At 60.0% G+C, this 55,128-nt stretch carries 55 protein-coding genes, 2 tRNA genes, 1 rRNA gene and 1 other RNA gene (1 of these 59 only partly in view); 30 read left to right on the top strand and 29 right to left on the bottom strand.

Annotated elements, in window-relative coordinates; all coding sequences use genetic code 11:
* A 5S ribosomal RNA gene (gene rrf / locus ACR0MO_RS15500) occupies positions 1-82 on the top strand; the annotation flags it as partial.
* A 48-nt stretch (positions 83-130) separates the two neighbouring features.
* Positions 131-207, top strand: a tRNA-Met gene (locus ACR0MO_RS15505).
* A 395-nt stretch (positions 208-602) separates the two neighbouring features.
* Here ACR0MO_RS15505 and ACR0MO_RS15510 read toward each other — a convergent pair.
* Complete coding sequence (locus ACR0MO_RS15510) at positions 603-1,316, bottom strand: response regulator (protein WP_480892160.1); 714 nt, start codon at positions 1,314-1,316, stop codon at positions 603-605.
* On the bottom strand, positions 1,309-3,540 hold the full coding sequence (locus ACR0MO_RS15515) for an ATP-binding protein (protein ID WP_480892163.1): 2,232 nt from the start codon (positions 3,538-3,540) through the stop codon (positions 1,309-1,311). Before ACR0MO_RS15515 ends, ACR0MO_RS15510 begins: the two co-directional genes overlap by 8 nt.
* A 259-nt stretch (positions 3,541-3,799) precedes the next feature.
* Here ACR0MO_RS15515 and ACR0MO_RS15520 point away from each other — a divergent pair, with 259 nt between their 5' ends.
* From ACR0MO_RS15520 to ACR0MO_RS15555, 8 genes are all read left to right on the top strand, one after another.
* Positions 3,800-4,639: an alpha/beta fold hydrolase gene (locus ACR0MO_RS15520; RefSeq protein WP_480892166.1), complete on the top strand. Its 840-nt coding sequence runs from the start codon at positions 3,800-3,802 to the stop codon at positions 4,637-4,639.
* Between the two features lie 73 nt (positions 4,640-4,712).
* Positions 4,713-5,543, top strand: a complete 831-nt coding sequence (locus ACR0MO_RS15525; RefSeq protein WP_480892168.1) for a class I SAM-dependent methyltransferase — start codon at positions 4,713-4,715, stop codon at positions 5,541-5,543.
* Between the two features lie 115 nt (positions 5,544-5,658).
* A complete protein-coding gene (locus tag ACR0MO_RS15530; RefSeq protein ID WP_480892170.1) occupies positions 5,659-6,024 on the top strand; it encodes a group I truncated hemoglobin in 366 nt (121 codons plus the stop codon).
* On the top strand, positions 6,021-7,043 hold the full coding sequence (locus ACR0MO_RS15535) for an adenylate/guanylate cyclase domain-containing protein (protein WP_170455018.1): 1,023 nt from the start codon (positions 6,021-6,023) through the stop codon (positions 7,041-7,043). Before ACR0MO_RS15530 ends, ACR0MO_RS15535 begins: the two co-directional genes overlap by 4 nt.
* Before the next feature lie 103 nt (positions 7,044-7,146).
* Positions 7,147-7,220: transfer RNA gene (locus ACR0MO_RS15540), tRNA-Gly, on the top strand.
* 131 nt (positions 7,221-7,351) lie between these two features.
* Positions 7,352-9,172, top strand: coding sequence for an ABC transporter transmembrane domain-containing protein (locus ACR0MO_RS15545; protein WP_480875105.1), 1,821 nt, complete (start codon positions 7,352-7,354; stop codon positions 9,170-9,172).
* A 160-nt stretch (positions 9,173-9,332) separates the two neighbouring features.
* Complete coding sequence (locus tag ACR0MO_RS15550; RefSeq protein ID WP_480892173.1) at positions 9,333-11,222, top strand: acyl-CoA synthetase; 1,890 nt, start codon at positions 9,333-9,335, stop codon at positions 11,220-11,222.
* A gap of 12 nt (positions 11,223-11,234) precedes the next feature.
* Complete coding sequence (locus ACR0MO_RS15555; protein ID WP_480892175.1) at positions 11,235-12,158, top strand: alpha/beta hydrolase; 924 nt, start codon at positions 11,235-11,237, stop codon at positions 12,156-12,158.
* 9 nt (positions 12,159-12,167) lie between these two features.
* Here ACR0MO_RS15555 and ACR0MO_RS15560 read toward each other — a convergent pair whose 3' ends face one another.
* Positions 12,168-13,004, bottom strand: a complete 837-nt coding sequence (locus ACR0MO_RS15560) for an alkaline phosphatase family protein (RefSeq protein ID WP_480892178.1) — start codon at positions 13,002-13,004, stop codon at positions 12,168-12,170.
* Positions 13,005-13,180: 176 nt separating this feature from the next.
* On the opposite strand from ACR0MO_RS15560, the gene ACR0MO_RS15565 reads away from it, so the two are divergent.
* Positions 13,181-13,678 carry a thioredoxin domain-containing protein gene (locus tag ACR0MO_RS15565; protein WP_170455007.1) on the top strand — a complete coding sequence of 166 codons (498 nt, stop codon included), beginning with the start codon at positions 13,181-13,183 and terminating at the stop codon, positions 13,676-13,678.
* A 55-nt stretch (positions 13,679-13,733) separates the two neighbouring features.
* Here ACR0MO_RS15565 and ACR0MO_RS15570 read toward each other — a convergent pair whose 3' ends face one another.
* From ACR0MO_RS15570 to ACR0MO_RS15630, 13 genes are all read right to left on the bottom strand, one after another.
* Complete coding sequence (locus tag ACR0MO_RS15570; RefSeq protein WP_170519880.1) at positions 13,734-15,371, bottom strand: ABC transporter ATP-binding protein; 1,638 nt, start codon at positions 15,369-15,371, stop codon at positions 13,734-13,736.
* Entirely contained in the window at positions 15,368-16,183 is an 816-nt protein-coding gene (locus ACR0MO_RS15575) for an ABC transporter permease (protein WP_170455004.1), read from the bottom strand. The genes ACR0MO_RS15570 and ACR0MO_RS15575 overlap by 4 nt, the downstream gene beginning before the upstream one ends.
* Positions 16,180-17,136: an ABC transporter permease gene (locus ACR0MO_RS15580; protein WP_170519884.1), complete on the bottom strand. Its 957-nt coding sequence runs from the start codon at positions 17,134-17,136 to the stop codon at positions 16,180-16,182. The genes ACR0MO_RS15575 and ACR0MO_RS15580 overlap by 4 nt, the downstream gene beginning before the upstream one ends.
* Before the next feature lie 15 nt (positions 17,137-17,151).
* Positions 17,152-18,735, bottom strand: coding sequence for an ABC transporter substrate-binding protein (locus ACR0MO_RS15585; protein ID WP_480892182.1), 1,584 nt, complete (start codon positions 18,733-18,735; stop codon positions 17,152-17,154).
* A 238-nt stretch (positions 18,736-18,973) separates the two neighbouring features.
* Entirely contained in the window at positions 18,974-20,077 is a 1,104-nt protein-coding gene (locus tag ACR0MO_RS15590) for a DUF4147 domain-containing protein (RefSeq protein WP_170454998.1), read from the bottom strand.
* Entirely contained in the window at positions 20,077-20,514 is a 438-nt protein-coding gene (dtd, locus tag ACR0MO_RS15595; protein ID WP_170454996.1) for a D-aminoacyl-tRNA deacylase, read from the bottom strand. Before dtd ends, ACR0MO_RS15590 begins: the two co-directional genes overlap by 1 nt.
* A gap of 32 nt (positions 20,515-20,546) precedes the next feature.
* Positions 20,547-21,263 carry a nitroreductase gene (locus ACR0MO_RS15600; RefSeq protein WP_170454994.1) on the bottom strand — a complete coding sequence of 239 codons (717 nt, stop codon included), beginning with the start codon at positions 21,261-21,263 and terminating at the stop codon, positions 20,547-20,549.
* A gap of 30 nt (positions 21,264-21,293) precedes the next feature.
* Positions 21,294-22,382, bottom strand: a complete 1,089-nt coding sequence (locus tag ACR0MO_RS15605) for a TFIIB-type zinc finger domain-containing protein (protein WP_170454991.1) — start codon at positions 22,380-22,382, stop codon at positions 21,294-21,296.
* A 39-nt stretch (positions 22,383-22,421) separates the two neighbouring features.
* Positions 22,422-23,570, bottom strand: coding sequence for an SPFH domain-containing protein (locus tag ACR0MO_RS15610; protein ID WP_170454990.1), 1,149 nt, complete (start codon positions 23,568-23,570; stop codon positions 22,422-22,424).
* Between the two features lie 22 nt (positions 23,571-23,592).
* A complete protein-coding gene (locus ACR0MO_RS15615; RefSeq protein WP_170454988.1) occupies positions 23,593-24,549 on the bottom strand; it encodes a DUF2927 domain-containing protein in 957 nt (318 codons plus the stop codon).
* A 12-nt stretch (positions 24,550-24,561) separates the two neighbouring features.
* Positions 24,562-25,752, bottom strand: coding sequence for a toxic anion resistance protein (locus ACR0MO_RS15620; RefSeq protein WP_170454986.1), 1,191 nt, complete (start codon positions 25,750-25,752; stop codon positions 24,562-24,564).
* 30 nt (positions 25,753-25,782) lie between these two features.
* Positions 25,783-26,697 carry a 5-bromo-4-chloroindolyl phosphate hydrolysis family protein gene (locus ACR0MO_RS15625; protein WP_480892185.1) on the bottom strand — a complete coding sequence of 305 codons (915 nt, stop codon included), beginning with the start codon at positions 26,695-26,697 and terminating at the stop codon, positions 25,783-25,785.
* A 174-nt stretch (positions 26,698-26,871) separates the two neighbouring features.
* Positions 26,872-27,687: a pseudouridine synthase gene (locus tag ACR0MO_RS15630; protein ID WP_480892187.1), complete on the bottom strand. Its 816-nt coding sequence runs from the start codon at positions 27,685-27,687 to the stop codon at positions 26,872-26,874.
* A gap of 62 nt (positions 27,688-27,749) precedes the next feature.
* Between ACR0MO_RS15630 and ACR0MO_RS15635 the strand changes: the two genes are divergently transcribed.
* Entirely contained in the window at positions 27,750-28,214 is a 465-nt protein-coding gene (locus tag ACR0MO_RS15635) for a nucleoside deaminase (protein ID WP_480892190.1), read from the top strand.
* Between the two features lie 8 nt (positions 28,215-28,222).
* On the opposite strand, the gene ACR0MO_RS15640 is transcribed toward ACR0MO_RS15635, so the two are convergent.
* On the bottom strand, positions 28,223-28,915 hold the full coding sequence (locus tag ACR0MO_RS15640) for a metal-dependent hydrolase (protein ID WP_480892192.1): 693 nt from the start codon (positions 28,913-28,915) through the stop codon (positions 28,223-28,225).
* 60 nt (positions 28,916-28,975) lie between these two features.
* Here ACR0MO_RS15640 and ACR0MO_RS15645 point away from each other — a divergent pair, with 60 nt between their 5' ends.
* Positions 28,976-29,647 (top strand): ceramidase domain-containing protein, encoded by a 672-nt coding sequence (locus ACR0MO_RS15645; RefSeq protein ID WP_480892194.1) that lies wholly within the window; start codon positions 28,976-28,978, stop codon positions 29,645-29,647.
* On the opposite strand, the gene ACR0MO_RS15650 is transcribed toward ACR0MO_RS15645, so the two are convergent.
* From ACR0MO_RS15650 to ACR0MO_RS15660, 3 genes are all read right to left on the bottom strand, one after another.
* The gene (locus tag ACR0MO_RS15650) at positions 29,628-30,317 is read right to left on the bottom strand and encodes an SGNH/GDSL hydrolase family protein (RefSeq protein WP_170454973.1); all 690 of its coding nucleotides are present in this window, start codon (positions 30,315-30,317) and stop codon (positions 29,628-29,630) included. The two genes, ACR0MO_RS15645 and ACR0MO_RS15650, sit on opposite strands and share 20 nt — an antisense overlap.
* A 91-nt stretch (positions 30,318-30,408) precedes the next feature.
* A complete protein-coding gene (locus ACR0MO_RS15655) occupies positions 30,409-30,972 on the bottom strand; it encodes a DUF4202 domain-containing protein (RefSeq protein ID WP_170454971.1) in 564 nt (187 codons plus the stop codon).
* 153 nt (positions 30,973-31,125) lie between these two features.
* On the bottom strand, positions 31,126-31,284 hold the full coding sequence (locus tag ACR0MO_RS15660; RefSeq protein WP_170454969.1) for a hypothetical protein: 159 nt from the start codon (positions 31,282-31,284) through the stop codon (positions 31,126-31,128).
* A 231-nt stretch (positions 31,285-31,515) separates the two neighbouring features.
* On the opposite strand from ACR0MO_RS15660, the gene gatC reads away from it, so the two are divergent.
* The 8 genes from gatC (at position 31,516) to ACR0MO_RS15700 (ending at position 37,049) form a co-directional block, all read left to right on the top strand.
* Entirely contained in the window at positions 31,516-31,803 is a 288-nt protein-coding gene (gene gatC / locus ACR0MO_RS15665) for an Asp-tRNA(Asn)/Glu-tRNA(Gln) amidotransferase subunit GatC (RefSeq protein WP_170454967.1), read from the top strand.
* 3 nt (positions 31,804-31,806) lie between these two features.
* Positions 31,807-33,294, top strand: coding sequence for an Asp-tRNA(Asn)/Glu-tRNA(Gln) amidotransferase subunit GatA (gene gatA, locus ACR0MO_RS15670; protein ID WP_170454965.1), 1,488 nt, complete (start codon positions 31,807-31,809; stop codon positions 33,292-33,294).
* 38 nt (positions 33,295-33,332) lie between these two features.
* Positions 33,333-34,019: a hypothetical protein gene (locus ACR0MO_RS15675; protein WP_170454963.1), complete on the top strand. Its 687-nt coding sequence runs from the start codon at positions 33,333-33,335 to the stop codon at positions 34,017-34,019.
* Complete coding sequence (locus ACR0MO_RS15680; RefSeq protein ID WP_480892198.1) at positions 33,970-34,689, top strand: N-acetylmuramoyl-L-alanine amidase; 720 nt, start codon at positions 33,970-33,972, stop codon at positions 34,687-34,689. The genes ACR0MO_RS15675 and ACR0MO_RS15680 overlap by 50 nt, the downstream gene beginning before the upstream one ends.
* 124 nt (positions 34,690-34,813) lie before the next feature.
* Positions 34,814-35,213: RNase P RNA component class A (gene rnpB, locus ACR0MO_RS15685), an RNA gene on the top strand.
* A 118-nt stretch (positions 35,214-35,331) separates the two neighbouring features.
* Positions 35,332-36,039, top strand: a complete 708-nt coding sequence (locus ACR0MO_RS15690) for a DUF533 domain-containing protein (protein WP_170519915.1) — start codon at positions 35,332-35,334, stop codon at positions 36,037-36,039.
* A gap of 128 nt (positions 36,040-36,167) precedes the next feature.
* Positions 36,168-36,335: a 50S ribosomal protein L33 gene (gene rpmG / locus ACR0MO_RS15695; RefSeq protein WP_037309480.1), complete on the top strand. Its 168-nt coding sequence runs from the start codon at positions 36,168-36,170 to the stop codon at positions 36,333-36,335.
* A 207-nt stretch (positions 36,336-36,542) separates the two neighbouring features.
* On the top strand, positions 36,543-37,049 hold the full coding sequence (locus tag ACR0MO_RS15700) for a hypothetical protein (RefSeq protein ID WP_170454957.1): 507 nt from the start codon (positions 36,543-36,545) through the stop codon (positions 37,047-37,049).
* 125 nt (positions 37,050-37,174) lie between these two features.
* Here the strand turns inward: ACR0MO_RS15700 and ACR0MO_RS15705 are convergent, their stop codons facing one another.
* Entirely contained in the window at positions 37,175-37,954 is a 780-nt protein-coding gene (locus ACR0MO_RS15705; protein ID WP_170454955.1) for a Bax inhibitor-1/YccA family protein, read from the bottom strand.
* A gap of 185 nt (positions 37,955-38,139) precedes the next feature.
* Entirely contained in the window at positions 38,140-38,349 is a 210-nt protein-coding gene (locus tag ACR0MO_RS15710; RefSeq protein WP_170454952.1) for a YjiS-like domain-containing protein, read from the bottom strand.
* A 127-nt stretch (positions 38,350-38,476) separates the two neighbouring features.
* Between ACR0MO_RS15710 and ACR0MO_RS15715 the strand changes: the two genes are divergently transcribed.
* Positions 38,477-39,358: a LysR family transcriptional regulator gene (locus ACR0MO_RS15715; protein ID WP_170454950.1), complete on the top strand. Its 882-nt coding sequence runs from the start codon at positions 38,477-38,479 to the stop codon at positions 39,356-39,358.
* A 6-nt stretch (positions 39,359-39,364) separates the two neighbouring features.
* Here ACR0MO_RS15715 and ACR0MO_RS15720 read toward each other — a convergent pair whose 3' ends face one another.
* Positions 39,365-40,321, bottom strand: coding sequence for an NADPH:quinone oxidoreductase family protein (locus ACR0MO_RS15720; RefSeq protein WP_170454948.1), 957 nt, complete (start codon positions 40,319-40,321; stop codon positions 39,365-39,367).
* A 322-nt stretch (positions 40,322-40,643) separates the two neighbouring features.
* On the opposite strand from ACR0MO_RS15720, the gene ACR0MO_RS15725 reads away from it, so the two are divergent.
* The 3 genes from ACR0MO_RS15725 (at position 40,644) to ACR0MO_RS15735 (ending at position 43,296) form a co-directional block, all read left to right on the top strand.
* Positions 40,644-41,015, top strand: coding sequence for a helix-turn-helix domain-containing protein (locus ACR0MO_RS15725; RefSeq protein ID WP_480892201.1), 372 nt, complete (start codon positions 40,644-40,646; stop codon positions 41,013-41,015).
* A 39-nt stretch (positions 41,016-41,054) separates the two neighbouring features.
* Complete coding sequence (gene hisN, locus ACR0MO_RS15730) at positions 41,055-41,846, top strand: histidinol-phosphatase (protein ID WP_170624392.1); 792 nt, start codon at positions 41,055-41,057, stop codon at positions 41,844-41,846.
* 115 nt (positions 41,847-41,961) lie between these two features.
* Entirely contained in the window at positions 41,962-43,296 is a 1,335-nt protein-coding gene (locus ACR0MO_RS15735; RefSeq protein ID WP_170624390.1) for an 8-oxoguanine deaminase, read from the top strand.
* 61 nt (positions 43,297-43,357) lie between these two features.
* Here the strand turns inward: ACR0MO_RS15735 and guaD are convergent, their stop codons facing one another.
* Positions 43,358-44,647, bottom strand: a complete 1,290-nt coding sequence (gene guaD / locus ACR0MO_RS15740; RefSeq protein ID WP_170624388.1) for a guanine deaminase — start codon at positions 44,645-44,647, stop codon at positions 43,358-43,360.
* A gap of 140 nt (positions 44,648-44,787) precedes the next feature.
* Between guaD and mgtE the strand changes: the two genes are divergently transcribed.
* Complete coding sequence (gene mgtE / locus ACR0MO_RS15745; RefSeq protein ID WP_480882878.1) at positions 44,788-46,182, top strand: magnesium transporter; 1,395 nt, start codon at positions 44,788-44,790, stop codon at positions 46,180-46,182.
* Positions 46,179-46,742: a 5-formyltetrahydrofolate cyclo-ligase gene (locus ACR0MO_RS15750; protein WP_170519931.1), complete on the top strand. Its 564-nt coding sequence runs from the start codon at positions 46,179-46,181 to the stop codon at positions 46,740-46,742. Before mgtE ends, ACR0MO_RS15750 begins: the two co-directional genes overlap by 4 nt.
* Here ACR0MO_RS15750 and ACR0MO_RS15755 read toward each other — a convergent pair.
* The gene (locus ACR0MO_RS15755) at positions 46,739-46,966 is read right to left on the bottom strand and encodes a DUF333 domain-containing protein (protein WP_170519934.1); all 228 of its coding nucleotides are present in this window, start codon (positions 46,964-46,966) and stop codon (positions 46,739-46,741) included. The genes ACR0MO_RS15750 and ACR0MO_RS15755 overlap by 4 nt on opposite strands.
* Positions 46,967-47,054: 88 nt before the next feature.
* On the opposite strand from ACR0MO_RS15755, the gene ACR0MO_RS15760 reads away from it, so the two are divergent.
* The 3 genes from ACR0MO_RS15760 to ACR0MO_RS15770 all read left to right on the top strand — a co-directional run bounded on the left by ACR0MO_RS15760 (position 47,055) and on the right by ACR0MO_RS15770 (position 50,272).
* Positions 47,055-47,867 carry a TIGR00282 family metallophosphoesterase gene (locus ACR0MO_RS15760; RefSeq protein ID WP_170519937.1) on the top strand — a complete coding sequence of 271 codons (813 nt, stop codon included), beginning with the start codon at positions 47,055-47,057 and terminating at the stop codon, positions 47,865-47,867.
* Positions 47,868-47,943: 76 nt separating this feature from the next.
* Entirely contained in the window at positions 47,944-49,722 is a 1,779-nt protein-coding gene (locus ACR0MO_RS15765; RefSeq protein ID WP_170519942.1) for an SLC13 family permease, read from the top strand.
* Positions 49,723-49,816: 94 nt separating this feature from the next.
* Complete coding sequence (locus ACR0MO_RS15770) at positions 49,817-50,272, top strand: META domain-containing protein (protein ID WP_480892206.1); 456 nt, start codon at positions 49,817-49,819, stop codon at positions 50,270-50,272.
* Between the two features lie 4 nt (positions 50,273-50,276).
* Here the strand turns inward: ACR0MO_RS15770 and ACR0MO_RS15775 are convergent, their stop codons facing one another.
* From ACR0MO_RS15775 to ACR0MO_RS15790, 4 genes are all read right to left on the bottom strand, one after another.
* Positions 50,277-51,938 carry an FAD-binding dehydrogenase gene (locus ACR0MO_RS15775; protein WP_170519948.1) on the bottom strand — a complete coding sequence of 554 codons (1,662 nt, stop codon included), beginning with the start codon at positions 51,936-51,938 and terminating at the stop codon, positions 50,277-50,279.
* A gap of 11 nt (positions 51,939-51,949) precedes the next feature.
* Complete coding sequence (locus tag ACR0MO_RS15780) at positions 51,950-52,807, bottom strand: bile acid:sodium symporter family protein (RefSeq protein WP_170519950.1); 858 nt, start codon at positions 52,805-52,807, stop codon at positions 51,950-51,952.
* A gap of 73 nt (positions 52,808-52,880) precedes the next feature.
* Complete coding sequence (locus ACR0MO_RS15785) at positions 52,881-53,615, bottom strand: glutamine amidotransferase (RefSeq protein ID WP_480626961.1); 735 nt, start codon at positions 53,613-53,615, stop codon at positions 52,881-52,883.
* A 16-nt stretch (positions 53,616-53,631) separates the two neighbouring features.
* Positions 53,632-55,128: the 3' portion of an SLC13 family permease gene (locus ACR0MO_RS15790; protein ID WP_480892209.1), read on the bottom strand. The gene runs 276 nt beyond the window's last position; 1,497 of the gene's 1,773 nt are visible here — the last part of the coding sequence; the start codon falls outside the window, past its right edge; its stop codon occupies positions 53,632-53,634.

The raw sequence follows: 55,128 nt of genomic DNA on the forward strand, positions 1-55,128 counted from the left end.
CCCATACCGAACCCGGAAGTTAAGCACTGCCGCGCCAATGGTACTTGGGCTTAAGCCCCGGGAGAGTAGGTCACCGCCAAACCTAGTAAAAGCCCATATCTCTCTTACGATGAAACAAATCTGACTCTGACGCGGGATGGAGCAGCCCGGTAGCTCGTCAGGCTCATAACCTGAAGGTCGCAGGTTCAAATCCTGCTCCCGCAACCAGTGTCAGAAAACCCCAACCCAGCCCGTTCAGACTACTATTGATCCACTGGATCAATTGCTTAACGTCTTCACCTCGTCGTTATCAGGGCTTTCGCGGCCCCACTGCAGCCACGGTCCCTTCAAACCATGACCTGATAGTCAAAGGTGCAATTCCTACGCCCGAAACCATTACAGTCGAACGCAGTGTCAGACGAGCCGCTTCAGAGCGCACAGGTTGAACCTGTTCCTCCCGGAATAGTCTTTCCGTACGCCGTTCACCTCTGGCAATACTTTGAAGCCGCGCCTAACCAGTCGACGGGTAAGTTACACTAGAATTCGGGGTTTAAAGCGCTTGCGCGATCGACATAAATGGTGCCGTGTAATGCAACTTGCGCACAGCCCCCAAGAACCGCCAATCACTTGGGATCATATAAATAGCCAATTCCCCTAACGGTTCTGATGATTTCGGGCTTTTCGGGGTTGGCCTCCAGCTTGCGGCGTAATCTTGAGATTCTGATGTCGATGCTTCGGTCGAAAGGGTCCCAGCTGCGGTCATGGGCCTGTTCCAGCAGCTGATCCCGGTTCAAGACACGCCCTTTGTTTTCCGCAAAGACCTTGAGCAGACTGTACTCCATCGCCGTGAGCTGAACCTCGGTCCCGTCCGAGGAAAGAAGCTTTGCTGCCTCTTTATCCAGAGTGTAATCGCCAAAAAGCGCGTAGTCTTCACCGGGTTTTGCAGAAGGCGCGCTGTCATTCATCGAACCGCGCCGCAGGATGGCCTTGATCCGGGCTTCCAGTTCACGCAGGTCAACGGGTTTGCCCAGATAGTCGTCGGCCCCCATTTCAAGGCCGATGATGCGATCCACCACGTCGCCTGCTGCGGTCAGCATGATCACCGGAGTTGTATTCTCGGGGCGAAGGGACCTCAGGATCGAAAGGCCGTCTTCTTTCGGCATATTGATGTCCATGATCATGACGTCCACGGGTTCAGCGGAAGCAATTGCCCGAAGCTCTTCGCCTCCGGATGCCGCCGACACCTGGTAGCCGCGTTTGCTGAGGTATTCCTGCAGCATTTCGCGCACGTCGATTTCATCATCGCAAACCAGGATATGGGTTTTTTGATTATCCATCTGCTTCGTCCTTCCGGTCGGCAATCAGCTTCCCGACAAGTGTTCTGAGCTCAGTCGGCGAGACCGGTTTTTCCAGATAGGGCAGGCCGGAGTCCTGCAACAACCCCAAGGAGCTTTCGCCCATCGTGTCGCCGGTGATATATGCGGTTCTGGGCAGCATGTCGGGGAAGCGGGACACCAGCGCCTCGTATATCTTACGGCCATCTACGTCAGGCATGTTCAGATCGCTCAGGAAAACGTCATAAGCGGCGGATTGCAGGCGGTTCAGCGCCTCTTCGCCAGATGAGACGAAATCGACGTGAAAGCCTTCTCTCCTGAGAATTTCAGCATTCAACTCGCCCACCTCGACCTCGTCATCCACCACCAACACGCGGTGTTGAGCCACGGTCGGGACTGGGTCGTGCGGTTCATCAGCCTCATCTGTGTTGGACACCGCAACAGGCAGCGTGATCCGAAAACAGGTGCCCGACAGGACAGTTTGATCAAGCCTGATCTGCCCGCCATGAGACAGCACGATCCGGTGGCAAAAGGCCAACCCGATCCCGGTTCCGTCGCCAACCTCTTTTGTTGTGAAGAAGGGCTCAAAAATGCGGGGGCGGATGGATTTGGGAATTCCGGGGCCGTTGTCTTCGACCGTCACCTCGACCATTCCTGCGCCGGGATTGGCCGCCGCCGACAGGGTGATCCGGTCGCCAACACCGCTGGAAGTCATGGCCTGTTCTGCATTGAATATCAGGTTCAGGATGACCTGCGTCAGTTGATCGGCGTCCCCGGCAATCGGCGGCAAATCGGCGGGCAGGTTGCGTGTGATGCTGATCTCGCCCGAGGTGCTGCCGTAGCCCGCAACATCTGCGGCGGTTTCGATCATACCGGGTACATCGACCTGTTCGATCTTGCTGGGCTGCTGGCGTGCCATCGCTAGAAAAGTCTTCACGATCTTGGCGCAGCGTTCCGCGGCACTGCCGATTTTTTCGATCCGGGCGGTCAGGTCGGGGTCCGTAATCTCTTCTTTCAGCATCAGCGAGTGGCCCACAACAACTGACAGCGGGTTGTTCAGTTCATGCGCGACGCCTGCCAGCAGCTCACCCAAAGCGGACATCTTTTCGTTCTGGAACAGCAGCTCTCGCTGTTTTTCAAGTTCTGCTTCGATTGCCAGTTCGTCCGTCAGATCGCGGGTATTGGAAACGATGACTTCTTCGCCGTTAAATTCAATAAGGCGCGAAGAATCCGCGCCCCAGAACCTGCGCCCCTTTGCATCCACAAATTCCATGCGCCGGTCTTTCAGCGCACCTGCTTGTCGAAGGTCCTTTAAATAGCGATCCCGTTCTTCGGGGTCTGCGTAGTAGGATTTGGAACTTTTGTTGTCACCGAACAGCGCCTTGATTTCCGGCGTGGCAAATAGAACCTCGCCAGTGTCGGCATGCGTCATGTTGATGGCGGCCGGGTAGGCCTCCATCACCTGGCGGATCAGGGCGTCGGCTTCTTTCTGAACAGTCAGATCGATGATGCTGGTGACGATGACCTCTTCGCCCTTGTAGTCGATCAATTGCGAAGAAATGGACGCCGGAAATGTCCTTCCCTGCGCATTCACCAGATCGAGCTTGTAATCTTCGACCTGACCGTCAGCCAACAGCAGAGTAATAAAATCCGCGCGCTCTTCGGGGTTCAGATAGTGCTCTCGCGCAGATCTGGACGGCCCGAACATCTGCAGGGCCGCTGGTGTGCGATACAGGATCTGCCCATCGCCAATCCGGGCCATTGTCACCACTGCCGAACTGGCATCCAGAACCTGTCGGATCAGAAGATCGCCGTCGCGTTCTTCCACCTCGGCCTGTTTGCGGTCGGTAATGTCCTCGCGGGTGACGACAAAGCCACCCAGCTTGGTGGGATGGACCGAGACCAGATAGGTGCGCCCATCCGTTTCGGTCAGTTCAAAATCCTGAATGAACTCGATCCCGTTGACCAGCCTGTCTGAAACCCATTGCTGTTCGTTGCCGATGGCGTCAGCGTAGATCCCCCGGCGCGCGGTCTCGCGCATAAGGATTTCCCAATCCAGACCGGGCTCCAACAGATCGGCAACCCCCTTGTTCATTTCAGCATAGCGTTGGTTGAACATTACAAGGCGACGGTCGTCATCATAAAGGGCGAACCCTTCCTTGAGCGATTCAATGGCGTCGCGAAGAAGGTCTCGTGCCTTCTCAATCTCTTCAAGATTGTTCGCCATGCCCATCGTCATCCTGATTTTCTAAGATACCATTGTTTCAGTGCCATTTCAAAATCGGCCTCTTGTGTTTCAATTGTTTCACAGCGCGCCCCGCCGCGCCAGCTTCAGCCCGAAAGCTGGTTGTTTTCGAACCGGATAGCCAGTTGTGTGAACCACTTCACCAAGCAACAACTGAAACACTTTGCGCCGCATTCAGAAATCACATTGAAACAATGAAAGGTCAGTTATTGCCCATCACAAACGCAATTGGGTAAGTACGATGACTATTTCATTTAACACTTCTGAACTCACCAACGCTCCTATTGTCGCGTTGCATTCTTCTGCTTCTAACGGCGGGCAATGGGGGCCGCTGGCAGCGGATCTGGACGGCCGTTTTTCCGTTCACGCCTTTGATCTGCCCGGCTATGGCCAAGCGCCCCTTGCAGGTGACGCGTCCCAGACCGGTGCGGCCGTTTCCGCCATGCCGGTCATCCGCGAAATCGAGGCGATGGGTCGCCCTGTCCATCTGGTTGGGCATTCCAACGGTGGCGGTATTGCGATCAAGATCGCGCTGATGCGCCCGGATCTGGTGAAAAGCCTTACGGTTTACGAACCCGCCGCCTTTCATTTCCTCAAGCATGGGACTGAAGACAGCAAGGACCTGTTTCGGCAAATTCAACTGGTTGCGGCCATGGTGACGGCGTCGGCAGCAGACGGCAATCCCGCAGCGGGTATGCGTCATTTCCTGGATTTCTGGAATCAAAAGGGGTTCTGGGATGCGCTTCCAGCGCCTGCGCAAGATCGGTTCAGCGGGATGATCGCGTCCATCATGACCGATTTTGCCAATGGGTTTGCCGAGGCCTGGACATTGAAGGATTTGGCCGGGATCGAAGCTCCGACGCTGGTCATGACCGGTCTGGAATCCCCGGAAATCGCTCAGCACACGTCGGTTGCGATCGCCAAGGCCCTGCCCAATGCGCGGATCGCGCTGCTGCCAGAGCTGGGCCATATGGCACCGGTCTTCCAGCCCGATTGGGTCAACCCAAGAATTCTTGAGCACGTGGCCAGTGTGGAACGGCCCGTCATGAATATCAGCTGGCCGGATCGGAAAGCTGCTTAACCCGCATGTGACGATGCGAATTTTTCAAAACCCGCTGGTGTCAGGCCAGCATACCATCAAAAGGAACAAAATCATGGGTATTCAAACAGCTATCACCTCTTCAACGGACTTTACGGCAATCAAGGCCAAGCAAAACGTTGCCTGGGGGTCCGGGAATTACAGCAAGGTTGGCGTCACCCTTCAAATCACCGGCGAAGAGCTTGCCGAAGCCATGGACATGACCCCAAGCGCCAAGGTGCTGGATGTCGCGGCCGGGAACGGCAATGCCACTCTGGCCTTTGCGCGGCGCTTTTGCGACGTGACCTCGACCGACTATGTCGAGGCGCTGTTGGAGGCCAGCAGCCAACGCGCAAAGGCAGAGGGCCTGTTCGTGACCTACAAGGTGGCGGATGCGGAAAACCTGCCCTTTGCGGATCAGTCGTTCGACGCGGTTGTGTCCACCTTCGGGGTGATGTTCACGCCCAATCAACAGCAATCCGCGGCCGAGCTTCAGCGCGTGGTCAAACCCGGCGGCAAGATTGGCATGGCGAACTGGACACCCGAAAGCTTTATCGGCCAACTGTTCAAGACTATTGGCAAGCATGTGCCGCCGCCTGCTGGCGTGAACTCCCCCGCTATGTGGGGCAAACAGGACTGGGTCGAGGACACCTTTGGCGACAAGTGCGAGGTTATTTCCTTCCGGCGCAAGAACTTCATGTTCCGCTACCGCTCGGCCGAGCATTTCCTGGAATACTTCCGGACGTTCTATGGCCCCATGCAAAAGGCCTTTGATGCGCTGGACGAAACGGGGCAGGCGGCATTGCAGGCCGACCTTATGGCGCTGATCAAAAAGTTCGACATCTCGACCAACGGTTCCCTGTGCATCTCGTCCGAATATGCCGAAGTCATCGCCCAGCGTCGCTGACGGTGTGACATGGAAACTCAACGCTCTTGCGGTTTTGCACCCGAGGGCGTTGAGACTTGGCGACCAAGGCATCTGGGTCGCGTTTCTTTATCAGTTTGTCAAAAGGGGTTTCGAAATGGCTGAACGCACACTTTACGAGAAATACGGCGGGTTCTCGAAGATCAGCAAGATCGTGATCTCATTCTACGACACGCTTTTGGACAATGATGAGGTTGGCCCCTTCTTCGATCATGTGGACATGACCAAGATGGTCGATCATCAGACCAAATTCATTGCCTCGCTGCTGGGCGGTCCGGCGTCCTACACAGACAACCAGCTTCGCCAGCTGCATTCTCAACTTGAAATCACGAATGCGCATTTCGATGAACTGGAAACGGTGTTGCAAGACGCTTTGCAAAAACACAACGTGGCTACAGAAGATATTGCGGCCGTTGTCGCCGAATTCGCGAAACGGCGCCCTCTGATTGTAGGTAAGCCATGACTATTGCAGCCATAAACGAACAACTGCTTCGCGCCATTGGCGTGGGCGTTGCCCTGCTCGACCGCCAGACACTGCAGTTCGGTTTTCGAAACGACACGTTTGACGAATGGTTCAGCGGCGACACCCCGTCGGACCAGTTGCAACAGCTTTTTCCTGATCTCGATACTAGCGCGGTGCAGCAAAGCCTGCATGAGACCGGGCGGCATACGTCCGAGATCAGTTTCAAGAAAAAGCGCCGAACGCTGGTCATCGCGCTCGACTTCACGGTGGCGCATGATGACGTGCTTGTTCTCGTTTGCCAGAACATCACCCGCATTAAAGAGCTGGAATCTATGATCGATTCCTATTCGATGATGGTCGAGCGCAACACGCGCGAGTTGAAGCGCGAAAAAGAGCAGGTCGAAAAGCTGCTGCTCAACCTGATGCCACGGTCGGTTTACGAAGAATACAAAACCTTCGGCGTCGTCACGCCGCAGCTATACGATCCGGTATCCGTCCTGATGCTGGATTTCGTCGGGTTCACTGAAATGGTCGCCGCGCAAGAACCGAGCGTTACCGTTACGGAACTGAACGACATCTACAGTGCGTTTGATCGCATTGGTGAGCAGTTTGGTTGTGAGCGCATCAAGACAATCGGGGATGCCTATATTACTGTGGCGGGCCTGCCTGATCCGACGCCGGATCACGCCAAGGCGATTGCCAACACGGCCATTCGGTTTGTGCGCTACCTGAACCGCCGCAACCTGAGCCATCCGCATCAGTGGCGGTGCCGCATCGGGCTGGCGTCCGGGTCTGTCGTTGGGTCCGTGGTGGGCATTCAGAAGTATGTCTACGACATCTTCGGCCCCGCCGTTAATCTGGCCTCGCGGCTTCAGGAGTTCTCGGATCCGATGCAGATCACGGTTCAGGATGAGGTCGCGGATATTCTCAAAGATCAATTCGACCTCGAGCCAATGGGATCCAAGGCAATCCGTGGATTTGATGAGCAGGAGGTCTGGCGTCTGGCCGACAAAAGCTGATGCCATAGCGCCTGGCAAAAAACCTAAAATCAGACCAACGGATACTGGGGCGAGAACGCTCTTGACGCCCACTTGACCTTCACATAGGAAAGCCAAACCGTGAGCGGGTATAGCTTAATGGTAAAGCCCCTGCCTTCCAAGCAGGCTATGTCGGTTCGATTCCGTCTACCCGCTCCAGTTGTTTCCCCTTAGATTTCTGCGTCAAATGGCCCTGTCGGACCAGCAATCAACTGGGTCCTGCTTGACCCCGGATGCCGCTGCCGCCAAGAAGCATGGACCCAGCAAAGTTCAGGAAACAAGGGCCCCACATGGCAAGACGGACTGAAACCAGTCAACCGACCGCACCGGCACCCGGGGCCAGCGAGGAACGCGCGACCTCCAAGAAAATCGGCGTGCTGCGGGCGCTGTGGCCGTTTATGCGGCCTTACAAGCTGTTGATGCTCGGTGCGACCCTGGCCTTGATTCTGACGGCGAGCATGACGCTGACCCTGCCTTTAGCGGTCCGCCGCGTGGTGGACAATTTCCGCATTCAGGATGGCGAACTGCTGGATTGGTATTTTCTGGCAGCACTGGTTATTGCGGGCATTCTGGCGGTTGGAACAGGTATCCGCTACGCGCTGGTCACACGCCTGGGTGAAAGGGTGGTGGCCGACATCCGCAAGGCCGTCTTTGACCGCGTCATCGGCATGAGCCCCGAGTTTTACGAACGCATCATGACTGGCGAAGTGCTCAGCCGGATCACCACCGACACGACTCTGATTCAGTCGGTGCTGGGCTCGTCCGTCTCGATTGCCCTGCGCAACTTGCTGATGTTTGTCGGTGGTCTGGTGCTGATGCTTTTGACCTCGGCCAAGCTGACCGGGCTGGTTCTGTTGCTGATCCCGGTGGTCATTGTTCCAATCCTGGTTCTGGGCCGCCGCTTGCGGGCAATCAGCCGCGAGAATCAGGACTGGATCGCCGCGTCCTCGGGCAATGCGGGTGAGGCATTGGGCGCGGTCCAGACGGTTCAGGCCTTCACCCACGAACAGGCCAGCCGCGCGCAGTTCGATCAGATGACCGAGACATCCTATGTCGTCTCACTGCGGCGCATTCAGACCCGCGCAGTTCTGACTGTCATCGTCATCTTTCTGGTCTTCTCGGGCATCGTCGGGGTGCTGTGGATGGGGGCCAATGACGTGCGAAACGGGGTCATGACCGAAGGCGTTCTGATCCAGTTCGTGATCTACTCGATCATCATGGCAGGCTCGGTCGCCGCCCTGTCCGAAATCTGGAGCGAACTGCAGCGCGCCGCTGGCGCGACCGAGCGTCTGGTCGAATTGCTGCACGCGGAAGACACGGTGACTGACCCGGCGCAGCCCAAGTCGCTGCCTTTGCCGGTTCGCGGTGAGATCCGGTTTGAGGACGTAAGCTTCCGCTATCCCGCAAGGCCGGATGTGGTTGCGCTGGACAATCTGTCCTTGCAGGTGAAACCGGGGGAGACGGTTGCGTTCGTGGGCCCCTCGGGCGCGGGCAAGACCACCGTGATCCAGTTGATCCAACGGTTCTACGATCCGAATGCAGGGCGTGTTCTGATCGATGGCGCAGACCTGCAGGATCTGGATCGGGCAGAGTTTCGGACGCATATGGCGCTGGTCCCGCAGGATCCGGTGATCTTTGCCGCCTCGGCCCGCGAAAACATTCGGTTCGGCCGTCTGGACGCCTCGGATGCCGAGGTCGAGGCTGCCGCGCGCGCCGCTGCCGCGCATGAGTTCATTGCGGCTTTGCCCGAAGGCTATGACAGTTTTGTGGGCGAGCGGGGCGTGATGCTGTCGGGCGGTCAAAAACAGCGCATCGCCATCGCCCGCGCTATTCTGCGCGACGCGCCGGTTCTGCTGCTGGACGAGGCGACCTCGGCCCTGGATGCGGAAAGCGAACGCGCGGTGCAGGGTGCGGTGGATCAGATGCGGGCGGGGCGCACGACGCTGATCGTGGCGCACCGTCTGGCAACCGTGAAAAAGGCAGATCGGATTGTTGTGTTGGAGGCCGGGCGTATCGTTGCGCAGGGCACCCATGACGATCTGGTGGCACAGGATGGCCTGTATGCCCGTCTGGCGCGGCTGCAATTCACCGACGGGGTCGCTGCGGAATGAAGTGACGTACCGAAATTCCCGGTTCCGCCGCAGCGTCATTCTACATTTTGAGCATTTTCGTCGCTAAGCGCTTGCTTGCGTCGGCAAGGTTGTGATCCCATCTTAGGACGGATCATAACCGCGTGTGGCGCGCGGGAGATTATAAGACGGGAGGAGCCACATGGCCTTTGTTGGGCTGGAAGACAAAACGCGTGTTGAACAGGAAATGCCGTGGGAGGATCGTGACCTGCCGGTTACGTTTCATCAATTGCTGTCACGGACAGCCGGGAAATTTCCAAATCACAACGCAGTCAGTTTCCAAATATTTTCAGGCCCCAATGACAAGGCCGAAACGCTGACGTGGTCGGACCTTCTGGGACAAGTCAATCAGGCGGCGAACCTGTTCCGCTCGCTTGGAGTTGGGGAAAAGGATGTGGTGGCTTATGTGCTGCCCAACTGTAACGAGACCCTTGTGACCATGATGGGCGGTGCCGTGGCGGGGATCGTGAACCCGATCAACCCACTGCTGGAGCCCGAGCAAATCGCAGCGATTCTGCGTGAGACGGGTGCCAAGGTCGTCGTGACGCTGAAGTCATTCCCGAAAACGGATGTGGCGCAAAAGGTGGAAGAGGCCGTTCGACACGCGCCCAAGGTCAATACCATCCTGGAAATTGACCTGAACCGCTATCTGACTCCGCCCAAATCGTGGATTGTTCCTCTGTTGCGTCCGAAGATGGGCGACAAGGAAAAGCTGGCCCATGCGGATTACAAGAACTTCAACAAAGAGCTGGCCAAACAACCCAAGACGCTGACCTTTGAGGACAGCAAGGAAGACCGCGTCGCCTGTTACTTCCACACCGGCGGTACGACAGGTATGCCCAAGGTGGCACAGCACAAGTATTCCGGCCTCGTCTACAATGGCTGGTTGGGTCATACGCTGCTGTTCGATGAAACTGACGTCATCATGTGCCCGCTGCCCATGTTCCACGTCTTTGCCGTCCACGTCATCATGATGGCGGCCGTTTCATCTGGCGCTCATGTAATCTTCCCGACACCGCAAGGGTATCGTGGCGATGGCGTATTCGACAATTTCTGGAAACTGATCGAACGCTGGAAGGTCAGCTTCATCATCACGGTGCCCACGGCAATCTCGGCCAAGATGCAGCGCCCGGTAGATGCGGATATTTCCTCGGTCAAAACCGCCTTCTCGGGCTCGGCGCCGCTGCCGGTTGAACTGTTCCGCCGGTTCGAGGAAGCCACCGGCGTTACCATTGTGGAAGGCTATGGCCTGACTGAAGCCACCTGTCTGGTGTCCTGTAACCCCGTGGATGGCGAGAAAAAGATTGGCTCGATCGGTATCCCGTTCCCTTACACGGATGTCAAAATCCTGCAGGACGGCCCCGATGGACCCAAGGAATGCGCAGCGGATGAGATCGGAGAAATCTGTATTTCAAACCCGGGCGTCTTTGCAGGCAACACCTATACCGAAGCCGATAAGAACGTGAACCTGTACCACTATGACGAATACCTGCGTACAGGCGATCTGGGTCGTTTTGACGAGGACGGTTATCTGTGGATTACCGGTCGTGCCAAGGATCTGATCATCCGCGGCGGTCACAATATCGACCCGGCCGAGATAGAAGAGGCGCTGTTGGGTCACGAAGCCGTTGCCTTCGCCGGTGCCATCGGCCAACCCGATGCGCATGCGGGCGAAGTGCCTTGCGCCTTTGTCGAACTGGTCGAGGGGGCCTCGGTCACCGAAGAGGCCTTGATGGAGTTCTGCAAGGTGCATGTCCACGAACGCGCTGCACAGCCCAAGCATATGACCATCCTTTCGGAACTGCCCAAAACCGCCGTCGGCAAGGTGTTCAAGCCTGATCTGCGCAAACATGCCATTACCCGGATCTACAACGGTGCGTTGGAAACGGCAGGCGTCGATGCGCGCGTGGTCTCGGTCATTGACGATAAGAAACGCGGCCTAGTCGCGCAGCTTGACGCGAACGGCGCGTCAGAGGACGATGTCAGCAAAGTGCTGGGGTCGTTCACCCGGCCGTGGGAGTGGGCTGCCTGACCGGGAGGGAACATGGATTATGAACGTCTGATCGATGAGGAAACTTGGGCGTTCATAAGACGCACGGCGGAAAGCTATCCTGACGAAGCGGTGGATCTGTCGATTGAGGATCAGCGCCGGGTTTATGACACGATGTGTCAGGACTTTCGCCAGCCCCGCCCAAAGGGTGTTGAAACACAGGACAGGCGCGCCGATGGCGTGCCTGTTCGCATTTATACGGCCGGAGATCCCACCCGGACTGTGGTCTATTTCCACGGCGGCGGATTTGTTGTTGGCGGGCTGGACAGTCATGACGACGTCTGCGCCGAGATCTGCGCACAGACTGGGTATCGAATCGTGGCGGTGGATTATCGCCTTTGCCCCGAACATGTGCACCCGGCGCAGTTTCAGGATTGCCTGACTGCAGTGAACTGGGCCGTGTCGGAATTCGGTGACCCTATGGTTCTGGCCGGTGACAGTGCAGGCGGCAATCTGGCCGCTGCGGTCGCCCATCACCTTCGGGGGCAGGGGGCGGAAATACTCGGCCAGGTCCTGATCTATCCGGGTTTGGGCGGGGATAACTCGAAGGGTTCATATGTCGAACACGCCCACGCGCCGCTTTTGACCCGCGACGAGATTCTGTTTTACGAGAATGTCCGCTGTGGCGGCCCCGCCCCGCACGACGATCCGACCTACGCGCCGCTTCACGACAGTGATTTCTCGGGCCTGCCACCGACCGTTGTCGTCACTGCAGATTGCGACCCGCTGCGCGACGATGGCTCGACCTATTGCGAACGTATCTCTGCCGCCGGCGGGCAGGCGCACTGGATCAACGAGGCGGGCCTGGTCCACGGATACCTGCGCGCCCGAACCTCGGTCAAACGCGCGGCGGACAGTTTTGAGCGCATCTCTGTCGCGATCGAGGCTTTGGGTCAGCGCATCTGGTCCTACGACTAAAGCCCAAGATCACGTCAGGAACGGTTTCCCCTTCATGGTGTCCGCAATCGGGGCGCCCATACGGTTCAGGATCGTGGGCGCCAGTTGCACCTGCTCGATTACCACGTCCGCGTCGGGTCCGGTTGCATCCCCGAAATAATACAGCGCAGTTTCCTGCTGCAATGGCCCACGCCCGCCGTGGTGGCCGCGTTCATCCTGACCATGATCGGCGGTTACGATGACGTCATAGCCCAATTGCCGCCAACGCGGGATGAAGGGGGCAAGCATTTCATCCGCGACAAAGCAGGCGTGGTCCATTTCCTCGCAATCATGGAAGAAGCGGTGGCCCATACTGTCCAGCGTGCAGGTGTGCAGAATGCCGTAGTCCAACCCAAAGCGCAGGCACAGGTTGGTCAGGGTCGCATACAGATCGACATCCGACGGGGTCATCTGATTGGCGCTGCCATAGCCGGTCATGGTGTGGAACCGACCGTGGTTGATGGTCATGCTGTCCGGCTCGTCATATTCAACATCGCGGACATAATCGAACGGGTGGCGGTTGAAGAATTGCGACCAATAGCTGTGGGTCACGGCTCCGGTCACGCCACCGGCTTCGCGGACCTGACTGAACACGTCCTTATGGCTCAGGCGAAAGACGTTGCCGTTGCCGGTACAGCCATGTTCCTGCGGCGTCACACCGGTGTGGATTGAGGCATAGCAACTGGCCGAGGTCGAAGGCAGCACGGCGCGCAGTTTCCAGACCTTTGCCTCGCCACTGTCGACCCAGCCTTCCAGATTGCCGAACAGGCGACGGAAGTTGCGCCAGGGAACACCGTCCAGAATGATGAGAAGGAGTTTGCGGTCCATGTCAGGCGTCCTTTGCTACTGCTGATGCCTGTTTGACGCGCCGGGCCGCGCCGGGCAATGCGAAAAACGACATGTTGCCGGTCGAAGGCGCGTTGAAGCCGATGCCGCGATTGTGAGGTCGCCTGACCGCGCGAACGCATATGCTTCTGACCAGGCGAAAACACTCGGGACGAACCATGGCTAAAGTCTCAAAACGAAAAAAGGCGCAGATCGAGAAGGCGAAAGCCACTTCGGCACAGGGCGCGTCGCGTCGCGATGTTCTGAGGCTGGCGCGCAATGGTGCAATCGCTGCGGCAGTTGTGGGCGGCGGTGGGTTTTTCACGATACGATCCGTCCGGGCAATGCAGGCCGAGCATGACCTGACGCGGGTCGGGCAGGGCAAACCGGTCGTGGTGCAGGTGCACGACCCGCAATGTTCGACCTGTACCGCGCTACAGCGCGAAACCCGCAAGGCGATGAAGCAGTTCGGGGAATGCGATCTGATCTATCTGGTCGCCGATGTCAGCCAGCAGGACGGGGCCAGATTCGCAAATCAATACGGCGTGCCCCATGTGACCCTGTTGCTGTTCGATGCCGAAGGCGGGCTGCGCCAAACCTTGCAGGGGATGCGTTACCGGGATGAACTGAGGCAGGTTCTGACCCGACACCATCAACGCTACGGTCAAAAGGCCTGAGCCAAATGAAAACCGGCGGGCCATCGACCCGCCGGTTTCTTTCTAAGGCCCCGGATCAGTTCCCGGCGCTTTCCATCTTGCGATGGGCGACAACCTCTTCCAGCCAGCCCAGATGCATCTCGGGCACCGAGCTGAGCAGCAGGTCGGTATAGTCGTCGAACGGCGGGCTCAGCACCTGTGATTTCGGGCCATAGCGGACCACGCGCCCCTGATACATCACCGCAATGCTGTCGCTGATCGCCCGGACCGTTGCCAGATCGTGGGTGATGAACAGATAGGCCACGTTCTCGATCTTCTGCAGGTCGAGCAGCAGTTTCAGAATGCCATCCGCCACCAGCGGGTCCAGCGCCGAGGTGACCTCATCACAGATGATCATCTTGGGTTTGGCCGCCAGCGACCGCGCAATACAGACACGCTGTTTCTGACCACCGGACAGTTCTGCCGGATAGCGGTCGATGAACTTTTCGCCCAGTTCGATCTCGTCCAGCAACTCGATGATCCGTTTGCGCTTTTCCGCGCCACGCATGCCAAAGTAGAACTCCAGCGGGCGGCCGATGATCGTGCCAACGGTCTGACGCGGGTTCATCGCCACGTCTGCCATCTGGTAGATCATCTGCAACTCGCGCAGGTCCTCGCGGGTGCGGCCCTTGAGGTCGGACGACAGCTTGCGACCGGCAAAGGTGATCTCGCCATCGCGTGGCGGCAGCAGGCCGGTGATCACCCGCGCCAGTGTGGACTTGCCCGAACCGGATTCGCCCACAACCGCCAGCGTCTGCCCCGGATGAAGCTCGACGTTGACGTTGTGCAGCACGTCGAAATTCAGCCCCTTGTAGCGCGCGGTGATGCCGTCGACGGTCAGCACCGGATCCGGCGTGGGCTGTTTCTCTTCATGCTCAATCGAACGGACCGAGACCAGAGCCTGCGTGTACTCTTCCTTAGGGTTGTTGATGATCTGGTCGGTGTCGCCGTATTCGACCGTATTACCCATCCGCAAAACCATGATGTCATCGCTGACCTGCGCCACGACCGCCAGATCGTGCGTGATATACAGCGCGGCAACGCCGGTATCGGCAATGGCTTCCTTGATGGCCATCAGAACGTCGATCTGGGTGGTCACGTCCAGCGCGGTTGTGGGCTCGTCGAACACCACCAGATCAGGCTCGGGGCACAGCGCCAGCGCGGTCATGCAACGCTGTAGCTGACCGCCCGAGACCTGGTGCGGATACCGATCCCCGATATTGTCCGGATCGGGCAGGCCCAGCTTGGCGAACAGTTCACGCGCCCGGGCTTCGGCCACTTTGCGGCTGAACTTCTTTTGCTCGACCGCGGCTTCGACCACCTGATCCATGATCTTTTTGGCGGGGTTAAAGGACGCAGCGGCGGATTGGGACACATAAGTGACCTCACCCCCGCGCAGTTTGCGAATGTCGCCATGGGACGTTTTCAGAATGTCACGCCCGTTGACCCAGACCTCACCGCCGGTGATCTTCACGCCACCCCGGCCATAGGCCATGGACGCAAGACCGATGGTGGATTTGCCGGCCCCGGATTCGCCGATCAACCCTAGCACCTTGCCGCGTTCGAGGTCGAAATCGACCCCGTGCACGATTTCGATGTCATGAGGCTTTTCGCCCGGCGGATACACCGTCGCGCCAATCTTCAGCCCGCGGACTTTGAGAAGCGGTTCACTCATCCCCGGCCTCCTTTCAGCGATGTGGTGCGGTTCAGGACCCAGTCAGCCACAAGGTTGACCGAGATTGCCAGCGTCGCAATAGCGACAGCGGGATAAAGCGCCGCGCCGATGCCATAGACGATGCCGTCCTTGTTTTCCTTCACGATGCCGCCCCAATCCGCCAGCGGCGGTTGGACGCCCAGCCCCAGGAAGGACAGGGTCGATACAAACAGAACCATGAAGATGAAACGCAGGCCCAGTTCAGCCACCAGCGGAGACAATGCGTTGGGCAGGATCTCCCGGAAGATGACCCAGACCTGGCCTTCACCTCGCAGACGCGCGGCCTCGACATAGTCCATCACGGCGATATCCACCGCGACAGCGCGGGCCAAACGATAGACGCGGGTCGCGTCCAGCAGGCCCATGACGATGATCAGAACCGGAATGGTGACCGGCACCATGGCCAGAACCACCAGCGCGAAGATCAGCGACGGGATCGACATGATCAGGTCAACGGTACGCGACATGACCTGATCGGCCCAGCCCCCCAGCACAGCGGCCAGAAAGCCCAGAACCGAGCCGGTCACAAAGCTTAGGATCGTTGCCGCCGTGGCGATAAAGATCGTCGTGCGCCCGCCATAGATCATACGGCTGAGAAGATCGCGGCCAATGTTGTCGGTGCCCAGCCAGAACTCTTTGCTGGAGGGCTCCCACACGTCGCCGACCACTTCGGCCATGCCGTAGGGGGCCAGCAGGGGCGCGAACAGGGCGATGATGAAATACAGGACTGTGAAACCCAGCCCGATCATTGCAGAGATAGGGATGTTCTTCATTTAGGATGCCTCAGCCTTGGGTTGGCCAGAATGGCAACGATGTCTGCAATCATGTTCAGTCCGATATAGATGGCCGCAAAGATCACCCCACAGGCCAGAACGACCGGCACGTCACGCTTTGTCACATGGTCCACCAGATACTGGCCCATGCCGGGATAGACGAACACCACCTCGACCACGACGACGCCAACGACCAGATAGGCCAGATTCAGCATCACCACGTTCACAATCGGCGCAACGGCGTTGGGGAAGGCGTGACGGTAGATGACCTGAAAGTTGCTCAGGCCTTTCAGTTCGGCGGTTTCCACATAGGCAGACTGCATCACGTTCAGGATGGCGGCGCGGGTCATGCGCATCATATGCGCCAGCACCACGAGGGTCAGAACGATGACCGGCAACGCGATCGAGTTCAGCTTTTGCCCAAGGGACATGCTGTCGTTGATCATCGCCAGCGGCGAGAACATACCCAGTTTCACGGCCACGAAATAGACCAGCACATAGCCGATCAGGAACTCAGGGATCGAAATCGTCGTCAGGGTGACGGCCGAAATCATTTTGTCGGGCCAGCGGTTCCGGTACCGAACAGCCAGAAGGCCCAGGAAAATGGCAAGCGGCACCGAGATAATCGCGGCCCAGAACGCCAGGAACAGAGTGTTGCTCAACCGGCTGCCGACGGATTCGGCAATATCAAGCTTGTTTGTCAGGGATTGGCCCAGGTCACCTTGTACGATGCCACCCAGCCATTCGAAATAACGGGTCAGGGCCGGACGGTTGAGGCCCATTTCCTCGCGCAGGTTCGCCAGCGCCTCGGGGGTTGCGGATTGGCCGAGAACCGCTTGCGCAGCGTCCCCGGGAAGGGCTTCAGTGAGGCCGAAGATCAGAGCCGATGCACCGAAGAGAAGCAGGAGTCCCAGCGCAAGGCGCTGGGAAACCAGTTTGATGATGGGATGCATTATCCGGGGTCCGTTTTATGCGAACCACAATTTGCGCGAAACCTGACCGTTCATCAGCTCGCCGTTCGGGTCGGTTTCCCATCCATCCAGCACATTGCTGGAAGCATCGACAAAGTTGTTGAACATCGGGCAGATCAATCCGCCTTCGTCGCGCACCATCATGCCCATCTGGCTGTAGAGACCCTTGCGCTTGTCCGCGTCCAGTTCGGCCCGGGCAGCAAACAGCAGATCGTCGAACGCCTGTACCTTGAAGCGTGTGTCGTTCCAGTCTGCGGTTGACAGATAGGCGGTGGCATACATCTGGTCCTGAACCGGACGACCACCCCAGTACGAGGCGCAGAAGGGCTGCACGTTCCAGACCTCGGACCAGTAGCCGTCATTGGGTTCACGCTTGATTTCAAGCGGGATACCGGCCTGCGCGGCGGTTTGCTGGAACAGCGATGCGGCGTCCACGGCACCCGGGAAGGCCCCGTCCGAGACACGCAGTACAATGGGAGAGCCGTCATGGCCGGATTTCTTGTAGTGCTCTGCCGCTTGTTCGATGCTGAATTCGCGCTGGGCGATGGTTTCGTCGAACAAGGGATAGGCCGCGTTGACCGGCATGTCGTTCCCGACCGAGCCATAGCCACGCAGAACCTTGTCGACCAGTTCTTCCCGGTTGATCGCGTATTTCAGCGCGGTGCGCAGCTCGTTGCTGTCAAACGGGGCTGTGTCGCAGTGCATGATGAACACATAATGCCCGCGGCCCGGTGTCGACTGGACCGTGATGTTGGGCGCGCGGCCCAGCAGGTCGGCGACCTTCGGCTCGATCCGGTTTGCAAGCTGAACCTGTCCACCCTGAAGCGCGGCAGTCCGTGCGGTCGCATCATTAATCACCACGTTTTCGACGCTGTCAAAATGGGCGTCGTCGTTCCAGTAGTTGGCAAACTTGGTGAACAGGTGGCGCACGCCGGGCTCGTCGACTTCGACCTGATAAGGGCCTGTGCTGATACCGGCCCCCGGATTGTCCATACCGCCATCGGGCTGGATCACCAGGTGATAGTCGGACAGCAGATAGGGCAGATCGGCGTTTGCTTCGGTCAGGGTGACCTGGAAGTTGTCGCCATCGGCCTTCATCGATTCGATACCCTTCATGATGCCCAGGGCACCGGATTTCGAATCTTCGTTCGAGTGACGTTCCATGGTTTTCAGAACGTCTTCGCTGGTCATGGTCTTGCCGTTGTGGAACTCGACCCCCTGACGCAGCTTGAATGTCCAGACCTTGGCATCTGCGCTGCCCTCGACGCTTTCGGCCAGACGCGGCTCGATCGTGCCGTCCGGTGCAACCTCGACCAGCGTATCCCCAAAGTGGCGTCCGTTCATATAGGGAACCGAGCTGGCATAGGTCGCAGGGTCCAGCGAGTTGGTGGACTCACCGCCATACAGGCCCAGTTTCAGATCGCCGCCCTTTTTCGGGCCTGCCGCCCGTGCGGCATCGGCAAACATCGTGCTGGCCATTGCCGCCGACACACCCAAGGCCGCAGCTTTCCCCATGAATTCGCGGCGCGTGAGTTTGCCCGCAGTGACCTGGCTGGCCATGTGCGTGAGTTGTTCGTTCATTTGGTGTATCTCCCTGTTGAGTGATGTGTGCCCTTGAGGGGCTTATTATTGACGCATGAGTCAACGTTGGCGTATTTCCGGCGACCGGGCAAGTTTTATTGTTCCGCGTGCATTGATGTCAGACGCAATCATATTTCCTGACCGCGGGCTGGCAGAGTTTCGTGTCGGCGGTGCTATCCGTAGTTCATGAAACAAAAGTGACGGGCTGAGCCCGAAAGGTGGGGTCCAAAGCGTCAGATCAGCCTCGGATTGCGACAATCAGGTCCATCACATTGGTACCTGTCGGCCCGGTCACCAGCAAAGCGTCCGCCTGTTCAAGGAATGTGCCGCTGTCTGCGGCATTCAGCGCCTGCTCGGCCCCCTCTGCCCAGGTTGCGCCTGTGATGACACCCCCGGCAGCGTTGGTCGGGCCATCGGTTCCGTCCGTTCCGCCTACGACGACGACCAGATCTTCGAGGCCCGAGATCTCTTTGGCCAGCGCAAGCGCAAGGGCCTGATTGCGCCCGCCACGGCCCGGAGAGTCCGGCAAAACAACCGTCGGCTCGCCACCAAAGACCATTGCGCCGGGTCCCATATCCCGCAGGCGCTGCCCGACATAGGTCGCAACCGCCAGATAGTCATCGTGAAGCGCTTCTTCATTGGCATGAACTTGCAGACCGGCCGTTTGCGCGCCCTTGGTTGCGGCGTCGCGGGCATGCGCGTTTGAGGCGATGATCCGGGTGCTGGCATCAAAGTCATATGTCCGGGGCAGGGCACCGATACCGGATCCGATGACGTTCAGATCGTCCCCGGGCACGTCCGAGATCGCCAATACCGTGGCCTTGCCGCCCTTGAAATGCGACAACAGCCCACCGCCTTTGACCCGCGACAGCTTGCGCCGTTCTGCATTCATCGCGGTGATGTCCAGCCCTTCGGCCAGCAACTGTCGGTTCAGGGCTGCAAGGTCCTGCAAGGATTTACCGGGCACAAGATCCTCGGCCAGCGAGGAGGCGCCGCCTGACACCAAAAGCAACAGATGCGATCCCGCTGCCATCTGCTCCACGGCTGCACGCAGGGCGCGGCCCCCGTTCAGGCTGCGTTGATCGGGCACGGGATGAGAGGCCTCGATCACCTGAACCCCATTCGGCAGATCGCGCCCGTGATCGTCCTTGGTCACCACAAGGGTCGGAACATCCCCGAACTGATCCAAGGCTGCCCGCGCCATGGCGGCGGCAGGTTTGCCCACAGCCAGAATGCGGTCGGGTCGGGGAACACCGGGCAGGGCCGCTTTTGTCGCCGTATACCCATCAACCGCCGCCACGCCAGCCCGCCAGAACTCGATTGCTTGTTCGGTACGCGTCATCAGTTTTCCATCCAGATCGTCACCGGTCCGTCATTGACCAGTTCAACAGCCATATCCGCCCCGAATTGCCCCGTTTCCACCGGGATACCATGCGCGGCGAGGTCTTTGGCAAAGGCTTCATACAAGCGTTCCCCGACATCCGGCGGGGCCGCCGTGGAAAAGCCGGGGCGGTTGCCGCTTGAGGTATCAGCCGCCAGCGTGAATTGGCTGACCACCAGGGCCGATCCGCCACTATCAACCACCGAGCGGTTCATCTTGCCCGCTTCATCCTTGAAGATACGCAGCCGGGCTATCTTTGCGGCCAGTTTCGCGGCCTGACCTTCGTCATCTCCCTGCATGGCGCAGACAAGGATCATCAGGCCGGGGCCGGCCTGCCCGATAACAGACCCATCCACCGAGACCCTGGCATGTGAGATACGTTGTATGACTGCGCGCAAAGCTCCCCCCTTCGGTATTTTTACCTGCCGGTTTAGCCGCGCCAGTCGATAATGTCACCCAATGCGGCCCGGTCGGTGCGAAAACTGTTCGCCGGGTGATCGGCATCGGCATAGCCGAACGAGATTGCGCACAGGATCAACCGATCATCAGGAATATCGAAATACTTGTGCAGGAAGGGGCCGTAGGCTGCGACAGCGGCTTGCGGGATGCTTGCAACCCCAAGCGCCTGCGCGGCCAGCGTGAACGCGGTGACGAACCCGCCGCTGTCCATTGCGCCATAAGGCCCAAGTTCGGCCGGGCTGGACAGGATCGCGCAATGGGGGGCACCGAACAGGGCATAGTTTTCCATCATCTGGCGCGCCGATCCCGCCCGGTCGCCATGTTCGACGCCAACGGCTGCGTACAACGCCCAGCCGCAGGCGCGCCGTCGATCCTGATAGACGCCGGAATAAGAACTGGGGAAAGCAAGGTCCGGAGCAGGCGTTCCGGTTTCGACTTCATCGCGCAGGGCGCGGCGGAACCGATCCGTTTCCTCTCCGCTTGTGATCACCAACTGCCAGGGCTGCGCATTGCACCAGCTGGGCACTTGTGAGGCACTGGCAACGATCTGCTCGATATCCTTTTGCGGCACCGGGTCCGGGCGAAATGCCCGGCACGAATATCGATCCGTCAACAATGTGTTCAACGCGGATAATGTCACGGCGATAATCTCCTTCCCGGCAATCGCGCCGAAGATGACCGCCGCCATCAGGATGTGCAAGGGGCTGGTTTTGCGCCGCTACTGCTGACCGGTTGTCATGAGGTAGCCAGCACCTGCTGCCACCAGCAGGCCCAGAACCACGGCAATCGTGATCTTGATCGCCGACCAGGGACGTTCGCCCTGAACGCGCCCGGTGCGCCCGTTGACGACAAAGCGATAGGTCTCGCCCCGGTATTTATAGGCCGCCATCCAGACGGGCAGCAGAATGTGCTTGAACGTGACATCGCCCACGTCGGTTTCGACCGAATGAATGCGCTGACGGTCGCCGCCGATATCAAACCGCACATCCCGTTCGATTACACGTGCCATGTGCTGACGTGCTTCGGCGTACCCGTCTTGCAGGTCCACCGTGTAGGCCTCGGCCCGGAACCCGGCCAGATATTGCGGCTGATAAGGTTCCAGCGCAGGCAGATCCCACGGCTCCAGCGCGTCCGTATACGCCTTGGGCAGGGACCGTGAGGCCAGCACCAGCACATCGTCAAAAAACCGCGCGACACGACCGGATTTGGGGGTCCAGCGCACCTTTGGAACCTGCTGCTGCACGCGCTTCCCGTCACGCATCACGGTTCGGGTTTCGTAGTAGACCACCCCACGCTCGCCGCGGTAGCTGGATTTGGTGTCCGCGTCGAAGGTCCAGTAGGGAACATAAATCCCCTGCATCTTACGGCCCTTGCGCGCATAGTCCTGCAACCCGTTGGGGGCGAACCACAACCGGCCCAGCCAATCGTTCATGGCGGTGTGGGCGGTCCGTTCGTCCAGCGCAAACGGCAGAACACCCTTGGGCTTGATATGTCGGTTCACGCCGGTATCCGTCACCACGGGGGTGGCGCAGAACGGGCATTCGGCGGCGTGGGTGTTCGGGTCGAACTCGACCTGAGCGGCGCAGTTGGGGCAGGAGAGAACCCGCGTTTCTTCGATCTCGCTATCGGGCAGACGATCGGCAATGGCGGCGTCAAAATCCAGCTCGCGCAGCTTCGCACCGCCCCAAGGGCCCGCGCCGATGGGTTGGGCATGCCCGCAATGGTCACAGGTCAGCGTGCCATCACCGGGATTGAACCGATAATCCGCGCCGCATTGTTCGCAGGGAAAGCGATGTTCTTCGTTCATGTCAGAGCCTTGCACATTTGACTCGTCCGCCCGTTCTGGTCACGCACCCGGCGGTGGGGGCGGCAGAATGGTAAACAGCTGCGCCAGTTCCTGCACCTCACCCGCTTTCTTCCAGCCGTCCTGACCGGCGGTCCAGACGTGTGTCTCACGGGTCAACTGCCCTTCGCTGGCCATGCGTCCCATTTTGGCCTTTGAAAACGGACCGCTGGTCTGCCCGTCCACGGCGATGTGCCAGACATGTTCAACGGGAGGTGGGGGCGGCGGCGCCGCATGTGCTGCCGGTTGCGGGGCAGCGGGGGCGGGCGATCCCCACGGGCCGCGCGGCTGACCCGCTGCCATGTTCGCCATCTGCTGCGCCATGGCCATTCCCATTCCCATGCCCAGACCGGCACCCATGCCGCCACCCTGACCGGGGTTGTTCGCCGCCGCTGTCATCGCCTCGGCTGCCGAATACTGGGTGAACTTGCCCAGATCCCCCGCCAGCCCCATCGAGGTGCGCTTGTCCAAAGCGGCTTCAACCGCTGGCGGCAGCGAGATGTTCTCGATGTAGAACTCAGGCATGTCCAGCCCATAGCTGTCCAGTACCGGAGACACCTCAGCTGCGATCAGCTTGCCCAGATCGGCGGTGTTGGCGGCCATGTCCAGAACCGGGATGCCGGATCCCGCGATCACGCGGCTGAATTCCTGCACGATGATGTTGCGGATCTGAAAGCTGATCTCGTCCATGGTGAATTCACCATCGGTGCCGACGATCTCGACCAGAAACTTGGCCGGGTCCTTCACCCGCACTGTATAGGTGCCATAGGCGCGGATGCGCGTTGGGCCGAATTCCGGGTCGCGCAGCATGATCGGGTTCTTCGTGCCCCATTTCAGGTCGTTGAACCGGGTGGTGTTGACGAAATACACCTCGGATTTGAATGGCGACTGAAAACCGTGATCCCAATGCTGAAGGGTCGTCAGGATCGGCATGTTGTTGGTCTCAAGAATATAAAGACCGGGCGTGAACACATCCGCCAACTGCCCTTCATGCACAAACACCGCCGACTGACCCTCGCGCACGGTCAGCTTGGCGCCGTATTTGATCTCGTGCCCTTCGCGTTCGAACCGCCAGACCATCGTGTCACGGGTGTCGTCCACCCAATGGATGACATCAATGAACTCGCCTGTCAGAAAATCGAAAATTCCCATCTGGGTTCTCCTGTCCTTGGGGTCAGAGCGGCTGACCCATCAATTCGCGTGCAATGATCCTGACAACAGGGCGGGCCTGATCGACCGATACACCGGGCTGAAGCCGCGGATCGTAGAGCATTTGCAGCAGTTTCTCATCATGACTGGTCAGCAGGGCAAACTCGTCATCATCGTTGAAGATCGAAGGCCGCGCGGCGGGGCTGTCATTGGACAGGCCAAGGCCTTGCGCAATTTCTTCGTGGATACAGCTTAGCCGCACCAGATCTGGCAGTTCCGCGCGGATCAGAGTGACCGCGCGCACGTATTTGTTGGGCGAGGATGTGGTGGCCGAGGCAAAGACAAAACAGTCGAAATTCGCGCGCGGATTGGCGACCAGTTCCAGCGAGGCCTGACTGATATTCGGGATCAACTGCCTGAGGCGGGACACCACATAGGCGCTATCATCCTTGCCGGCGAAGAACACGTGAAAGTTGGCCTTCCGGCTGACAGTCGAAACCGGGTGCCCGGTCAGGCGCGCCAGACGGGCGGCATATGACTGCACATCCGCCGCATCCTTTTCCCGCGTGGCGGGCAGGACCGAAGGGCCAAACTCGGTCTGGATGCGCACAGGCCCATCCCAGCGGCTTAGCTGGCCATCGGTCTGGCGCGATCCCAGTGAGACGCTGTGGTTTGGGTATTCGCTGTAAAACGCAATCGTCTCGAAATTCCGGGTCAGATCGTCGGCGTCATACGGCGCGTCAGGCCCGCCGCCATCTGTCCGCAACAGGCCGCGCGTCAGCAGATCGCGTTCGACGCGCTGATAGAACCGGGCCAGGTCCTGACTGGCGGCTGAGGGCGGTACATAAGCGTTGGCCGCAGGCGGTGGGGCTGCGGGGCGTGGCGGAGGCACGACGGCGGATGTCAGGGCTTCCTCACAGCCGACCAGCGCCAGCAGCGCGATACCCCCAAGGGCCAGTTTGACAGAGTTCAAAGGCCGCACGCCCAGTCCACCTTATCCCGGAACAGCCGTTCCTGCATTGTCGCCGGTCCCGTCGCGCCGCGCCTTGGCGGCGGCAAGCGTGTCGCGGAGTTCGGTTTCCATCTTCTGCAACTCCTGCTCGGCGGCGGCGCGCTTGGCCTTGCCTTCGTCGGCAATGGCGAGGCTTTCGTTGATCGTGCCGATCAGGTCGGCGTTGGCCTGTTTGACGGCCTCGATGTCGAAGACGCCGCGTTCCATTTCCTCACGGATCATCTTGTTGGAGTCGCGCAGATTGGCTGCGTTCGAGGTCAGCAATTCGTTGGTCAGATCATTGGCGTCGCGCACGGCGGCTGCCGCCTCGGCGCTGCGCTGAATGGTGACGGCCTGCGCCAGTTGGGTTTCCCACAGCGGCACCGTGTTGACGAGGGTCGAGTTGATCTTGGTCACCAGCGACTTGTCATTCTCCTGCACCAAACGGATCGAGGGCAGCGACTGCATCGTCACCTGACGGGTCAGTTTCAGATCATGCACCCGGCGTTCCAGATCGTCGCGCGCCGCGCGCATGTCGCGCAATTCCTGCGCTTTCATAACCTGTTGATCTTCGGGCGCGGCCTGAACTTCGGCCTCTTTTTCCGGAATATCGTGGCTGTCCAGCTCGGTCAGCTTTTCCTCACCCGCCGCGATGTAAAGCGCCAGTTCATCATAGAACCCCAGCGTTTTTTCATAGAGTAGGTCGAGCGATTTGATGTCTTTCAACAGCGTATGCTCATGGCTCAGCAGATCGTCGGTGATGCGGTCGATCTGGCCCTGAACCTCTTCGTATTGGGCGGTGAACTTGGCAAAAGGCGCGGCCTTGCCCAGCAGTTTTTCCCACCAGCTACGCTCGCGCCGTACGTCCAGTTCACTGACCGAGAAGCCCCGGATCGTGGTCACAATATTGCGCAGGCTATCGCCCGCGGGGCCTACATCCTTGTTACGCACATCGGCCAGCATGGCCTGGCTGATCTCTTGCAATTCGGCCTGCGCGGACGAGCCAAACGAGACAATCGAATTGGTGTTGCCCATATCGATCTCATCCATGCGCTTGCGAATCTCGGCGCTGACCGGTTCGTCGGCTTCCTCAAGCGAGACAACCTCGGCCATCGGTTCGGGCAGCGCCACGGCGGTGACTTCCTGCACCAGAGTTTCGGCCTCGACCGCCTTGTTCTTGATCTCATCGGACATGGGGATGTTCCTCGCTCAATTTTTAGCCGGTCAGTCCAACCGGACGCCTTCGCGTTGCAGCCTGTCGCGCAACACGTCAATTTCGACCGTCAGATCACTGCGGTCATCCAATAGCATCTTGCGCGTGCGCGCGGCGAAATTCTGTTCCAGATCGTCCAGCAAGGCGGAATAATCGGCCAGCGCCTGCCCGTCGCGGGTACGGGCATAAACGTCTGCGAACTTGACCGTCGCATCGCGCGCGCCCTGCAGGTATACGGTCAGATATTTGCGCGCCCCGGCCAGATCGCGGGGGTCTTCTTCGACCGTGCGGAACAGATCGCGGGCGGTATCCTGAAACCGTTCAACCCGCGCCTCGACCCGGCGATCACCGGCGCGTTTGATCGCATCCGTCATTTCGGACAGGTGTTTTTCGGCATCATCGACCACACGGGCCACGCGATCCTGCTGGAATGTATCGACGCCTTCCATGCCTTTGTCCTTCATCGGGTCCAGCCCGAACGACACGGAATGCAAAACGGTTGCGGCAACTCCGAACAAGACGGGGGCCAGCAGGCTGACCTGTCCGGCGGTTTCGGCATCCAGATACTCGGTCCGGTACGCGGCCAATGCGGTGCCAAGTCCGGTCAGGACACTGGCAAAGATCTTGCGTGGAAATGCCGGTCGGCGGGCGGTTTTGCGTGAATGATACGCGGCCTCGGCCCGCAACCCTTCGCGCAGCAGAAATGCGGCGGCGGTCAGCAGGCCCGCCGCAACCAGGCCGATGGTCATGCCAATCGCGCCGTCGTTCAGAGACAGGAAAACCAATGGGATCGCAGGCAGGAACAGGATATTCGCCCGCGCGCCCGCAGGTTCGACCCGTGCGCCATCAAACTGGCCGCGCGGCAGCGGCGCGTCGGAAGAAGACTCACCCTGAGGGCTGTATTTGCCGCCAAACCGCTTGGCCATGCTCATAGTCCCCCCAGCAAGCCGGTGCACACGCCCAGCATCAGGACCAGCAGGACGACATAGGCCAGGTTTTGCACTCCGCTTCCGGACATTGCGCCCCCCAAATAGCAGCATTCCCAGAAAATTTAAGGGATGCGCAGGCTTGGCGCTAGGGGGAAGGTTGCCAAACCCGCGTCACTTGCGGGGTTTCTTGCCGATCGGTGGTCGTTTTCTTTGCGGCCGCGTGGCGCGTTTGGCCGTGCCTTCGGGTTTTGCGTCACCATCCAGGCCCAACTGATCGCGCATCACGCGGCGGCGCACCTCTTCCACCTGACCGGGTTTCAAATCGCCCAGCTGGAACGGGCCGTAAGAGACACGCAGCAACCGGTTCACGGTAAAGCCGATATCTTCCATCGCCCGCCTGATCTCGCGATTCTTGCCTTCGCGCAGTCCGATGGTCAGCCAGGCATTCGCACCTTGCTGGCGATCCAGCGAGACGGTCATCGGCTGGAACCGCTCACAATCAATCACAAGCCCTGTGCGCAGGGGGGCGAAATCTTCTTCCTTGGGCCGTCCGTTGACCCGCACGCGGTATTTGCGCAACCAGCCGGTCGAGGGCAGTTCCAGCTTGCGCTTGATGCCGCCGTCATTGGTCAGCAGCAGCAAGCCTTCGGAATTCAGGTCCAGCCGTCCAACGGACATCACGCGCGGCATATCCTCGGGCAATTCGTCGAAAATCGTCGCGCGGCCCTTTTCGTCCTTGGTCGTGGTCACCAGCCCGGTCGGCTTGTGATAGAGCCACAGGCGCGAGGGTTCGGGTTCCGAGACCGGTTTGCCGTCCACAGCGATCCTGTCTTTGGCGGTCACGTTCAGCGCGGGGCTGTCGATCACCTTGCCGTTCACGCTGACACGGCCTGCTTCGATCATGCGTTCAGCCTCGCGCCGCGAGGCGACGCCTGCACGGGCCAGCACTTTGGCGATCCGGTCGCCGGGAGGAGGGGTATTGCTCATGCCCCCGGCCTTAACCCATCCCGCCCGCTTGCGAAAGGCAGGTTTCTGATGCAGTCAGGGGCATGGTGTTCAAATCGCATATGGACAAGGCGCTGGCCGAGGCCCGCGCGGCGGCTAATCGGGGTGAGGTTCCCGTGGGGGCCGTTATCGTCTCGCCCGACGGCCGGGTCGTTGCGGCGGCGGGCAACCGAACGCGCGAATTGAACGATCCGACCGCTCATGCCGAGATCTTGGCCTTGCGCGCCGCCTGCGCCGAGGCCGGGTCCGAACGTCTGCCGGATCACGATCTTTATGTGACGTTGGAGCCTTGCGCGATGTGCGCCGCCGCGTTGGCCGCTGCGCGTATCCGTCGGGTGTATTATGGCGCATCCGACCCGAAATCAGGCGGTGTTGCCCATGGTGCGCGGGTGTTTTCTCACCCTCAGGCGCATCATGCGCCCGAGGTTTATGATGGTATCGCTGCTGACGAGGCGGCGGCACTTTTGAAGGATTTCTTCGAGGCACGCCGAAAGGATGTGCCGGGCTAAAGCCCGGCCTACAGTTTGATCGGCTGCATCACTTCGGGTTCGATCACGTCCACTCCGGGCAATCCGTCGATCAGCGTCTGCGCCGATTGTTCGAGGATGGGGAAGGTCTTGTAATGGCAGGGAATCACCGTCTTGAAGTTGAAATAGCGCTTGGCCGCATAGGCGGTCGCTTTCATGTCCATGGTGAAATGCCCGCCCGCAGACAGGATGCCGATATCGGGTTTGTAGTAATCCCCCATCCACTCCATATCCGCCATGATGTCGGTGTCGCCCGAGACATACAGCATCCGCCCTTCGGCTGCGATCATGAAACCCACCTCGCTGCCCCCGGTCCGTAGCCCATCCGGGGTCGAGAAGGTGGAACTGTGCGAGGCAGGCACCATCGTCACCTTGACCCCGTTCAGATTGACCGTGCCGCCTTTGTTGAAACCGATGGTCTCGATCCCCTCGGCCTCGGCCCAATAGCCCATCAGGTCGTACTGCCCGACGACCGGCACGTTCAGGTGTTTTGCCAAAGGCAGAACATCCACCACATGATCGAAATGGGTGTAGGTCAGCAGGATATGCGTCGCGCCGTCCACGGCTGTATCGTGCTGGTCTTCCGGCAGAACCGGGTTGCCCGTCAGCCATGGATCGACCAACAGCACCTGCCCCTCGGTTTCGATGCGAAAACTGCCGTGGCCCAACCAAATGATGTTCATGCCGAAATTCCTCCTGCGATGCCTATTGGCTCCAGCCTAGCATTCGCTATGTAAAATTCCATGGACTGGATGCAGCAAATCGACGGCTATTGTGAGCGATTGTCCGCCGCCTATTGGGCCGAGCCCATCAATGCGGTCACCAACGCGGCCTTTCTGATCTCGGCCTTCATCATGTGGCGGCGGGTGCGGGGGCAGGATATGCCGCTTGCGATGGCGTTGGTCATGGTGTTGGCGGCGATTGGCGTTGGCAGCTATCTGTTTCACACCCATGCACAGGTCTGGGCCGCGATTGCCGACGTGACGCCGATCCTGCTGTTTATCCTGATCTATATTTTCGCGGTGAACAAAAATGTCTGGGGCATCTCCACGGGCTATGCGCTGAGCGCGACGATCTTGTTCATCCCCTATGCCGCGGTGACGACGCCCGTGTTTCAGCTTGTGCCGGGATTGGGTGGCTCTGCCGCCTATGCCCCGGTGCCTTTGCTGATCTTGATTTACGCATTCCTGTTGCGGCATCGAGAGCCAGCGTTCGCAATGAACATGGCGATTGGCGCAGCTCTTTTGATCTTGTCGATTACCTTCCGCGCACTGGACGCGCCGATCTGCCAGCAGTTTCCTACCGGCACGCATTTCCTGTGGCACATCCTGAACGCCACTATGCTGGGTTGGATGATCGAGGCCTACCGCCGGGTGATCATCCGGACGCGCGCCGCTACAACCCCTGATCCTTGATCACGCTGGCGATCCGTTCGCCGATGATCCGGCTGGATTTGCGCGACGGATGGATCAGATCAAATGAGAAATACGATGCATCGCCAGGCCGCGCCACATCCTGGCTTGAGACAAAGGTGATCCCCTCATCCAATTGCGCGAGCCTTGCGATCCGCGCCTCGAATTCATCGCCTTCGGCCTTGCAGTGTTCGATGGGTGTGAACAGGTCGGGGCTGCGCAGGTAGCCCACATAGATAACCCGCGTACCGGTTTCGCGAATCTGGCGCACAAAGCGGGGTATCTGGCCGCTTTGCCCATCTTCCGAGATCATGTTGTCCAGCACCGCATCGCAGCGCGAACAGCCACAGCCCAGCATCAGATCATTGCCGCCGCCATTGACCACCGCCCAGGACCAGTCGCCTTTGACGAACTGGGCCTGCACCCCACTTTGGGGCGCGCCCTTGTCGTCAAACTGCGTTTGCAACCACGCCGCAGATACCGTGCGATCCACCACCGGAGCGCCGATGTTTTCTTCGATCACATCGGGAATCGACGACCCGGAGGGCGAATTCCAGGCCATCAGCGAATCGCCAACCGCAATAACCTTTGCATCCGGCTTGCTTGACGGCAGTTCCTGACAGCCCAGCAACAGGCACAGCAACCCGGCGGCGAGATACAGTTTTTTGAACACGGCTGAGACTCCGGAGATTCTACGGGTCTCAGAGTGAGCGTTAAATGGTTAATGCCCGATTAACCGCATCAAAAACACGAACAGGTTTGCGTCAGGCCCGGAAAGCGGCGGCCAAATGCTCGGGCAGGTCGAACTCTGCCAACACCCGCGCGCGCCCGCCTGCGGACATCTTGCGGGCCGTTTTCTCGACAATGCTTTGGATTTTCTCAGCCGAATGCTTGCCGGCGAAAGGTTGGAAATACCACTTGAGGAACACAAAGCAGATCACGTCCTCCAGCGCCTGAACCTCGGAGACACGTTTAATACCCTGCTTGCGCAGCATCCGTCCGGCGGCTTCGGCCTCTTCTTCGCTATACCCACCCTCGGTCATCAGGGACATCACCACATCTGCATGATGTTCGCCCTGCGCTTTGCGCCAGGCCAGATACCCGGCTCGTCCTTCGGGGTATTCCGTGCGCGCCAGCTTCCAACGTTCGACATGTTGACCGCGCGCCGCGATTTGCAGCGCGTCCGAGGCATCGGGGAACAGCCGCTCCAACTCGGCGCTCATGCGCGTGCCATACAGCAGCGCTTCGGGTTGGCCATCGTCGAGATTGGGATCTTTTGCATTGGCCGCATCAATTGCGTCCAGAACCGCTTGCTTGCGCGCGCTCATGTCTTGCTCCGTTGGCTTTGCGGATGCGCGTTTTGCGTTGATCATCCGATTGATTTTCAAAGCCACCGTAGCGTGATGCCGCAGAAGGTGCAGCACCCAAATGCACAGGGCCGGGTCAGACGGGGGGCCTCTGACCCGGCCGAGGCGGGCTGGTTACTTGCCCGGCTTGACCTGATCCTGCGTGACCGGTTCCGAGACAGGGGAGGGGAAGCTCAGGTTGCGGGTCAGGTTGGTGGAGTCGATGCCCAAAGCCATGGCCGGCGCGGCCAGAAGAGTGGCGGACAAAGTGACGGCTGCGATGAGGCTTTTCATTTTCAGTCTCCGGTTTGTGTTGTCTTGTGAGATGTAAAATGAACAGTACAGTTCAGTTTTTCAAGTCATAAAATGAACTAAACGGTTTACTTTTTTGCATAGCGGGTATGCAAGATTGAATGGCAAGCGATTTGCGGGGGTGTGAATCACATGCTGTGCAGGGGCCTGCCGGTCTTGCGACTGCTGCAACAGACGGGTAAATGCCCCCCTGAGCGTATATGAGGTTTTCCGATGTCGATTGACCAAAGCACCGCCGCCAAGGTGGCCAAACTGGCCCGGATCAAGGTCGAGGATGACGCCCTGCCGGCGCTGGCATCCGAGTTCAACACTATCCTGGGGTTCATCGAGCAGTTGAACGAGGTTGATGTCGAGGGCGTCGAGCCGATGGTTTCGGTCGAGCCGATGCGCCTGAAACGTCGTCAGGATGTGGTCACGGACGGAAGTCAGCAGGACAAGGTTCTGGCCAACGCCCCCGACGCGCGCGAAGGGTTCTTCGCAGTCCCCAAAGTGGTGGAGTAAGACATGAGCGATCTGAACAAACTGGGCCTGGCCGAGGCCCGCGACGCGCTGCGTAAGGGTGACGTGACCTCGGTTGAACTGACCGAATCCTGCCTCAAGGCCATTGACGAGGCCGACGCGCTGAACGCTTTTGTCCACAAGACACCCGAAATCGCGCTGGAGCGTGCCAAGGCGGCTGATGAGCGGATCAAGGGCGGCGACGCGCCGTCGATGTGCGGTCTGCCGATCGGCATCAAGGATCTGTTCTGCACCAAGGGCGTGCCCTCGCAGGCGGCCTCGAAAATTCTGGAAGGTTTCAAGCCGGAATACGAATCCACCGTATCGCAGAAACTGGCAGATGCGGGTTCCGTGATGCTGGGCAAGCTGAACATGGACGAGTTCGCGATGGGGTCGTCCAACGAAACCTCGGTTTACGGCAACGCGGTCAGCCCGTGGCGGCGCGGCAATGACGACGCGCAACTGACACCGGGCGGTTCCTCGGGCGGTTCGGCCTCGGCTGTGTCCGCTGACCTGTGTCTGGCCGCAACCGGCACCGATACCGGTGGTTCGATCCGTCAGCCCGCCGCCTTTACCGGCATCACCGGCATCAAGCCAACCTATGGCCGCTGCTCGCGCTGGGGCATCGTGGCCTTTGCCTCTTCGCTGGATCAGGCCGGACCGATGACCAAGAATGTTCGCGATGCGGCCATCATGCTTGAGGCGATGTGCGGTCACGACCCAAAGGATTCCACCAGCACCGAACTGGCCGTCCCGAATTTCGAGGCGATGCTGACCGGCGACATCAAGGGCAAAAAGATCGGCATCCCCAAGGAATACCGCATGGACGGGATGCCCGCCGAGATCGAAAAGCTGTGGGCCGACGGTGCGGCGATGCTGAAAGACGCAGGGGCCGAAATCGTCGACATCTCGCTGCCGCACACCAAATACGCGCTGCCTGCGTATTATGTGATTGCGCCTGCCGAGGCATCCTCAAACCTCGCGCGTTATGACGGTGTCCGCTATGGCCGCCGCGCGACGCTGGCACAGGGCGACGGCATCACCGAGATGTACGAAAAGACCCGCGCCGAAGGGTTCGGCCACGAGGTGCAGCGCCGCGTGATGGTCGGCACCTACGTTCTGTCCGCAGGTTTCTACGACGCCTACTACAACCGCGCCCGCCGCGTCCGCACCCTGATCAAGAAAGACTTCGAGGATGTCTTCGCCGCAGGCGTCGACGCGATCCTGACCCCGGCCACGCCCTCGGCATCCTTTGGTCTGGGCGAGATGACCGAGGCTGATCCTGTTCAAATGTACTTGAACGACGTCTTTACAGTGACTGTGAACCTTGCCGGTTTGCCGGGTATCTCGGTGCCCGCGGGGCTCGATAAACAAGGGCTGCCGCTGGGTCTGCAACTGATCGGACGCCCGTGGGACGAAGGCGATCTGCTCAACACCGCCTACGCGCTGGAAAACGCCGCCGGGTTTGTGGCAAAACCAGCGAAATGGTGGTAAGCCTCGGGCTGCCAGTTCACCTGTATCGGAGCGGTTATATGCGTCTTTTGCCAGTGATCCCTTTTGTTGCCCTGGTGGCGGCCTGTAACACGGTTGCACCGGTTCAGGGCACAGGGTTCAACACGCCGGAATACCAGGCCCAGCGTGAGGCGCAACTGGCCGGACAGGGCATTGCAGGCAACCCGTTGCTGGCCCCGGTCGACGTATCGCAGCAGCCATTGGGCGCGCCCGGCACCGCCGTGGCGACGGGCGAAAACGCAGATATCGCGAACCAGGCTGCGGCGGCGCTGGCCAGCACTTCGGGGCAGGCAACGGTACCTGCGCCCGGCAACCCCGCAATTTCCGATGAACAGGACTTTGCCGCGGTGTCCGAGCGTCGCAGCATCGAATCCGACGCCGCCCGGATCGAGCAGAACCGCCAGACCTACGAACTGGTCGCCCCGACCGCCGTGCCCGAGCGTGGTGCGGACGGTCAACCCAACATCGTGCAATATGCGCTCAGCACGTCGAACCCTGTTGGCACACAGCTCTATAGTCGTGCGGGGTTTAACCTGCAGGCCAAGGCCCAACGCAACTGCGCGCGCTTCCCATCGGCGGATCAGGCTCAGATCGAGTTCCTGTCCAATGGCGGCCCGCAGCGCGACCGCAAGGGGCTGGACCCCGATGGCGATGGCTATGCCTGCGGCTGGGATCCCAGCCCGTTCCGCAGTGCCGTCAGCAACTGATCACCCGTCCGCCGTCTGGCATCCTTCACCCAATTTCGGTCCGCGCCGGGATGGGCTGACACCGGGCATTATCGTCCTGCACTATACCGCTATGGACAGCGCAAGGGCTGCGCTGGACCGGCTCTGCGATCCACAGGCCGAGGTCTCGGCGCATTACCTTATCGGCAATGACGGCACGCTATGGCAGATGGTGCGCGAACAGGATCGCGCCTGGCACGCCGGGGCGGGTGAATGGCGCGGTCAGGACGACATCAACTCGCGCTCCATCGGGGTCGAGCTGGACAATACGGGCGCGCACCCGTTTTCCGACCCTCAGATGACTACCTTGGAGGGGGTGATAAAGGGCATCATGGCACGTTGGCCCGTTCGGCCTGAGAATGTCATCGGCCATTCCGACATGGCTCCGGGTCGGAAGATCGACCCCGGCCCCCGATTCGATTGGCAGCGCCTCGAAAAGCAATGTCTGGCCGGTAAGCGTGGTAAGGGTCCAAACTTACCAGGCCCACCCCCACAGGCATTCCGCACCCTGGCCCAATACGCAGGTTTTACGGCAGATGTCGATGACGACACCCTTCTCGCCGCTGTCCGCCTGCGATACCGACCTTGGGCCAAAGGTCCGCTGGAACCCGCTGATCTGACTCCGCTCATCAGGTCTGGCCCACAGACTTGATCCGCCCTTCATCTGGCTAAAAATATCCCGGGGATGAATTGTCCGTAGGCCAAGAAGGGGCTGGCCCCTTCAGCACCCTATCCACTCTTGACGCCGTCAATCACTGCGCATACCCAACCCACGCGCGGAGGGCCGGATGGCCGCTGGGGTCGCAAGACCCGAGAGGAAAGTCCGGACTCCACAAGACAACGGTGCCGGGTAACGCCCGGGCGGGGCAACCCGACGGAAAGCGCCACAGAAATCAGACCGCCTGCGACTTCGGTCGAAGGTAAGGGTGAAACGGTGGGGTAAGAGCCCACCGCGCCCCTGGCAACAGGGGCGGCACGGCAAGCCCCACCGGGAGCAATGCCAAATAGGGTCCCCGCGCGGGCCGGTCGGCGTCAGCCGATACCGCCGCTAAGCGCGTCTTGGCCGAGAGGGACCGGGTTGGCAGCTTGAGCCGCGCAGCAATGCACGGCCTAGAGGAATGGTCATCGAAGGGGGCAACCCCGGAACAAGATCCGGCTTACAGGCCCTCCGCGCGTATCCAAAATCCGGCTAACCTATAAGTGGCGATCCGCCCAGAACCTCGCAAATGGTGTTCTCAACCCTGTTCCGCTGCTACGCTTGTAAACAGGGATTAGTGAACCCGGGAGGATTGTTATGAGTTTCATGAAGGCATTGGCATCGGTCGCCGTGGGTTTTGCGGCGGCCAAGGGAATGGAAAAATACAAGGAAATGGGCGGCATGGCCGGGTTGCAGAAAATGATGCAAGGGTCCGGCGGTGGCTTTGGCATGGACCAGCTTGGCAAAATGGCCGAGCAGTTCGGGATGCCGGGCGGTGCGTCGGGTTTGCAGGACATGATCGGCAAGATGGGGCTGGGCGGTGGGGCCGCCGGTGCTGCTGGTCTGGGTGGCCTTCTGAACGCCATGCAGGGTGCTGCTAAGACCGGCAGCCAGCAAACGGCCGACATGATGGAGACGGTGTTCAGCGGCACGCCCGCCGGGGCCGCGATGGAAGAGCAAGCCAAACTGATGCTACGCGCCATGATCCAGGCCGCGAAATCCGACGGAGAGCTGGACGAGCAAGAGAAACAGACCATCATCGGAGAGTTGGGCGACGACATTAGCGACGAAGAACGCGCCTTTGTTCTGGAACAGCTCGAATCCCCGGTCGATGTCATGGGGCTGGCGGCGGCTTCGGGTGGGCCGCTCAAAACGCAGATCTATGCCACATCCCTGGCGGCGATTCGGCTGGATAACGAGCGTGAGGCGGCGTATCTGCTGCAACTGGCCACTGCGCTGGGCTTGTCCGACGCGGAACGGGACCAGATTCACGCCTATATGGGCGCCCCGACCTTGTCCGCCTGAGGATGGGCGCGAATCCTGAACGACACGAGGCCGATTGGCCTTGACATGGGCGGTGCAGCGCGTAAAAGCGCACGCTCATAGGAATTCAACCGAAAGGCCCCTGCCTTTTCGGACGCAGGAGATCAACCATGGCGAAGCCGACGACAATCAAGATCCGTCTGAACTCGACCGCGGGCACGGGCCACTTCTACGTGACCAAGAAGAACGCACGCACCATGACCGAGAAAATGACCATTCGTAAATACGACCCGGTCGTTCGGAAGCATGTCGAGTACAAGGAAGGCAAGATCAAGTAATCTGCCATTCTGAACTGACTTTCGGGAAAGGCTCTGCTGCGGCAGGGCCTTTTTTCGTGCTGGTATTGATGTCATTCAACGACTGCTAAATCGCACAGTCCGTTGCAGCCGCGCATCAGGGCAAGGGGCAATCGTTTGGGCGGCGGCTTGCTTTTTGCAACCCGCTGCACTTACGGTTGAGCAAACCGCCACAAAATGTTGACCGCCATGAAAAAAATCTTGTTATCCACAATTGCCGTTCTGACCCTTACGGCTTGTGAAGACCCGTTCAACCGCCAAGGTGTTGGGTTTACTGGAATTGATGGCGAACCCCGCACCATTTCCGACGTGCCGGGCGCGGTGGCCTTTGTCCCGCCCGCAACGAATATCCCGGCTGAACTGGCCGAATTGCCAACCGTTACAGTTCTCTCGGATCAGGTCGATCCGAACAAGGTGGCCAGTGTTGCCATCGACAATGGTGGCCGGAACCCGGACACCGCCGTACAACTGTCGGGCAGCGATACCAACCTGTTCCTGAGCACGGTCAACGTGAATGGCACGCTTTTCGGAGTGCTGCGCACATCCAACAACAGCACCCGCGTTGACAATTCGATCGGTGCAACCTTCGGCAGCGAGACTGAGCGCTTTACCGGATGCCTTCCTGCGGGGGACGTGTTCCGCAAAGGCTCGTCCGAGCGGAGCAGCGGGTTTGCGGTGCCATTGAACTGCAGCTGACAACTTAGACGATTTGGAATTACAGCCCCCGCTTCCGCAGCGGGGGTTTTTGTTTGTTGGACAGAGGGCAAAAGAAAAGGGCCGGTCACTGACCGGCCCATCGTATTTGTCTTGCCTTGCAGTCGTTATTCCTGTTGCCCCATGAACATCAGCAGGAACTGGAACATGTTCAGGAACGAGATATACAGGCTCAGCGCGCCGTCAAAGGCAGCTTTGTCCAGCCATTCCTGATCGCCATGTGCGGCGTGTGCCACATAGGTGTTCTTGATGTCCTGCGTGTAGAACGCGGTCAGACCGGCAAAGATCAGGATGCCGATGGCCGAGATGGCCAGCATCATCACGCCCGACTGCAGGAACAGGTTGATGATCATGGCAACCAGCAGACCGATCACGCCCATCATCAGGAAGGTGCCCATGCCGCTGAGGTTACGCTTGGTGGTGTAACCGTACAGGCTGAGGCCGGCGAAGGCGATTGCGGTCACCAGGAAGGTCTGCGTGATCGAATAGGGCGTAAAGACCATGAAGATCGAGCTCATCGAAACGCCCATAACGGCGGCGAAGATGAAAAAGCCCAGTTGCACAGCCGCAGCCGATCCGCGCCGCATCAAAGCGCCCCAGCCAAACAGCAGGAAGCCCAGCGGTGCAAACATGACAACCCATTTCAGCGGTGTCAGGAACAGGGTGCCACCGAGGCTGGTCAGATAGCGATCAGCGCCGATCTGAGCGACCGCATTGGTCGGATCGCTGGTTACGGCAAGACCGGCAATTGCCCAAGCGGCCAGCGCCGTGATCAGCATGCCGACGGACATTGTGCCGTAGACTTTGTTCATATGGGCGCGCAGGCCCTGATCAATCTCGGCGGCGCGCGCGCCGGATACCGTCCGGATCGTGTCGAATTGTGCCATCAAAGGGTCTCCCTTATCGTCCTGTTAGAACGCCCCGACGGGGCGGGGCGGTTTTCCCCTCAAATATCGGCAACTAATGGCTGTGTTTCAAGACTTTCCGGCGGAAAACCGACGAAAACACCCAACAAAACGAGCGACAGGCGACACTGCGTCACCAATCGCTCGGGAAAACATGACCATCCGGGTCATCTTTTCCAGATTTGCGGCGCATCCCAGAAAAACCGATCCGCTTCTGCCGAGGCTTCGGCGCGGGTAATGCCAATGTCTTTCAGCGCGGCATCGTCCAGTTGCGCCAGTTTGCGACGCTGACGCTTCACCGAAAGCGCCTGAAGCACCAAGGAAACGAACGAGCGTTTGGCGGGTTTGCAGCTGTGATGGATTGCAATTTGGGTCATAGCAATTGTCCTTTCTGCGATTTTCGATGGATTTGTCGCCATCGATCAACTTCCTTGATTGATATGGCAAAGCATGTCATATTTTGAAAACGAATATTTATGATGTAACCCATAAGGAATCGTGAAGATGCGAAATCTGGACATTACAACCCTGCGCTCTTTCGTGGCCGTGGCAGATCAGGGTGGTGTAACCCGCGCAGCCGGATTCCTTCACCTGACCCAATCCGCAGTTTCAATGCAGTTGAAACGGTTGGAGGAGCTTCTGGGCCTTGAACTGCTGGACCGCAGCGGTCGAACCATTGCGCTGACAGCCTCGGGCGAGCAATTGCTGGCCTATGCCCGACGGATGATTGCGTTGAATGATGAGGTGATTTCGAAACTCACTGATCAGGCGTTTGAGGGCGAAGTGGTGCTGGGCGTGCCCCATGACATCGTCTACCCGGCGATTCCCCGTGTCCTGCAACGGTTCAATGCCGACTTCCCACGCGTGCGAGTGCAATTGGTCTCGTCCTACTCACTCCAGTTGAAGGATATGTTCAAACGCGGTGAGTGCGATGTGATCCTGACCACCGAACCGTCTTCGGCGGACGGGGCTGAGACGATTGCCGAACTGCCGCTACGCTGGATCGGCGCGCCGGGCGGGTCTGCCTGGCGTAAAAATCCGCTACCCTTGGCGCTGGGGCGGCGGTGTCTGTTCCGCCCGCAGGTGATCGCAGCGCTGGACGCGGCGGGTATCCCGTGGGAATTGTCTGTCGAAACCGAAAACGACCGGACCATCGAGGCCACCGTCAGCGCCGATCTGGCCGTTCACGCGATGCTGGACGGGACCGAGGCCGCGCATCTGGAACAGATCGACTCGGGCGGTGCGCTTCCGGACCTGCCCGCGCATATGATCAACCTCTACGGCGGCGATTCGGGGCGTGACCCGGTTGTCGAGGCATTGGCCCAACTGGTCCGGCAGAACTTCCGCATGTTGGGCGGCAGCCAGTTGCGGGCGGTCGTCGGGTAGGCGCGCTCAGATCGTGATAACGATCTTGCCGGTGGATTTACGTTCTTTCAGCAATTGCATCCCCTCGGCCACATCCGCCAGAGGCAGGGTGTGGCTGATATGCGGTTTGATCTTGCCCTCGCTGTGCCAGCGAAACAGCGTTTTGAAACTGTCCTGAACGATCTTGGGGCGAAAGCTGAGATAGCCGCCGATGTAAAAGCCGATCACGGTCAGGTTCTTGACCAACAGATGATTGGCCGGGATTTGCGGAGCCTCGCCACCGGCAAATCCAATGGGCAGCAAGCGACCTTCAGGGTTGGTGGCGCGAAAGGCCGCCTTGAATACGTCGCCGCCAATGGCGTCGTAAACAACGTCCGCACCGCCCAGTGCTTTGACGGTTTCACGCAGATCCTCGGACGCATCGATCAGGTGATCCGCACCCGCATCTTTTGCAACGGCCAGCTTTTCGGCCCCCCGCGCCTGAGCGATCACGGTCGCGCCCATCAGCTTGCCAACCTCGACAGCCGTCAGACCAACCCCGCCCGCGGCACCGGTGACCAGCAAGGTCTCGCCCGGTTGCAGCCGGGCCCGGTGATCCAGCGCAAGATGGCTGGTGCCATAGGCGATCTGGATCGCAGCGGCATCCTCGAAACTGGTCGTGTCGGGCAGGGGGATCACACGATCTGCGTCAAATACCCCGAACTCGGCCAAACCACCCTGACCCGAGTAAACCGCGACCCGGTCGCCCTGTTTGAGATGCGTGATGTCCGGGCCAGCCGACTCGATCACCCCGGCAATTTCCAGACCCAGCGTGAACGGAGTCTTGGGGGTGTCCTGATAGGTGCCTTTCTGCATCAGTAGGTCTGCAAAATTCAGCCCGCAGGCCTTGATGGCAACGCGCACCTGACCCGCAGACGGGGCCGGAACCTCGACCTCACATAATTGCGCGACTGCGCCGTCGGATTGAACACGATATGCCAGCATAGATTGACCGCCCCTTGATTTGCGGAAATAGGCGCGCGTCGCGCGTCGCTTGTCAATATGCACGCCACGTCGGGAATAATCGGCCCGTCGAATACAACCAATGGTGTAGGGTCCAAAGGGACACAACCACAAACCACCATGTCGGGTGCATGACTCAACCAGCTTGAAAAAAATTCCAAAAGCAGCAATATAGGCACCTAGTGCTGTAATCGGGGGGTGGCACGATCCAGGTTAGGGAGTGGTTAAGGCCCGCTCGCTAAGGTTGCGATCACGGACGTCGCGCAATCCCGTACAGATGTTTGTGTAGTAAAGGAGAATACCAATGACTCATCACGTCGATGTCCATGTGGGCAAGCGCGTTCGGCATCGCCGCTGGCTGATTGGGATGACCCAGCAGCAATTGGCGCAGCAGGTTGGTATCAAGTTTCAACAAATCCAGAAATACGAAACCGGAGCCAACCGAATCAGCGCATCCCGCCTGTGGGACATCGCCGAGGCATTGGACGTTCCGGTCAGCTTTTTCTTTGAAGGTATCGAAGAAGCAGAAAAAAGCCCGTCGGACAAGAAATCGGTGCCTGCTGACCTGATGGGGGACAAGGAAGCCTTGGATCTGGTGCGCTCTTACTACGCAATCCCGGAAAACCAGCGCCGCCGTCTGTTTGAACTGGCACGGGTTCTCAGCGACGTCGCCTGATCGCTTGACTCTGCCGGGCGTTGGCCGCACCAGTGGCCCATGCACCAGACGCCTTTGACCGACATGGATGTAGCCGAAGCAATGGCCGACGCGGCGCGCGCGGCTATTCTTCCGCATTTTCGCCAACACGATCTTGAAACCTCGAACAAGCTGGAAGACGGGTTCGACCCGGTCACCGTTGCGGACCGCGCTGCGGAACAGGCAATGCGCGAGGTTCTCAGCCGTCACCGCCCGGATGATGGGATTCTGGGGGAAGAATACGGCCAGACCGAAGGCAGCAGCGGACGCGTCTGGGTTCTGGACCCGATTGACGGCACACGTGGGTTCGTCAGCGGCACACCGACCTGGGGCGTTCTGATCGCGCTGGGCACAGCGGATGGGCCATTCCTGGGTGTGGTCGATCAGCCCTATATCGGCGAACGGTTCATGGGATCCTCGGACATAGCGCAACTGAAGGGCCCGTTGGGCACATCTGATCTGGCGACACGCAAAACAAAAACGCTGAACGAGGCAATCCTGTTCACAACTTTCCCCGAGGTCGGCACGGCGCAGGATCGCGCGGGGTTCGAAGCTGTATCCAAACAGGTCAAGCTGACGCGCTATGGGATGGACTGCTACGCCTACGCTCTGTTGGCGGCAGGGCAGGCGGATCTGGTGATCGAAGCCGGATTGAATTCCTATGACATACAGGCGCCGATTGCTGTGATCGAAGCCGCTGGCGGCATTGTCACCGATTGGCAGGGCGGGCCGGCCCATAATGGCGGCCGCGCTTTGGCCGCCGCCAACGCCGAGATCCACGCCGCAGCCTTGCAGATCCTGCGCAACCACTGAAATTGGTTGCCGCTTGCCGGGCCTGCAATTACAGTAAGCAACAGCCGGTTCTTACGCCCGTTTTCCACCGGCCGCACACTCCTTGCATGAGACGGGCAGATGCAGGAGTGCTGATATGACCGAAATTCTCATCAAAAACGCCGATACCATCCTGACTATGGATGACGACCGCCGCGAATTGACCAGTGCCGACATTCTGATCCGCGACGGCCAGATCGCGCAGCTTGGCCATGGGCTGACAACAACAGGCGAAGTGCACAATGCCAAGGGCTGCGTGGTGACGCCGGGTCTGGTGAACACGCATCATCACCTCTATCAAACCCTGACCCGCGCGGTTCCGGGCGGACAGGACGCATTGCTGTTTGGCTGGCTGCAAACGCTCTACCCGATCTGGGCCCGCTTCGGGCCGGATGAGATGTTTACCTCGGCCCAGATCGGGCTGGCAGAGCTGGTGCTGTCCGGCTGCACGCTCAGTTCCGATCACCTGTACCTGTACCCAAATGGCGCGCGGCTTGAGGACACGATTGCCGCAGCCTCGGAACTCGGCCTGCGCTTTCACCCCACCCGCGGTGCGATGAGCATCGGTGAAAGCGATGGCGGCCTGCCGCCGGACAGTCTGGTCGAAGCCGAAAATGATATCCTGAACGATATGATCCGCGTGGTCGATGCCTTTCACGACCCCAGCGAAGGCTCGATGTGCCGCGTCGGCCTCGCACCCTGTTCGCCCTTCTCGGTCAGCCGCGATCTGATGCGCGATGCGGCCCTTCTGGCGCGCGACAAGGGCGTCATGCTGCACACCCATCTTGCCGAGAATGACGAGGATATCGCCTATTCCCAGGCGCAATTCGGCTGTCGCCCCGGACAATATGCCGAGGATCTGGGCTGGACCGGTCCCGATGTCTGGCACGCCCATTGCGTCAAGCTGGACGGGGCTGAAATCAACCTGTTCTCGGAAACCGGAACAGGCGTCGCCCATTGCCCGTGCTCCAATTGCCGTCTCGGCTCGGGCATCGCGCCGGTTCGAACCATGCGCGATCACGGGGTGAAGGTTGGTCTGGGCGCGGACGGGTCGGCCAGCAATGACAACGGCAACCTGATGCTCGAGGCGCGGCAGGCGATGTTACTGCAACGTGTCGCCAACGGTGCCGACGCCATGTCCGCCCGCGAAGCGCTTGAGATCGCGACCCGAGGCGGCGCGGATGTGCTGGGACGGCCCGATTGCGGGCGGCTGATGCCGGGCAAACGGGCCGACATCGCCGTGTGGGATACGCGCTGCATCGAAAGCGCGGGCAGTTGGGATCCGGCGGCCCTGCTGCTGGCCGGACCGATGCAGGTCAGACACCTGTTTGTCGAAGGACGTCAGATCGTGAGGGGCGGTCAGATCACAACAATCGACCTGCCACGCGCCATCGAAACCCAAAACCGTCTGGCGCGCGCGCTTGCACAATAGCGGGATCCGCCCTTCATCTGGCTAAAAATATCTCCGCCGGAGGCATGCGCCGCAGGCGCATTCAGCAAGCGGCTTGCGTGCCTCCGATCCAGACGTCGGCAATGGCGCGGTCGTCGCCCATCATGATGGTCGGAAACACGGCCTCCCACAGATCATCTGCGTGGGCCTCACGCTGGGCAATCGCCGGGGTCGAGGCAAGGTCGATCACAATCAGATCCGCCTCCATCCCCGGAGCAATATTGCCGATGCAATCCTCCATCCGCAGTGTCCGCGCCGAACCGACTGTACCCAGCCACAGCAACTGCGCCGGGTGCAGGGGGCGGCCGCGCAACTGGCCGATCTCGTAAGCGGCGGCCATCGTGCGCAGCATCGAAAAGCTGGACCCGCCGCCCGTATCGGTGGCCAGCCCGACCCGGTGGCCGTCATGGATCAGCCCGTTCATGTCAAAAAGACCCGAGCCGATGAAAGTGTTCGACGTCGGGCAATGCACCAGCGCCGCGTCCACCTCGCGCAACCGGTCGCGCTCGCGGTCTTCCAAATGGATGACGTGGCCATACAAGCCGTTCTGACCCAGCAGTCCAAATTTCTCATAGGTGTCCAGATAATCCCGCGCGTCGGGGAACAGGGACCGAACCCACTCGATCTCGTCCGTCTGCTCGCTCAGATGGGTTTGCATCAGGCAATGCGGATGCTCGGCCCAAAGCGCCCCCAAAGCCTCAAGCTGTTCGGGCGTCGAGGTGGGCGAAAAACGCGGCGTGATCGCGTAGGACAACCGATCCACGCGGTGCCATTTCTCCAGCAGGGCCTCGGACTGGTCATAGGCTGTCTGCGCGGTGTCCTGCAGCCCTTCGGGGGTGTTGCGGTTCATACAGGTCTTGCCCGCGACGACCCGCTGGCCGCGCTGTTGAGCGACCGAGAAGAACGCATCGACGCTTTCGGGATGGATCGTGCAGAAACTGCACATGGTCGTCGTGCCATGTGCCGTTGTCAGGTCGAGATAGCGGTTGGCAATCTCAGTCGCATAGCCCGTGTCGCCGAACTTCATCTCTTCGGGGAACGTATAGGTGTTCAGCCAATCGATCAGCCGTTTGCCCCAGCTGGCGATCATTGCGGTTTGCGGATAATGAACGTGGGGATCAACAAAGCCCGCCATGATCAGATGGTTGCCATAGTCCCGCGTTTCGGCATCCGGATGCGCGCTGCTCAGCGCGTCCAGCGCGCCGACGGCCTGAACGCGCCCGTCTTCGATCAGAACGGCTTCGTCCAGCCGGGTCGCGTCGGTTGGCTCCCCTTCAAACGGCGATCCGTCGAAACTCAGAACGCGCCCTTTCAAAAGCGTCTTTTGCGCCATTCGCCCTGTTCCCTAGCTGTTTGAGACCGTTGATCAGCATAGGCGTGCGAAAGATGTGGGTAAATCGGCGCATTGTCATTGTTTTCCGGTAGCTGCTTCTTCTAATTAAGGGCCAATGGCAAAATAAGCGGGAGCAGCACATGACGACAGGCTTTGATGATCCCGTAGCCGACTCTGCCACCGACGAAGACGTCTATGCGCTGGACCGCCGAACCGTGGCGGCGATTCTCTATGCGGTGGATGTGGAAGATCGGTCCCAGCTGATCGAGTTGATGGAGCCGCTGCACGCCGCCGACATCGCCGACCTTCTGGAACAAATCAACCCCTATGACCGCGCCCGCCTGATCCGCCTGTATGACAAGGAATTCGACGGCGACATTCTGTCGGAACTTGATGAAGCCGTCCGGGAAGAGGTCATCGGTGTTCTGAAGCCGGATGTTCTGGCCGAAGCGGTGCGGGACATGGAAAGCGACGATGTCGTTGACCTGCTGGAAGACCTTGAGGAACCCCAGCAGGAGACCATCCTGGACGCGCTGGAGGATTCCGAGCGTTTGGCGGCAGAGCAGGCGTTGTCCTACCCCGAAAACTCGGCCGGTCGCCTTATGCAGCGCGAGGTCGTCATGGCGCCCGAGCATTGGACCGTGGGTCAGGCCATCGACTTCATGCGCGCCAATGATGATCTGCCCGAGCAATTCTACCACGTCGTTCTGGTCGACCCGCGCCTGAAACCTATTGCTCAGGTCACGCTGGGCAAGTTGATGGCGACGCGGCGCGAGGTTCCGTTGCTGGATCTGACCGAGGAGGAATTCCACATCATTCCCGTCGATCAGGACGAAGAGGATGTGGCCTATGCGTTCAACCAGTACCACCTGATCTCGGCCCCCGTGGTTGACGCCGATGGCCGTTTGGTCGGGGTGATCACCATCGACGACGCCATGGTGGTTCTGGATGAGGAACACGAGGAAGACATCCTGCGTCTGGCCGGTGTCAGCGACGAAAGCTCTCTGTCGGATAGTGTGGCCGCGACCAGTCGTCGGCGTCTGCCGTGGCTGGCGGTGAATCTGTGTACGGCCATTTGTGCCTCGCTGGTGATTTCGCAGTTCGAGGCGGCGATTGATCAACTGGTGGCACTGGCGATCCTGATGCCGATTGTGGCCTCGATGGGCGGCAATGCGGGTACGCAGTCGCTGACCGTTGCGGTGCGGGCGTTGGCCACGCGCGACCTGACCGGTTCAAACGTGGGGCGTGTGATCCGGCGAGAGCTGTTGGTCGGCATGCTCAACGGGCTGTGTTTTGCCATCGTTCTGGGGACGGTTGGGATGCTGTGGTTCGACTCGCCGCTGCTGGGCGTCGTGATTGGATCAGCCTTGGTCGTGAACATGATCATCGCGGGCTTTGCGGGTACGGTAGTACCGGTCTTGCTGGACCGAATGGGCGTTGACCCGGCTCTGGCATCGGGGACCTTTGTGACAACCACAACGGATGTGATGGGTTTCTTCATTTTCTTGGGGCTGGCCAGCGTGGTGCTTTTGTGACCGATCTGACTGAAATCAAGGCCGCAGCGCGCAAAGCGGCGTTCGCACGCCGCAAAGCCGCGTTTGACGCGCGCCTGCCCGGCGCCGCTGGGCGTCTGTCCGAAGTGCTGGCTGGCTACCGCGGTGTGCCGCTGTCGGGCTACATGCCGATCCGAACCGAGATTGATCCGCTGCCCGCCATGGCCGAGGCCTCGGCCTATGGTCCGGTCGGTGTGCCTGTGATTCAAGCCGCCGGTCAGGCGCTCAAGTTCTCGCGCTGGACGCCCGAAGGCGTGCTGAAAGACGGGCCTTTCGGGGCAAAAGTGCCCGAGATTGACGACTATTTCGACCCCGAGATCCTGATCGTCCCGCTGGTGGCTTTCGATGCGCAGGGTGGCCGCCTGGGCTATGGCGGCGGGTTCTACGACCGTACACTGGAAGGGCTGCGTGCCAAGCATCCGACGCTGGCCATAGGGTTCGCCTTCGATGCGCAAGAGGCCGACGGGCTGCCGCTGGAACCGACCGATCAGCCGCTGGACATGGTCATCACCGAAAGCCGGGTGCTGAGTTTCGGACCCTAACCCATATTCTCTGCCCGGAAATACTCCCACGCATCTTGTGTTGAGCCATCGGGCAAGGTGCAGGTCCCTGTTTGACCGTCCGCGCTGTCCTGTATCTCGTACTGCCCGCCTTTTTCGACGCAGTAGGTCGCCGCCGGATTGGCAAGTTCGGTCGATTGTTCCGAAGGCTGATCGCAGGCCGCCAGAGGGATAAGCATGGCAACCGAAATGAGGTAGCGGGTCATAAATCTCTCCTGTCCGATGCAGTTTTGCGCTCTATCGCCATAGTTTAACCGCTTGTGCTTGGCATTGACCACACTTAGGACGGTTGGCATGAGGATACTTTTTCTGGGTGACGTCATGGGCCGCGCGGGACGCACGGCCATCCAGCAGCATCTGCCGCGTCTGCGCGAAGACTGGCGGCTGGATTTCGTTGTGGTGAATGGTGAGAATGCCTCGAACGGGATGGGCCTGACCGGCGATCACGCCAAGCTGTTGCTGGATGCGGGCGCGGATTGTGTGACGCTGGGCGATCATGCCTTCGATCAGAAGGACATGCTGCAATTCATCGAGAAAGAGCCGCGCATCGTGCGCCCGGTGAACTTTGCCAAAGGCGCACCGGGTCGGGGGCATCGCCTGTTCAATGCGCCTGGCGGCCGCAAGGTGCTGGTGGTTCAGGTGCTTGGGCAGGTCTTCATGAAACGGCCCTTCGACGATCCGTTTTCGGCCATTGAACCGATCCTGAAATCCCACCCGCGCGGCGGGCAGGCGAACGCAATTATCGTCGATATGCACTGCGAGGCCACGTCCGAGAAGATGGCCATGGGCCATTATTGCGACAAGCGCGCCAGCCTTGTGGTGGGAACGCATACGCATGTGCCGACGGCGGACTCACAAATCCTGCCCGGTGGCACCGCCTATCTGACGGATGCGGGGATGTGCGGCGACTATGACTCGGTCATTGGCATGGACAAAATCGAGCCGATGCGCCGTTTCATCACCGGCATGCCCAAGGCCCGCTTTACCCCGGCGAATGGCGAGGCAACGCTAAGCGGTGTATTCGTCGAGACCAACGATCAGGACGGCAGCGCAAAAACCGTGCGAATGGTGCGCGTCGGTGGGCGGTTAGAGCAGGCGGGGCCGTAAAGGCTTGCTCTGCCCCGCGCAATGCGGGAAACTACCCATCAGGCGCTTGGGCCAGGGTTCGGACAGAATACCACGAATGCAATTCCTCTCACTGACAGATACGGGCAGCGCAATTCTGGCGCTTTTGATCGTTGCGGGCATGTTCGTCATGTTCCTGCGCGAGGTCTACCCGACCGAGGTTGTGGCCATTGGCGGCGTTGCCCTGATGCTGGTCACTGGGATCTTGCCCTATCAAAGCGCGCTGGCCGTCCTGTCGAACCCGGCCCCATGGACCATTGCCGCGATGTTCATCATCATGGGGGCGCTGGTGCGCACCGGAGCACTGGACGCCTTCACCTCGACCGCGCAGAAACAGGCTCAGGTGAACCCGCGCATTGCCATTGGGCTGCTGATGGCGTTTGTTGTGCTGGCCTCGGCGGTTGTGTCGAATACGCCGGTCGTTGTGGTGATGATCCCGGTTTTCGTCCAGATCGCGCGCACGCTGAACGTTCCGGCCTCAAAACTGCTGATCCCGCTGAGTTATGCGGCCATTCTGGGCGGTACGCTGACCCTGATCGGAACCTCGACCAATCTGCTGGTGGATGGCGTAGCCCGCGCGCAGGGCATGGCGGCGTTCACGATCTTCGAGGTTACGCCATTGGGCATCGCTCTGGTCATTTATGGCATGGTCTATCTGCGTTTTATCGCCCCGCGCCTGCTACCGGATCGCGACAGCATGGCAACCTTGCTCAGCGACCGGTCAAAGATGAAATTCTTTACCGAGGCCGTCATTCCCCCCGACAGCAACCTGATCGGGCGCGAGGTCACTGGGGTCCAGCTGTTCAAACGCCCCGGCGTACGTCTGATCGACGTGGTTCGGGGCGACGAGTCCCTGCGGCGCAACCTTAAAGGGATCGAGCTGCGCGTCGGTGACCGGGTGGTTCTGCGCACTGAAATGACCGAGCTTCTCAGCCTGCAAAGCAACAAAGAGCTGAAGCGCGTTGATCAGGTCTCGGCGGTTGAGACAAAAACTGTCGAGGTTCTGATCACCCCCGGATGCCGCATGGTCGGTCGCACGTTGGGCGCAATGCGTCTGCGTCGCCGGTATGGTGTCTATACTCTGGCCGTACATCGCCGGAATCAGAATATCGGGCGACAGCTGGATGATCTGGTGGTGCGTGTTGGTGACACGCTGCTGTTGGAAGGGGCCCCGGCGGATATTCAGCGTCTGGCGGCGGAAATGGATATGGTCGATGTCAGCCAACCTTCGGCCCGAGCGTTCCGCCGCAGCCATGCCCCGATTGCGATTGGCGCATTGATCGGGATCGTCGCTCTGGCCGCGCTGGGCGTGGCGCCTATTTTGTTGCTGTCGATCCTTGCGGTTGCGATTGTCCTTTTGACCCGCTGTATCGACGCGGATGAGGCGTTTTCCTTTGTCGAAGGCCGCCTGTTGGCGCTGATCTTTGCCATGCTGGCTATCGGGGCGGCGCTGGATGCCTCGGGCGCAGTATCGCTGATTGTGGAAGCCATCGCGCCGTCGCTGGGGCTGCTGCCGCCCTTCCTGATCATCTGGGCGGTTTACCTTCTGACCTCGGTCCTGACCGAGCTGGTGTCCAACAACGCGGTGGCGGTGGTTGTGACCCCCATTGCCATCGGTTTGGCGCAGGCGGTGGGCATTGATCCGCGCCCGCTGGTTGTTGCCGTTATGGTCGCCGCCTCGGCCTCGTTCGCGACACCTATCGGCTATCAGACCAACATGATGGTTTACGGCCCTGGCGGCTACCGGTTCACCGATTTCATGAAGGTTGGCATCCCGCTGAACCTGACGGTCGGCCTGCTGGCCTCGCTGCTGATCCCGCTGATCTGGCCGCTGTGATACCGGCGCTGTTTTGCCGAACGCAACGTCGCAACCTTGTAAATCCCGTTTCTGTCCCAATCTTTTCTTCAAATGTTTGAAGTAAAAGGACAGAATGATGCCTTTTCCAAAGATCGGTCAGGCCATTGTTGCCGGTGCAATCGTATTGACCCTGTTGGGCACCAACAGCATGGCGCAGAGTGACAGCGATCCGGCGCAAACACCGGATGCCGCGGTGTTGGAGAACACAAAATGGTCCGCCATCGGTATCGACGGGGCCGTGTTAAACGCCGAAAAAAGCCCCGAACTTGCCTTTGAAGCCGATGGTGCATTTGGCGGCAGCGGCGGGTGCAACCGGTTTACCGGACGGGCCCAGATGTCTGGGGATCGGATCGAATTCCCCGAGAATATCGCCGCGACCTTGATGGCCTGCCCGCCCGAGGCCGAGCAGACGGAACGCCAGTTCTTTGACGCGCTGCAACAGGTCGCGACCTATGCCGTTGCGGGCGACAGTCTGGTCATGCTGGATCAGAATGGCGAGCCGGTGTTGAAATTCATCCGCCTGCCCTAAGCGTTTACGCCACAGCCCGGGACCGGCCTGCGTTGCGGCCCGAGAAGATGCAGCCACCCAGGAACGAGCCCTCAAGCGCGTTATATCCGTGATAGCCACCGCCGCCGAACCCGGCGACCTCTCCGGCGGCGAACAGGCCGGGGACGACCTGACCATCTGCGCCGATCATCTGGCTGTCCAGATTGGTCTGCAATCCGCCCAAAGTCTTGCGGGTCAGGATATGCAGCTTGACCGCGATCAGCGGGCCATTGGACGGGTCGAGGAATTTGTGCGGCTTGGCTGTGCGGATCAGTTTGTCGCCGCGATAGTTGCGCGCCGCCAGAATCGCCGCAATCTGCGCGTCCTTGGTAAAGGGGTTGTCGACCTGGCTGTCCCGCGCCTCGATCTGGGCGCGCAGATGCGCCTCGTCGATCAGGCCGCCGCCCAGTTGGTTCATGCCGCTGACCAGTTCGGTTAGCGTGTTGGCAACAATGAAATCCTCGCCATGTTCCTTGAACGCTTCGACCGGGGTAGTGGCTTTTGACCCGGTCAGGACGCGCTGGAACAGCACCTCGCGCCAGCCACCTTCGGTCATGTCGGGGTTTTGTTCAGACCCCGACAGGGCGAATTCCTTCTTGATCACCTTCTGGGTCAACACAAACCAGCTATAGTCATACCCGGTTTTCAGGATTTCTTTCAGCGTGCCCAGCGTGTCAAACCCCGGCAGACATGGCGGTTTCATCCGGTTGCCGCGCGCGTCGAACCACATGGAACTGGGGCCGGGCAGGATGCGAATACCGTGCGAGGGCCAGATCGGGTTCCAGTTGCGCAGCCCTTCGGTGTAGTGCCACATCCGGTCGCCATTGATCACGTGCCCTCCGGCCTTTTCGCTGATCGCGATCATGCGGCCATCCACATGAAACGGAACACCCGCCACCATGTCCTTCGGGGGCTCGCCCAGCCTGTCACGGGGCCAGTTCTTGCGCACCATCTCGAAATTGCCGCCGATCCCGCCCGAGGTGACGATGACCGAGGGCGCATAGACCTCGAACTCACCCACCTCATCCCGGTTGGTTTTGGCACCGTGCGGAGCGGTATCATCCGCCAGCACCTCGCCCGAGACGCCCTTGGCGCTGCCGTTCTGCATGATGATATGGCTAACCTGATGGCGGAATTTCAACTCGATCCGTCCGGCGCTGACATGGTCACGCACGCGGCGGATGAAGTGTTTCAGAACGCCCGGACCGGTGCCCCACGTGATGTGAAACCGGGGAACCGAGTTGCCGTGACCGTCCGCATAAGACCCGCCTCGCTCGGCCCATCCCACGATTGGAAACCAGCGCAGACCCATCTCGTGCAGCCATGGGCGCATTTCTCCGGCGGCGAATTCCACATAAGCCTCGGCCCATTTGCGCGGCCACGCGTCCTCGTCCCGGTCGAACTGCGCGCTGCCCATCCAGTCGCGCAAGGCCAGGTCGTGGCTGTCCTTGATCCCCATCCGACGTTGTTCGGGGGTATCGACCATGAACAGCCCACCAAGGCTCCAGAATGCCTGACCGCCCAGAAAACGCTCAGGCTCCTGATCCAGCAGGATTACCTTTTTACCCCGATCACCCAGTTCCGCTGCCGCAACCAATCCCGCCAGTCCGCCACCGACGACAACCGCATCTGCCGTGTTATTGGTCATGAACAGTCCTTTCAGCGTTGGCGAAACCAGACAAGGAAGGGGAACACGACCGCATACATCGTAATCCCATAGACAGCAGATGGCAGGGCCAGGGGGCTGAACCCGCTATCCGTGCCGGTGATCAGGGCCGCCAGCGTGATCCCCAGCGTCGAGTTCTGGATACCTGTTTCGACCGAGACAGTTTTACTCTCGGGCCATGACAGATTTGCGGCACGCGCGATCCCCAGCCCGATTAGCAAAAGCGCAACGTTCAGGGAAATCAAGCCCGCACCCATGATCCCGAGGTTATCGACAAAAAGCTGCCAGTTTCCGGCCAGCGCGGCGACGACGATCAGAACGAACAATACGGTTGCCAGCTTGGACAAACCGTTTTCGATCCGGTTTGCAAACCCAGTTGCAAACCTGCGAAGTCCCACGCCGATGGCCACGGGAAGTGTTGTGATCAGGAACATGGCAATGGCCAGACCGCTGATCGAAACCTCGGGCGCGTTTTCGCCCATGAAATGCGTGATGGACCATGCTGCAAGAACGGGTACCGTCAGGATCGACAGGATGCTGATCACCGCCGTCAGGCTGACCGACAGGGCCACGTCCCCCTTGGCCAGTTTGGTCAGGATGTTGCTGGTCACACCGCCGGGACAAAAGCTGAGCAGCATGAAACCGACCGCGATTTCAGGTGGCAGGCCGAACAGCTTGACGGTCGTGAACGCCGCGATGGGCAGAAGGACGACCTGACATGCCGCACCGATTGCAAAAGGGTATTTGCGGCTCAGCACACGCCGGAAATCCGCGATTTCAAGCCCGACGCCCAGCGACAGCATGATAATGGCCAGCGAGATCGGCAGGCCGACATTAATGAGTAGATCCAAGAACAACTCCTCCCCAAGTCGTTTCGGATCAGCCTATGCTAGCCTGAAAGCCGCAGGCAATACCGCCGTTAGGTCACTTGTAGCGGTCGACGAAGCGTCTCAGGATTTCTCCGGGTTGGGTGACGTCTGCGGCGTTGCAGATATCGATCAGACGTTGCGCGTCTTCGGGCGGGAAATAGCCGTGGTGCTTGTAGATATTGATGCGCTGCTCGAAATCCTTTGCGTCCGCCTCGGGGTGAAACTGCGTGGCATAGACGTTCTGGCCCCAGCGGATCATCTGAAACGGGCAGGGGTCAGACGCAACAAGGTGTACGCAGCCGTCAGGCAGGGCTTGCACGGCTTCCTTGTGGCCGACAAAGGCGTCGAATTCCGGGGTCAGCCCGGCTGTCAAAGGGTCTGATGCGCCGTCGTCGGTCAGTCGGCAGGATGATGGACCAACCGGCTCGCCGAACCGGGCTTTGCTGACATCTCCGCCCAGATGCGCGGCCAGAACACCCAGCCCATAGCAGCAGCCCATGAAGGGATGATCTTGCGCCGTGATCTGAGGCATCAGCCCCATTACCGCGCCTTCGATCTTTGCGTCCAACGCGGATTTTGTCTCGGGCTCGTCACTGACGCAGCCCGGGCCGCCGCCGACGATGATGCCCGCATAGTCGGTGACATCCAGCCCCGCGGGCAGATCTTCGCAATCCAGCCGAATGCGGTGGGTCTGCTCGGGCGACAGACCGGTCTTGTCCAGGATCGAGGCATATTCCGCGTCCGAGGCATCGGTTTCGGGACGCAGCTGGAGGATCAGAAAACGTTTCATGGGCTGGCTTTACCTGTCAAAGCGGCCAGAACACAAGGATAGCGGGGATCGATACGGTGATGATCAGGATCTCAAGCGGCAATCCCATGCGCCAATAGTCGCCAAACCGATACCCTCCGGGACCCAGAACCAGCGTATTGTTCTTGTGCCCAATCGGCGTCAGAAACGCGGCCGAGGCTGCCACGGCCACCGTCATCAGGAACGGATCCGGCGAAACGTCAAGCGTGCGGGCCATCTGGATGCCGACCGGGGCGGCGACAATGGCGGTGGCCGTGTTGTTCAGAACGTCCGACAGTGTCATCGTCACAACCATCAGCACGGTCAGAATGGCCCAAGCGGGCAATCCGCCAGTCAGTTGGATCAGGGCGTTGGCGATCAACTCGGTGCCGCCCGAGGTCTCCAAAGCGCTGCCCAGCGGGATCATCGAACCCAACAGAACGACAACCGGCCATTCGATATGATTGTAGATGTCGCTGATGGGCATGATCTTGGTCAGGACATAGGCAATGACCACCAATCCCAAAGCGATAGGCAGATAGATCAGGCCGACACTGGCGGCCAGAACGGCAGCTGCGAACAGACCAATGGCGAGCCACGCCTTTTCGTTCGCCGTCACGTTCAGGCCCCGTTGTGCCAGAGGCAGACAGCCTAGCCATTCGGTGACGTCGGCTCCGCGGTCGCGGGGGCAGAGCAACAGAAGGATGTCACCGGCCTCGACTTCCGTCTTGCGGACCTGTTCGGTGATCCGGCGGCCCTGACGGGAAATACCCATCAGAACCGTACTCTGCCGCCAGGCCAGCCCCAACCCTTGCGCGGTACGGCCCGTGATCTGGGCGCTTTCGGTGGCGACGACCTCGATAACCTCAAGCCCTTCGCCTTCGGCGGTCAGCACTTCTTGCCGCCGGGTATCCGAGAAATCGAGGTTCAGGGCGGCGCGGAACTCGTCCAGCGCCTCGGGGCGGGCTTCCAGAACCAGCGCGTCGCCTTCGGCCAGAGTCGCATGGGCAGAGCGGCCATAGCGCCGCTTGCCGTCCCGGATCAGGCCGATAATGGCCACGTCGGATTTTTCGGCGGCCTCGTACAGCTCGCTGACACGCTTGCCGATATGGGACGATTCAGGCGGCAGGGTCAGTTCGGCGATGTATTCGGCAAGGGTCTCGGACGCCTCTTCCTGCTTGCCCCGGTTGGGGATCAGTCGCCAGCCGATCAGAGATACAAAGGCCAGCCCGGCAATGGCGGCAATGCCACCGACCGGGGCGAAATCGAACATCCTGAAGGGCTCACCCAGCGTCTCGGCCCGGATCGAGGCGATGATGATATTGGGCGGCGTGCCGATCAGGGTTGCCATCCCGCCCAGAATGGTCGCGAAACTCAGCGGCATCAGCGACAGGCCCACGGATCGCCCGGCCTTGCGTGCGGTCTGAATGTCCACCGGCATCAAAAGGGCCAGCGCGGCGACGTTGTTCATGAAGGCCGACAGGACCGCTCCGATCCCGCCCATCAGCGCGATATG

It is taken from the genome of Ruegeria sp. K5 (genome assembly GCF_056531805.1).

What these genes read in the sequence shown, in the direction of transcription:
- ACR0MO_RS15510 (WP_480892160.1), bottom strand. Translation starts at nt 1,316, where the DNA reads ATGGATAATCAAAAAACCCATATCCTGGTTTGCGATGATGAAATCGAC.
- ACR0MO_RS15585 (WP_480892182.1), bottom strand. Translation starts at nt 18,735, where the DNA reads ATGAACGAACAACTCACGCACATGGCCAGCCAGGTCACTGCGGGCAAA.
- ACR0MO_RS15690 (WP_170519915.1), top strand. Translation starts at nt 35,332, where the DNA reads ATGAGTTTCATGAAGGCATTGGCATCGGTCGCCGTGGGTTTTGCGGCG.
- gatC (WP_170454967.1), top strand. Translation starts at nt 31,516, where the DNA reads ATGTCGATTGACCAAAGCACCGCCGCCAAGGTGGCCAAACTGGCCCGG.
- ACR0MO_RS15560 (WP_480892178.1), bottom strand. Translation starts at nt 13,004, where the DNA reads ATGGACCGCAAACTCCTTCTCATCATTCTGGACGGTGTTCCCTGGCGC.
- ACR0MO_RS15535 (WP_170455018.1), top strand. Translation starts at nt 6,021, where the DNA reads ATGACTATTGCAGCCATAAACGAACAACTGCTTCGCGCCATTGGCGTG.
- ACR0MO_RS15775 (WP_170519948.1), bottom strand. Translation starts at nt 51,938, where the DNA reads ATGACCAATAACACGGCAGATGCGGTTGTCGTCGGTGGCGGACTGGCG.
- hisN (WP_170624392.1), top strand. Translation starts at nt 41,055, where the DNA reads ATGCACCAGACGCCTTTGACCGACATGGATGTAGCCGAAGCAATGGCC.
- ACR0MO_RS15590 (WP_170454998.1), bottom strand. Translation starts at nt 20,077, where the DNA reads ATGACGCGTACCGAACAAGCAATCGAGTTCTGGCGGGCTGGCGTGGCG.
- ACR0MO_RS15700 (WP_170454957.1), top strand. Translation starts at nt 36,543, where the DNA reads ATGAAAAAAATCTTGTTATCCACAATTGCCGTTCTGACCCTTACGGCT.
- ACR0MO_RS15630 (WP_480892187.1), bottom strand. Translation starts at nt 27,687, where the DNA reads ATGAGCAATACCCCTCCTCCCGGCGACCGGATCGCCAAAGTGCTGGCC.
- ACR0MO_RS15715 (WP_170454950.1), top strand. Translation starts at nt 38,477, where the DNA reads ATGCGAAATCTGGACATTACAACCCTGCGCTCTTTCGTGGCCGTGGCA.
- ACR0MO_RS15575 (WP_170455004.1), bottom strand. Translation starts at nt 16,183, where the DNA reads ATGAAGAACATCCCTATCTCTGCAATGATCGGGCTGGGTTTCACAGTC.
- ACR0MO_RS15755 (WP_170519934.1), bottom strand. Translation starts at nt 46,966, where the DNA reads ATGACCCGCTACCTCATTTCGGTTGCCATGCTTATCCCTCTGGCGGCC.
- gatA (WP_170454965.1), top strand. Translation starts at nt 31,807, where the DNA reads ATGAGCGATCTGAACAAACTGGGCCTGGCCGAGGCCCGCGACGCGCTG.
- ACR0MO_RS15530 (WP_480892170.1), top strand. Translation starts at nt 5,659, where the DNA reads ATGGCTGAACGCACACTTTACGAGAAATACGGCGGGTTCTCGAAGATC.
- ACR0MO_RS15580 (WP_170519884.1), bottom strand. Translation starts at nt 17,136, where the DNA reads ATGCATCCCATCATCAAACTGGTTTCCCAGCGCCTTGCGCTGGGACTC.
- ACR0MO_RS15735 (WP_170624390.1), top strand. Translation starts at nt 41,962, where the DNA reads ATGACCGAAATTCTCATCAAAAACGCCGATACCATCCTGACTATGGAT.
- ACR0MO_RS15680 (WP_480892198.1), top strand. Translation starts at nt 33,970, where the DNA reads ATGCCTGCGGCTGGGATCCCAGCCCGTTCCGCAGTGCCGTCAGCAACT.
- ACR0MO_RS15785 (WP_480626961.1), bottom strand. Translation starts at nt 53,615, where the DNA reads ATGAAACGTTTTCTGATCCTCCAGCTGCGTCCCGAAACCGATGCCTCG.
- ACR0MO_RS15565 (WP_170455007.1), top strand. Translation starts at nt 13,181, where the DNA reads ATGGCTAAAGTCTCAAAACGAAAAAAGGCGCAGATCGAGAAGGCGAAA.
- mgtE (WP_480882878.1), top strand. Translation starts at nt 44,788, where the DNA reads ATGACGACAGGCTTTGATGATCCCGTAGCCGACTCTGCCACCGACGAA.
- ACR0MO_RS15555 (WP_480892175.1), top strand. Translation starts at nt 11,235, where the DNA reads ATGGATTATGAACGTCTGATCGATGAGGAAACTTGGGCGTTCATAAGA.
- ACR0MO_RS15545 (WP_480875105.1), top strand. Translation starts at nt 7,352, where the DNA reads ATGGCAAGACGGACTGAAACCAGTCAACCGACCGCACCGGCACCCGGG.
- ACR0MO_RS15570 (WP_170519880.1), bottom strand. Translation starts at nt 15,371, where the DNA reads ATGAGTGAACCGCTTCTCAAAGTCCGCGGGCTGAAGATTGGCGCGACG.
- ACR0MO_RS15550 (WP_480892173.1), top strand. Translation starts at nt 9,333, where the DNA reads ATGGCCTTTGTTGGGCTGGAAGACAAAACGCGTGTTGAACAGGAAATG.
- ACR0MO_RS15770 (WP_480892206.1), top strand. Translation starts at nt 49,817, where the DNA reads ATGATGCCTTTTCCAAAGATCGGTCAGGCCATTGTTGCCGGTGCAATC.
- ACR0MO_RS15600 (WP_170454994.1), bottom strand. Translation starts at nt 21,263, where the DNA reads ATGGCGGCGGTCATCTTCGGCGCGATTGCCGGGAAGGAGATTATCGCC.
- ACR0MO_RS15710 (WP_170454952.1), bottom strand. Translation starts at nt 38,349, where the DNA reads ATGACCCAAATTGCAATCCATCACAGCTGCAAACCCGCCAAACGCTCG.
- ACR0MO_RS15720 (WP_170454948.1), bottom strand. Translation starts at nt 40,321, where the DNA reads ATGCTGGCATATCGTGTTCAATCCGACGGCGCAGTCGCGCAATTATGT.
- ACR0MO_RS15725 (WP_480892201.1), top strand. Translation starts at nt 40,644, where the DNA reads ATGACTCATCACGTCGATGTCCATGTGGGCAAGCGCGTTCGGCATCGC.
- ACR0MO_RS15660 (WP_170454969.1), bottom strand. Translation starts at nt 31,284, where the DNA reads ATGAAAAGCCTCATCGCAGCCGTCACTTTGTCCGCCACTCTTCTGGCC.
- ACR0MO_RS15765 (WP_170519942.1), top strand. Translation starts at nt 47,944, where the DNA reads ATGCAATTCCTCTCACTGACAGATACGGGCAGCGCAATTCTGGCGCTT.
- ACR0MO_RS15625 (WP_480892185.1), bottom strand. Translation starts at nt 26,697, where the DNA reads ATGGCCAAGCGGTTTGGCGGCAAATACAGCCCTCAGGGTGAGTCTTCT.
- rpmG (WP_037309480.1), top strand. Translation starts at nt 36,168, where the DNA reads ATGGCGAAGCCGACGACAATCAAGATCCGTCTGAACTCGACCGCGGGC.
- ACR0MO_RS15520 (WP_480892166.1), top strand. Translation starts at nt 3,800, where the DNA reads ATGACTATTTCATTTAACACTTCTGAACTCACCAACGCTCCTATTGTC.
- ACR0MO_RS15610 (WP_170454990.1), bottom strand. Translation starts at nt 23,570, where the DNA reads ATGGGAATTTTCGATTTTCTGACAGGCGAGTTCATTGATGTCATCCAT.
- ACR0MO_RS15675 (WP_170454963.1), top strand. Translation starts at nt 33,333, where the DNA reads ATGCGTCTTTTGCCAGTGATCCCTTTTGTTGCCCTGGTGGCGGCCTGT.
- ACR0MO_RS15705 (WP_170454955.1), bottom strand. Translation starts at nt 37,954, where the DNA reads ATGGCACAATTCGACACGATCCGGACGGTATCCGGCGCGCGCGCCGCC.
- ACR0MO_RS15640 (WP_480892192.1), bottom strand. Translation starts at nt 28,915, where the DNA reads ATGAACATCATTTGGTTGGGCCACGGCAGTTTTCGCATCGAAACCGAG.
- ACR0MO_RS15525 (WP_480892168.1), top strand. Translation starts at nt 4,713, where the DNA reads ATGGGTATTCAAACAGCTATCACCTCTTCAACGGACTTTACGGCAATC.
- ACR0MO_RS15635 (WP_480892190.1), top strand. Translation starts at nt 27,750, where the DNA reads ATGGTGTTCAAATCGCATATGGACAAGGCGCTGGCCGAGGCCCGCGCG.
- guaD (WP_170624388.1), bottom strand. Translation starts at nt 44,647, where the DNA reads ATGGCGCAAAAGACGCTTTTGAAAGGGCGCGTTCTGAGTTTCGACGGA.
- ACR0MO_RS15655 (WP_170454971.1), bottom strand. Translation starts at nt 30,972, where the DNA reads ATGAGCGCGCGCAAGCAAGCGGTTCTGGACGCAATTGATGCGGCCAAT.
- ACR0MO_RS15605 (WP_170454991.1), bottom strand. Translation starts at nt 22,382, where the DNA reads ATGAACGAAGAACATCGCTTTCCCTGCGAACAATGCGGCGCGGATTAT.
- ACR0MO_RS15620 (WP_170454986.1), bottom strand. Translation starts at nt 25,752, where the DNA reads ATGTCCGATGAGATCAAGAACAAGGCGGTCGAGGCCGAAACTCTGGTG.
- ACR0MO_RS15515 (WP_480892163.1), bottom strand. Translation starts at nt 3,540, where the DNA reads ATGGCGAACAATCTTGAAGAGATTGAGAAGGCACGAGACCTTCTTCGC.
- ACR0MO_RS15760 (WP_170519937.1), top strand. Translation starts at nt 47,055, where the DNA reads ATGAGGATACTTTTTCTGGGTGACGTCATGGGCCGCGCGGGACGCACG.
- ACR0MO_RS15645 (WP_480892194.1), top strand. Translation starts at nt 28,976, where the DNA reads ATGGACTGGATGCAGCAAATCGACGGCTATTGTGAGCGATTGTCCGCC.